Source organism: Bradyrhizobium sp. 138 (assembly GCF_023074075.1).
In the GTDB taxonomy this organism is placed as follows: domain Bacteria; phylum Pseudomonadota; class Alphaproteobacteria; order Rhizobiales; family Xanthobacteraceae; genus Bradyrhizobium.
In genome coordinates this window covers 1-56,450 of record NZ_JADPKT010000016.1, presented here as the reverse complement: position 1 = coordinate 56,450, position 56,450 = coordinate 1, and the positions used below count along the sequence as shown (strand labels likewise).

The following is a 56,450-nucleotide window of genomic DNA, read 5'->3' as shown; positions in this document are numbered from 1 at the left end:
GCGAATGGAAGGCGATCCTCATCCTAATCCTGCTGGTCCCGGTGCTGTGGTCGCCGCTGATCCTGTTTCGCTTCGTCCTGTACGAGCCGTTCAGCATCCCCTCCACTTCGATGGCACCGACGCTGATGGTCGGCGACTACGTCTTCGCCGCGAAATATGCCTACGGTTACGGCCGCTATTCCCTGCCTTTCGCGCCGTCCTGGATCTCGGGCCGCATCCTCGCTGCCGATCCGGAATACGGCGACATCGTCGTGTTCCGGACGGCGAAGGACAATTCGGTCGACTACCTCAAGCGCGTGGTCGGGCTGCCCGGCGACCGCCTCCAGATGCGGCAGGGTCGTCTCGTCCTCAACGACCGGCCGGTAACGCGGGTCGCACTTGAGCAAGGGCTCGCCGACAACGCCTGCGGTGTGGATGGCGGCGTCAAGGTCAAGCGCTGGCGCGAGACGCTGCCGAACGGGGCGTCCTATGTCACGAACGACTGCGACGACAATGGCTATCTCGACAATACCAGCGTCTTCACGGTGCCGCCCGGCCACTTCTTCGTGCTCGGCGACAACCGTGACAATTCCACCGACAGCCGCATGTCGACGTTCGGTTTCGTGCCGATGGACAATCTGGTCGGCAAGGTGACGCGGATCCTCTGGTCGCTCGACGAGGACGGCGAGCCGCGCGTGGAGCGGCTGGGGAAGGTGGAATGAGGAGACGTCATTCCAGGCTCGCGCTTCGCGCGCCCCGGAACGACGAGTGGAGCTAGAACGTCACGAACAAAAACCCCGGCATCGCTGCCGGGGTTTCGCATTTCTCGACTGTGCCTGAGAGGCTGGATCAGAAGTCCATGCCGCCCATGCCGCCACCCGGGGGCATCGCCGGACCGGCGCCACCCTTCTTGGGCAGCTCGGCGACCATGGCTTCCGTGGTGATCAGGAGCGCGGCCACCGAGGCTGCGTTCTGGATCGCGGTACGGACCACCTTGGTCGGGTCGATGATGCCCTTCTTGACGAGGTCGGCATATTCGCCGGTCTGGGAGTCGAAGCCGTAATTGTAGGCCTTGTTCTCCAGGATCTTGCCGACGATCACCGAGCCGTCTTCACCGGCGTTGATCGCGATCTGGCGAGCGGGAGCCGACAGCGCCTTGCGCACGATCTCGACGCCGGTCTTCTGGTCGTCGTTCTTGGTGCGCAGGCCCTTGAGCTGCTCGGAGGCACGGAGCAGGGCGACGCCGCCGCCCGGGACGATGCCTTCTTCCACAGCTGCGCGGGTCGCATGCATCGCGTCATCAACGCGATCCTTGCGCTCCTTCACCTCGACCTCGGTCGCGCCGCCGACGCGGATCACCGCGACGCCGCCCGCGAGCTTGGCAAGACGCTCCTGGAGCTTCTCACGGTCGTAGTCCGAGGTGGTCTCCTCGATCTGCGCCTTGATCTGGGCCACGCGCGCCTCGATGTCGGCCTTCTTGCCGGCGCCGTTGACGATCGTGGTGTTCTCCTTGTCGATCATCACCTTCTTGGCGCGACCGAGCATGTTGAGCGTCACGTTCTCGAGCTTGATGCCGAGATCTTCCGAGATCGCCTGGCCGCCGGTCAGGATCGCGATGTCCTGCAGCATGGCCTTGCGGCGATCGCCGAAGCCCGGAGCCTTGACGGCTGCGACCTTGAGGCCGCCGCGCAGACGGTTCACGACCAGGGTCGCGAGGGCTTCGCCTTCGACGTCCTCGGCGACGATGACCAGCGGCTTGCCGGTCTGCACCACGGCCTCGAGCAGCGGCAGCAGCTCGTTCAGCGAGGAGAGCTTCTTCTCGTTGATGAGGATGTAGGCGTCGTCCATCTCAACGCGCATCTTGTCGGCGTTGGTGACGAAGTAGGGCGAGATGTAGCCGCGGTCGAACTGCATGCCCTCGACGACGTCGAGCTCGGTCTCGAGCGACTTGGCTTCCTCGACGGTGATGACACCCTCGTTGCCGACCTTCTTCATGGCGTCGGACAGGAACTTGCCGATCTCCGCGTCGCCGTTGGCCGAGATGGTGCCGACCTGGGCGATCTCGTCGTTCGAGGTGACCTTCTTGGAGTTCTTCTGGAGGTCCGCAACCACGGCTTCGACCGCGAGGTCGATACCGCGCTTGAGGTCCATCGGGTTCATGCCGGCGGCGACCGACTTGGCGCCTTCCTTCACGATCGCTGCGGCGAGCACGGTGGCGGTGGTGGTGCCGTCGCCGGCCGCGTCAGCGGACTTGGAGGCGACTTCGCGCACCATCTGGGCGCCCATGTTCTCGAACTTGTCCTCGAGCTCGATCTCCTTGGCGACGGTGACGCCGTCCTTGGTGATGCGGGGAGCGCCGAACGACTTGTCGAGCACGACGTTGCGGCCCTTCGGACCGAGCGTGACCTTCACCGCGTTGGCGAGAATGTCGACGCCGCGCAGCATCTTGTCGCGCGCTTCAACCGAGAATTTGACTTCTTTGGCTGCCATCTGGAATTTTCCTTGAGATGTTTGACTGGAGGGAGAGAGGGGCTCTTAGGCCGCCTTCTTCTTGGAAGCGGGGACGTCGAGGACGCCCATGATGTCGCTTTCCTTCATGATCAGCAGATCGACGCCGTCGATCTTGACCTCGGTGCCGGACCACTTGCCGAACAGCACGCGGTCGCCGACCTTCAGGTCGATCGGGATCAGCTTGCCGGCTTCGTCGCGGCCACCGGGGCCGACGGCGACGACTTCGCCCTGGGAGGGCTTTTCCTTGGCAGTGTCGGGAATGATGATGCCGCCAGCGGTCTTCTCTTCTGCGTCGATGCGCTTGACCACGACGCGGTCGTGAAGCGGACGGAATTTCATGCAGTCCTCCTAAGCATTTGCTCGGGTTGAGTTTTTCAGATTGTTAGCAATCGATGCCCGTGAGTGCTAGCACGAGCGAGGCTGAAATAGGACAGGAATTTTGTGGGGGCAAGGGCTTCTAGCAGAAAAATCAGCACCCGGAAGCGTGGACTGCCAGAATCTCTTTTCCATCGTTAACCGTGGCTGAGCCCGTATTAGCACGGTGCCGCAGCTGCTGCTAACGCATTGAATTTCAACAGCTTGTTAAACTTTTGGGCTTGAGATGAATTGTCAGTTTGCGTCACATTTCTCTCATGTGAGCGCATCAGTACCGGGTGGCTCGTAAGGCGCACACCGACCAAGCCGCCCCTTGAATGCGCTCCTGCACAGGAGGTTGGCATGGGACTGCGGAATGGGGGCGTTTCTGAGGATTTCCGGAAACAGATGCTGGGTTACGGGCTGACGACGGCACAAATTCTCTACCGGATGCCGGATCATCCCTCGCTGCTACAGACCTACATCTGGCAGAACTACGACATGTTTCCGAAATTTCCGGCGCTGAAGGATTTCCTGGCGTTCTGGCAGGAGAAGCTCGACGGCCCCCTCCATTCGGTCACCGTGGCGCATTCCAAGCTGATCAAGCCGGCCGAGCTGCGCGCCGTCGATGGCGTGTTCCGGCTGCATTGAGGCGGAGATCAGTCTCGTGGTCTCGTAGGTGGGCAAAGCGAAGCGTGCCCACGCGTCTGTGGCCGATTTGAAAAGAGCGTGGGCACGGCGCGCAAAGAGCGCGCCTTTGCCCACCCTACGATATCTCCGTTGCTGATGCCCGTGAACGCCCGCGAGCCAATCACGCGCCGCTGATGCAATAGCGCCGCCACATCGCGCGATAGGCCTCGTCCACCGCTCGTCCGTACGCGACCGGGTTGCCGGCGGCCGCGGCCCCGATCTTGTCGGGTAATTCGCGGCGCAATTTGTCGAGCGCGTCAATCTGCGAGGCTCGGCTCGTTGCGATCTCGATATACCCCTCGTCGCTGTCCGTGACCCAGTCCGGCAGGCCAAGCGCGGTGAGGATGGAGCCGGCCGCACGGCTGGGCAGGCTGCTGCCAAGCTTCGCCACCACCGGCACGCCCATCTGCAAGGCTTCCCAGGTGCTGACGCCACCATTCTGCGGGAAGGGGTCGAGGCCAATATCGACGCGATTGAACGCTGCCAGATGCTCGCCGCGCAAGGTGGCTCCGAGCAGATCGACGCGTTCGGCCGGTACTCCGCAAGCCGCAAACCGCGCCAATAGATTGTCGCGGACCAGCTGGTCGTCCAGCGCAACATCCTTGATCAGCAGTCGCGAACCCGGCACGCGCTCGAGAATCCTGGACCAGACCTCCGCAGCCTCGTCCGAAATCTTGCTGATGCGGTTGAAGACACCGAATGTGACGAAGCCGTTCGAGATCGCCGGGGTCGGCGCCCGCTCAATCCCGGCCGGCAGGGGCGTCAGCGTCACGAAGCACGGCAGGTCGACAACGGTTTCCGCAAACAGATGCCGGACCGCGACAGGAATCGCGATGGGGTCCGAGAACAGATAGTCGATCGTTGGCAGTCCGGTGCCGGTGCCGTGGCCCCAGCCATGGACCTGGATCGGTGCCGGCTTGCGCGCAAACACGCTGAGACGGTTTCCTCTGGTATGGCCGGACAGATCGATCAGGATATCGACGCCATCGGCGCGAATCTCGGCGGCGAGACGCTCGTCGGTCCATTGCGAGGCATCGCGCCAGCGATCGGCAATCCCCTGGAATTCGCTGGTCGTCGTGTCCACTTTCGACGAACAGGAGTAGCACACGATCTCGAATTGCGCGGGGTCACGGTGTTGCAGGACCGGCTTGAAAATGAACGCGGCCGAATGCGCGTTGAAGTCCGACGAGACATAGCCAAGCACCAGGCGGCGATCCGGATTGCGGCTGTTGTCATGCGGTCCCGCCGCTTCCGCAGCGATCTTCGCGCCGACACGCTCCCACCACACCTGCCGCGCCTGCTGATGCTGCTCAACGCTGGCGTCCGCCATGAAATCGAGCGTGAAGATCTTGTTGGAGATCGCGCTTTGAAGGTCGGGCTGGATGTCGAGGGCTCTGTCGAAACTGGCGAGGGCTTCGTCGACCCGGCCAAGTCCGGCGAGACAAAGGCCCAGCACCAGGTGAGCTTGAATGGAATCGGGAGCGAGCGCGAGGGCCCGCTCGCAATCGTGCGATGCCTGGGCGATTTGCTGGATCTGGAGCAGGACACTGGCCCGCGCGAGCCAGCCGTTGGCGTCGTCGGGTGCCAGCGCGATGGCCCGATTGCCATCTGCCACGGCTTCGTCAAATCGCTGAAGTTCCCGCAATGCAACCGCGCGGTTCGACAGCGCCGCGGCGTAGTCAGGCTTGATCGATAGCGCGCGGCCAAGGCTTGCGAGCGCCCCGTCATAGTTGCGCAGCCGGCTGAGCGCCCAGCCCCGGCCATTGTGGGCTTCGGCAAGGTTTGCGTTGAGTGCGAGCGCCTTGTCGTAGCTGCGGAGCGCCTCCTCGTGATGGTCGAGGGCCACGCTCGCGTTACCGAGATTGGACAGAGTTACGGCGTGGTCGGGCCGCAAGGCGAGGGCCTTTCGATAGCTCGCGCGGGCCTCGCCGTGCCGCCGTAGTCCGTTGAGCGCGACGCCCAGGCTCATATGAGCATCGGCCGACCGCGGATCGAGGGCGACCGCCCGGCTCAGCAGAATTTCGGCTTGCTGATAGTTTTTGGCATCGGACTCCAGCACGCCGAGCATATGCAGCGCGATGAATTGGTTGGGTGCGAGCTGGAGAAGTTGGCGATAGGCGGCCTGGGCCTCGGGGAAAAGCCCCATCTTGTGCAACTGCAGTGCATGCCCGAGCAGCGGCAACACTTCGGCTTTTTGCCGTTTCTGAAGCCGGGCATTTTGAAATGCACGCTGACCTACGCTGTTGCCCATGAATCAATTCCCCCAGAATCTCACGGGCGACACTAATTCAGCGTAAGAACCAATACGAGACGACGGCCGCTCGCCACGACAGCCTGGGACAAGCTACGATTGGATCTTCGGCTGACCAGCCTTCAGCCCGCAATTGCTGCCTCGTCCAAGACTGGATAATCTGCCCCCGGGCCCTACGCGTCCGGCGGGCGCGGCTCAGATCAGGGAGGCGGACAATGGCCAAGCAAAAGGCATCAAGACCCGCAACGAAGACTGCGGTGAAGAAGCGCAGCGGAGCAAAGGCGGCGGCGCGATCGTCTGCGCGCAAAGCGGTGAAGCCGAAGGCACGCATTGTGGCGCCGAAAAAGCCCGCGCGCCCCAGGCAGCGCATCGCGATCAGCCATCACCGCGAGGAAGACTTCAAGGCCGACGGCCTGCGCGCCTACGCCAAATATCGCGACCTCGGCATTGCCGACGCGACCCATGGTCTCGCCCAAGCGCATGTGATCCGCCTGCAAGGCCTCTGCAATCCGGCCGAGGTCTCGAAGCTGCACTTCCACGACGTCGAATTCCAGATGGTTTACGTGCTCAAGGGTTGGGTGAAGACCTATATGGACGGTCAGGGCGAGACGCTGATGAAAGAAGGCAGCGCCTGGACCCAGCCGCCGAAGATCAAGCACATGATCCTGGACTATTCCGACGACGTCGAGCTCTTGGAGGTGATCCTGCCGGCGGAGTTCAAGACGGTGGAGTTGAAGGCGTAGGCGCTGTCAGGAAACCGCGCACACCTCTTTCCACTCGTCATTGCGAGCGTAGCGAAGCAATCCAGAAATGCATCTGCGGAAACGGTCTGGATTGCTTCGTCGCAAGGGCTCCTCGCAATGACGGGCGGAGACACCTACGTCAATACCCCCACCACCGCCCCCATCAAGCACGTCGTCAGCGTCCCCGACACGATCGACTTCAGTCCGAGCGCGTTGATCTCCTCGCGCCGCTCGGGCGCCATCACGCCCAGGCCGCCGATCATGATGCCGAGGCTGGCGAAATTGGCGAAGCCGCACATCGCATAGAGCATGATCAGGCGCGAGCGCGGATCGAGCGCGTCAGGCGGCAGCTTCGAGAAGTCGACATAGGCGATCAGCTCGTTGAGCACGGTCTTGGTGCCCATCAGGCTGCCGGCCGTCACCGCCTGATCCCACGGCAATCCCATCAGCCAGCAAACCGGCGCCATCACGAGGCCGAGCAGGCGCTGCAACGAGATCGCGGCGCCACCGATATGCGGCAACAGGCCGAGCATGGCGTTGACGAGATAGACCAGCGCCACCAGCACCAGCAGCATCGCGACGATGTTGATCAGCAGCTCAATCCCTGCGCTGGTGCCCTTCACGATCGCATCCATGGTACCGGAGACCTCCATCTCGGGGTTCTCCATCGCGCCGCCGGTGCGCTTGTCGGAGGTTTCAGGCACCATGATCAGGCTGACCAGGATCGCAGCCGGCGCGCCCAGCACCGAGGCGATGACGAAATGCGCGGCGGCATCCGGGATGAGAGGAGCAAGGAACGTCGCATAGAGCACCAGCACGGTGCCCGCGATGCCGGCCATGCCGCCGGTCATGACCAGGAACAGCTCGCTGCGGGTCATCTGCTTCAGATACGGCCGCACGAACAGCGGCGCTTCGACCATGCCGAGGAAAATGTTGGCGGCGGTCGATAGCCCCACCGCGCCGCCGACCCCTAACGTCCGCTCCAGCAGCCAGGCCATGCCGCGCACGATCGGCGGCAGCACGCGCCAATAGAACAGCAGCGTCGTCAGCACGCTCATGACCAGCACGATCGGCAGCGCCTGGAACGCCAGGATGAAATCGGCGCCCGGCATCTTCAGATCGAACGGCAGGGGGGCGCCGCCGACATAGCCGAACACGAAGGCGGAGCCGGCGCGCGAGGCCGCGGAGATCGCACCGACGGCGTCGTTGATGGCACCGAAGGCGCGCGCGACGATCGGCAGCTTCAGCAGCACGATGGCGGTGACAAAGGTGGCGAGGAGGCCGACCGCCGCCTGTCGCAGCGACACGGCGCGCCGGTTCTCTGCCAATGCGAAGGCGATCAACAGCAATGCGAAAATGCCGAGTGCCGATTGCAAGCGCAGCATGATGTCCCCAAACCCTCAATGATTATGGCCGCGGCTGCGCTGCAAAGGCAATGCCGGGACATGCGGAAGGTGTCCCACTGTTGACAAGCGGGTCCGCCTCAGCCACGCGGGGGGCCGTCGACATCAGGGGGCGAGCGGTCCGAGGGTGACCCAAAAGACGATCCAGGAGGCGATGCCAGAGCAGCCAATGTCCGGCCATCCCCCGGTCAGCGCCGGCGCGCTCCTCGCCCACCGCGCCTTCCTGTTCTTCCTGCTCTCGCGCAGCCTGTCGCGCTTTTCCAGCCAGATCGCGGCGGTCGCGATCGGCTGGCAGATCTACGATCTCACCGGCTCGGCCTTCGACCTTGGCATGGTCGGCCTCGTGCAGTTCCTGCCCACCGCGCTCCTGGTGTTCGTTGCCGGCCACGCCGCCGACCGTTTCGAGCGCAAGCGCGTGGTCCAGCTCTGTCAGCTCGTCGAAGCGGCAACCGCGCTCTATCTCGCGACCATCACCTATCTCGGCGCGGTCGGCGAGGTGCAGATCTTCATCGCGACCTTCGTGCTCGGCATCGCCGGTGCTTTCGAGAGCCCGACCACCGCGGCGCTGCTGCCGGCGATCGCGCCGCAGGGCTCGCTCCAGCGCGCCACCGCCGTCTCCAGCGGCGCGGCGCAGGTCGCGACCATCACCGGGCCGGCGCTCGGGGGCTTCGCCTATGCGATCGCCCCGCATCTTGCCTATGCCATGATGCTGCTGTTCTGGATTCTCGGGATGATCCTGACCGGCTTCATCCGGCCGCGCCCGCAGGCGATCGCAAAGGAGGGGGCCAGCTCGGACAACATCTTCGCCGGCGTCCGCTTCATCCGCAAAAATCCCGCCATCCTCGGCACCATCTCACTCGACCTGTTCGCGGTGCTGTTCGGCGGCGTCACCGCGCTGTTGCCGATCTATGCCCGCGACATCCTGCAGACCGGTCCGGTCGGGCTCGGGGTGCTGCGCGCGGCACCCGCAGTCGGCGCGCTGTTGATGACCATGGTGCTGGCGCGCCACGCCATCTCCAGGCATGTGGGCCTGCGCATGTTCCAGGCCGTGATCGTGTTCGGCCTCGCCACCATCGTGTTCGCGCTGTCGTCCTGGATGTGGCTGTCGGTGCTGTCGCTCGCCGTGCTCGGCGCGGCCGACACGATCAGCGTCGTGATCCGCTTCTCGCTGGTGCAGCTGTCAACGCCCGACGAGATGCGCGGCCGGGTCGGCGCGGTCAACTTCCTCTTCATCAACGCCTCGAACCAGCTCGGCCAGTTCGAGAGCGGAGTGGCCGCCGCGCTGCTCGGCGCCATGCCCGCTGCCGCACTCGGCGGCATTGCCACCGTCGCAGTGGCGCTCTTGTGGATGAAGCTGTTTCCGAGCCTGCGGAAGGTGGAGAGCCTGGAGTAGGGGAGGGTCTCGTGTCCCGGACAAGCCGCAACGCGTCAGCGTTGCGGCGCAGAGCCGGGACCCCAGACGGCTCAGGACGCGCGGGCCCCGGCTCAGCAGCGCGTCATTTCATGCCGCGCAGCGTCCGGGGCACGGTCGCAGACAGAGCATAGGGAAATCAATGAGATCCCTACTGTGCATGGGGTTGTTTTCGCAGTTTTTGAGTTCAGCCTCGCCCGACGAACGGCATCTTGGTGGCCATCACCGTCATGGTCAGCACGTTGGCATCGAGCGGCAGGCCGGCCATATAGGCAACGGCATCGCCGACAGCCTTGGCATCCATGCGCGGCTCGTGCTTCGTCGTGCCGTCGGGCTGGAGCACGCCGGGGCCGTTGACCATGCGGTCGGTCATCGGGGTCGCGGCATTGCCGATGTCGACCTGGCCGACCGCGATGTCGTACATGCGGCCGTCGAGATTGCTCGCCTTGGTCAGGCCGGTGATGGCGTGCTTGGTCGAGGTGTAGGCCGCCGAGAACGGCCGCGGCGCATGCGCCGAGATCGAGCCGTTGTTGATGATGCGGCCGCCGCGCGGGGTCTGGTCCTTCATGATACGGAAGGCGTGCTGGGTGCACAGGAACGGGCCGGTGAGGTTGGTGTTCACCACCGCCTGCCACTGCTCGAGGCTGAGGTCCTCGAAGTTCACGGCGGGCGCGCCCATGCCGGCATTGTTGAAGAGCACGTCGAGGCGGCCGTAGGTCGCCTTCACCTTGTCGAACAGCGCGGCGATCGAATCCGGCTTGGTCATGTCGGCGGTGACGCAGATGCTTTTTCCCGCCGGGCCGAGCTTTGCGGTCTCCTCCAGCATGTCGAGCCGGCGCCCGACCAGCACCACGGTGAAGCCGGTGTTCATCAATGCCAGCGACGCCGCGCGCCCGACGCCGGTGCCGGCGCCCGTCACCAGGGCGATCTTCTTTGCTTCACTCATCGTTTCCTGCCTTTTCTCTTGAGCTGTCAGGTTTTCGGTTCTTTTTCGTTCTTGTAGGGCGGGCGCGGAATGTTCTGATGCGCCGCCCGCAGCGCCGCCGACCAGCGCGAGCGCAGGTCGTGGAAATAGGGCTCGCCCGCCTCGATGCGGTGGTTGAGATCGGCCTCGCAGGCGTCCGCGCGTACCACCAGCACGTCGATCGGCAGGCCGACGCCGAGATTCGAACGCATGGTCGAGTCCATCGAGATCAGGCCGGTCTTCAGCGCCTCGTAGAGCTCGACGTCGTAATGCATGGCGCGGTCGAGCACCGGCTTGCCGTATTTGTGTTCGCCGATCTGCAGATAGGGCGTGTCGGTGGTGCACTCGATGAAATTGCCGGCGGTGTAGATCATGAACAGGCGCATCCGGGAGCCCTTGATCTGGCCGCCGAACAGGAACGAGACGTCGAAGGACACATCCTCGGATCGCAGCGCCGGCCCTTCGGTCGCGTGCACCGCCCGGATCGCCCGGCCGATGCGCTGGGCGGCCTGGAACATGGTCGGCGCGTTCATCAGCGTCTCGATCTCGCCCGTGTTGGGGTCCTCCAGGCCTTCGGTCAGCGTCGACAGCACCGACTGGCTGATGGCGAGGTTGCCCGCGCTGGCGATCGCCATGATGCGCTCGCCGGGCTTGGAGAAGATGTGAAGCTTGCGGAAGGTCGAGACATTGTCGAGACCGGCATTGGTGCGGGTATCGGCGATCATCACCAGACCGTCCCGAACCAGGATTCCGCAACAATAGGTCATTTCCAGTCCCCGAACGCGTTTGCGCGGAATTACTAGCCAATTTCAAGGGCCGCTCCAACCCCCGATTCCCGAGGGTGAGCCGTCATTCCAGAGCGCAACTGCCGGCCTCACTCGGCGGCGTCTAGGAGAAACGCCTCGTCGACCGGCACGCCGAGCGCTGTGACCAGACGATTGGTCTCCGCGGCCATGCCGACGATGGCGAGCAGCTCGCCATATTCCGCCTCGGTCATGCCCTTGGCCCGTGCGGCGGCGGTGTGCGAATGGATGCAGTAGCTGCAGCCATGCGCGATCGAAACCGCGACATAGAGCATCTCCTTGACCTTGGGATCGAGCGCGCCCGGAGCCATCACCTCCTTGATGCTCTCCCAGGTCCGCCGCAGCGTCTTCGGATCATGCGCCAGGGCGCGCCAGAAATTGTTGACGAAGTCCGATTTTCGGACTCGACGGATATCGTCGAATACGGCGCGCGCTTCTGCGGAAAGTTCATCGTCCGAAAGCAGTTTTACGGTCGCCATGTCGTACTTCGTGGGGGCAGGTCAGATCCCGCGAGTGTAGCACAGCCCCATGCGTCGGACGGCTGCGCCTAGCTCTGCCGCTGTGTCTGCGACTGCCACGGCCCGCCGCGGCCGGCCTGCTCGACCTTGACCGCGACCGTCAGCGTCTCCGTGCCGCCGCCATAGCGGGTGCCGCGCACCGGGGCTGCGCCAAGATAGTCGAGCCCGATCGCGACCCGGACATGGGCGTCGGTGGCGCAGATGCTGTTGGCGGGATCGAAGCCGATCCAGCCGAGATCGGGCACGTAGGCCTCTGCCCAGGCGTGCCCGGCGTCCTGATGCAGCATGCCATCGGAGCGCAGGAAATGGCCGGAGACGAAGCGCGCCGGCACGCCGCCGGCGCGAGCGCAGGCAATGAAGATGTGCGCGTAGTCCTGGCAGACCCCGCGCTTGAGCGTGAACGCCTCGGCCGCCGAGGTGCCGCTGTGAGTGGGGTCCTCGTCGAACGTCATGTGATCGGCAATCTGCGTCATCAGCGTATGCAGGAAGCCGAGGGTGTCGCTCTCGGCCTCGCTGCGCAACTGGCGCGCAACCGCCATCATCGCGGGATTGATGGAGGTGAGATCGGTTGAGCGCAGGAACATGCCGGCGGGAAAGCGCTCGTCGGTGCCGCGCAGCACGCCGCCGGTGTCGTGGGTCTCGATCAGGCCTTCGGCGGTGATCTGGATGTCGCCGACCGGTCCACAGGACAGCACATGGGTAACGTTGCCGAACGCATCTTCATGCGTGTCGAGCTTGGTGTCGGTGGAGACATCGATCTGCCATTCCGCCACATATTGCCCGTCATGGCTGCCGGGCGTCATGCGCAGGATCTGGATCACGCTCGTGGCCGGCGGCTCGTAGCGATAGGTCGTGGTGTGCAGGATTCGCAGGCGCATGGTGTTTTGATTCCGTCATTCCGGGGCGATGCGACAGCATCGAACTCCGGGGCGCAATTGCGCGCCTGAGAATCTCGAGGTTCCGGGTCTGGTCCTTCGGACCATCCCGGAACGACAGCATGGGTCAGATTAAATACTGCTTCGTGATGATTTCGCCCAGCCTGGAATTATCCGTGATGAATTCCTGAATGAATTCATGCACGCCATGCTGGAAAATGTCGTTCATGTTGCTGTGTTCCAGCCGGTTGCGGATGCCGCGGGCGTGGCGCTGGGCCGGGCCCTGGCGGCCATAGGCGACGCCGATCTGGTCGAGGTTGCGCACGAGATTGCCGTAGCAGCTCGCCAGCGAGCGCGGCAACGTGTCGTTGAGGATGAGCAGATCCGCGATCAGCCAGGGCTTCAGCGTCTCGCGATAGACCCAGTGATAGGCCGTCAGCGCCGACACCGAGCGCAGGATCGAGCTCCACTGATAGAAGTCGAGGGGGCCACCGACATGCTCCTCCTCGGGCAGCAGCACGTGATACTTCACGTCGAGAATGCGCGCGGTGTTGTCGGCGCGCTCGAGATGCACCCCCATCCGCGAGAACCAGTAGGCGTCGTTGCGCAGCATGGTCCGATAGGCCGAGCCGTCGAAGCGCAGCGAGGTCTCCTGCACGAAGCGCAGGAATTTGGCGAGATCCTCGCGCGTCGAGGCGCCCTTGCTCCAGACCGCCTGAAGCTCGATCCAGGCCGAGTTGATGGTGTCCCACATCTCGCTGGTCAGCGCGGTGCGCACCGAGCGCGAGTTCAGCCGCGCCGCCTCGATGCAGTTCCTGATCGAGGACGGGTTGTCCGCCGAGAACGAGAGATAGTCGACCACGTTGTGCTCGTTGGCTTCCTCATAGGTCTGATAGAAGCTGGCGGCGACGCCGGCGGTGAGCAGCGCCGAGTCCCATTCGTTGGTTTTGCCGATATAGGCGGCGGGAAGCGCGGTGACGCGCAAGGTCGCGTCGATGGTGCGCGCGAGATATTCGGCCCGTTCGACATAGCGGGCGAGCCAGTAGAGGTTTTCGGCGGTACGCGACAGCATCTGTCTACTCGTCCAGGATCCAGGTGTCTTTGGTGCCGCCGCCCTGGCTCGAATTCACCACCAGGGAGCCTTCCTTCAGTGCGACGCGCGTGAGCCCACCGGGCACGATGGTGGTGCTCTTGCTGCCGGTGAGCACGAAGGGCCGCAAATCGACATGGCGAGGCGCAAGGCCTGACGCCGTGCAGGTCGGGCAGGTCGAGAGCGCCAGCGTCGGCTGCGCGATGAAGCCTTCCGGCTCGCGCTTGAGCTTCTCGCGAAAGGCTTCGATCGTCGCTTTGGTCGCGGCAGGGCCGATCAGCATGCCGTAGCCGCCGGAGCCGTGAACCTCCTTGACGACGAGCTCGCTTAGATTGTCCAGCACGTAGGCGAGATCCTTCGGCTCGCGGCAGCGCCAAGTCGGCACGTTCTTCAGGATCGGCTCCTCGCCGAGATAGAATTTCACGATGTCAGGCATGTAGGAGTAGATCGCCTTGTCGTCGGCGATCCCGGTGCCGACGGCGTTGGCGAGCGTGATGTTGCCGGCCGCATAGGCCGACATCAGCCCGGGCACGCCGAGCACGGAATCGGGACGGAAGGTGAGGGGATCGAGGAAGTCGTCGTCGACGCGGCGATAGATCACGTCGACCCGCTTCACCCCTTCCGTCGTTCGCATGAACACTTCATTGTTCTTGACGATCAGATCGCGGCCCTCGACCAGCTCGATACCGAGCTTGTCGGCGAGGAAGGAGTGCTCGTAATAGGCCGAGTTGTAGACGCCGGGCGTGAGCAGGGCCACCGTCGGCTCGCCGGAGGCGCTTTGCGGCGCGACCGAGCGGAGCGCGGCGAGCAGCTCGTCCGGATAGCGCTCGACCGGCGCCACCCTGTGGCGGGCGAACAGATCGGGAAACAGCCGCATCATGATCTCGCGGTTTTCCAGCATGTAGGACACGCCGGACGGCGTCCGCGCATTGTCCTCCAGCACGATGAAGTCCTCGGCATCGGTCCGGACGATGTCGATGCCGGCGATGTGCACATAGACGTCGTGCGGCACCTGCTGGCCGTTCATCTCGGGACGAAACACCGGGTTCTGGAAGATCAGATCGTCGGGCACGATCTCGGCGCGCAGGATGTCACGGCCGTGATAGATGTCGCGCAGGAACATATTGAGCGCGCGCACGCGCTGCTTCAGGCCCTTCTCCAGGAGGGTCCATTCCTTGCCGGACATGATCCGCGGGATCACATCGAATGGGATCAGGCGTTCGGTGGATTCGGCCTCGCCATAGACGGCGAAGGTGATGCCGATGCGGCGGAACAGGAGCTCGGCCTCCTGGCGGCGATATTCGAGCGCCTCGGGAGGCGTCTCCTTGAGCCAGCGCGCCAGCTCCTGATAGGCGGGGCGAAGGTCCCCGCCGGGAATATTCATTTCATCAAACGCGACTGCCATAGATCCCGACTTGTCTCCGCAAGGCGTTGCGCCATTGGACAGGCCGCGAGGCCTTGGTGAAGACCGCAACGTCCTGTGGCCATGCGGCAAGAGTGCATGACTTTCATGTGGTAGCAAGGGCCGGGCCAGCGCGATAAGCATGGACCGGCAGCATTTGCCGGGAATAGCCGCGAACATGCCTGAAAAAATGGCTGAAGACTGCTTATTTCGACAGCAAAACCGCGTGACTTCAACGCGTTACCTCGGCAAAGTCGGCGCCACAGGTGAGGGACTTAAGTTATGAGCGAGATCGTCACGGCGGGCATTCTGGTCATTGGCGACGAAATCCTGTCCGGCCGGACCAAGGACAAGAACATCGGTTTCATCGCCGAATATTTGACCAATATCGGCATTGACCTGAAGGAAGTCAGGGTCGTCTCCGACGACGAGGCCGACATCATCGCGGCCCTGGATGCACTGCGGCATCGCTACACCTACGTCTTCACCACTGGCGGCATCGGCCCGACCCATGACGACATCACCGCCGACAGCGTCGCCAAGGCGTTCGGCGTCGGCATCGACCACCACCCCGAGGTCGTCGCCCGTTTCCGCGAGCGCTGGAGCGAACAAGACCTCAACGAGGCCCGCCTGCGCATGGCCCGCATCCCCGACGGAGCCGAGCTGATCCAGAGCGCGACCATCCTCGCCCCCGGCTTCAAGATCGGCAATGTCATCGTGATGGCCGGCGTGCCCTCGATCATGCAGGCGATGATGGATATCGTCTCGCCCAAGTTGAAGTCGGGCGTGCGTATGCTCTCCGAATCGGTCCGCGCCAATGCGCGGGAGGGCGACATCGGCAGCCCCTTGCGGGCGATCGCCGCTGCCCACCCCGACACCATCATCGGCAGCTATCCGTTCATGGATGAAGAGCAGAAGCCCAACACCAATCTGGTGGTGCGCTCGCGCGATGCGGACAAGCTCGCAGCCGCGATGTCGGCGGTGAAGGAAATGCTGGCGGGATTGAACATCACCCGTTAGCAGCAGGCGCTTGGGACGAATGGAGAAGACGATGGGTGAGACACCGGAACCGAGCGCACAGGAGCGGGCGGGCAGGGCCTTTCCGGTCTCCTGGGACCAATTCCACCGGGATTGCCGGGCGCTGAGCTGGCGGCTCAACGAGGTCGGCCCGTTCCACGCGGTGATCGCGATCACGCGCGGTGGCCTCGTGCCGGCGGCGATCGTGGCGCGCGAGCTCGGCGTGCGCGTGATCGATACCGTCTGCATCGCCAGCTACGACCACAACAAGCAGGGCGACCTCCAGGTTTTAAAGGGCATTTCCGAGGCGGCGATCAAGCTCGGCGGCGGCACCGGCAAGGGCCTCCTGATCGTCGACGACCTCGTCGACACCGGCAAGACCGGCAAGCTGGTGCGCGAGATGCTGCCCGATGCGCATTTCGCCACCGTCTACGCCAAGCCGATGGGCCGTCCGCTGGTCGACACCTTCATCACGGAAGTCTCGCAGGACACCTGGATTTTCTTCCCCTGGGACACCGCGCTGTCCTACCACCCGCCGCTGCGAGATGGCGCAGCGTGATCAACGGCGATGGCGCGTAGCGAATGGTGAGTAGCAGCCCCTCCAGTCGCAATTCGCCATTCGCTACTCGCCCTCTGCAAAACCGCGTCACGCCCACCGGCGACATCATCGCCACCCCGCACCGCGGCCTGTTCACCGGCAACCGTGGCATCATCCATGATCCCGCGACCAAGACGCTGCTGAAAAAGCGCTGGTCGTCGCCGGCCTGGCTCACCTGCACCTGCGAATTCCGCGGCCGCCGCCGCGAGGTCATGGCACAGCGGAGTTGGACCGAACTGTTTTTTCTGGACGAGGCCACCGCGCTCGCCGCCGGACACCGTCCCTGCTTCTATTGCCGCAAGGACCACGCCAATCGCTTCCGGGCCGCATGGGAGAAGGGCAATCGCCTGCACGGCGTCCGCATGCACGACATCGACACGGTGCTGCATCACGAGCGGCTCGATCACGGCAGGAAACGGCTGCACGCGCTGCTGGTGCCGCTCGACCAGCTCCCCGACGGTGCGATGGTTCAGCAGGGCGAGGAGAGTTTTCTGGTGACGCAGGGCAGGGTGCTGTTGTGGTCACCGGCAGGCTATGCCGCGGTCGAGCGTCAGCTTGGCGAGGTGGCGTTGCTGACGCCGCCCTCGACGCTGCGCAGTTTGAACGCTGGCTATACGCCGGTACTGCATCCGACGGCGCTACCCTAGCGCGGCGCTTGCCCCACCACTACCCAAGCTTCTCGCGCGCCAGCGCGGCGCCTGCGCCGAGCGCCATCAGCTTGGCTTCGGCGATCTCGCGCCGCATCGGCGCCATGCCGCAATTGGTGGTGGCGATGATGTTGCTCTTGGGCACGAATTTCGACACCACGTCGATCACCTGAACGACGTCCTCGGCAGTCTCCACCGTGTCGCTGGCAACATCAATGACGCCGGCCTGTACGATCTTGTTCTTCAAGAGCGCGAGCAGATCGAGCGGCACCTTCGAATTGCGGCATTCGATTGCGACCTGCTGGATCGGGCTCGCATCGATCGCCGGAAAGATCTGCTCATACTGCCGCCACTGGCTGCCCAGCGTCTCCTTCCAGTCGGTATTGGCCTTGATGCCGTAGCCGTAGCAGATGTGCACGGCGGTAGCGCAGGTGAGATCTTGCGCGGCGCGCTCCAGCGCCTTGATGCCCCAATCGTTGACCTCGTCCATGTAGACGTTGAAGGCGGGCTCGTCGAACTGCACGAGATCGACGCCGTCGGCCTGCAAGGCCTTGGCCTCCTCGTTGAGCAGCTCGGCGAAGGCAAACGCCATCTTGACGCGGTCGCCGTAGTAGCGATCGGCAATGGTGTCGATGATGGTCATCGGGCCGGGCAGCGTGAATTTCAGCTTCTTGTTGGTGTGCGTACGCGCCGCGCGCGCCTCGAACGCATGCACGCGCTCCCTCAGCCGGAGCGGCGCGACCACTTGCGGCACCATCGCCTTGTAGCGATCCTTGCGGATGCCCATCTCGACCTTGTGGGCGAAGTCGATGCCTTCGACCTTCTCCAGGAAGCCGTGGACGAAATGCTGGCGAGCCTGCTCGCCCTCGGTGACGATGTCGATGCCGGCGTCCTCCTGGATCTTCAGCCAGATCAGCGTTGCGTCGCGCTTGGCGCGGAGAAGCTCCTCGCCCTGCGACTTCCAGGGCGCCCAGAGCATGTTGGGCTCGGCGAGCCATTCCGGCTTCGGCAAGGAGCCGGCGATCGTGGTTGGAAACAGCATGGCGGCCCTCCCGGCAGGTTGTGTTGCGCCTCTTCCTGCCATGTCTTAACGTCGAGGTACAGAACAACAAAAGTCGGCCTGAAGCCCGCGACGCTTGATTGGGAAACGCCATGATCGAATTCTTCTTCGACTGCTCCAGCCCCTGGACCTATCTCGCCTTCCACAATATCCAGCCGCTCGCCAGGGAGTTGGGCGCGGAAATCGTCTGGCGGCCGATCCTGGTCGGCGGCATCTTCAACACGGTCAACCCGAGCGTCTACGCGCAGCGCGAGACGCCGGTGCCGCTGAAGGCACGCTACATGAAAAAGGACCTCGCGGATTGGGCGCGCTCGGCTGGATTGTCGATCAAGATGCCGCCGACGGTGTTTCCCGTGAACAGCGTGAAGGCGATGCGCGGCTGTATCTGGCTCGGGAAGGACATGGTGCCGTTCGCGACCGCCGTGTTCGAGACCTATTGGGGCGGTGACAGGGACATCTCGCAGGATGCGGTGCTTGCCGACATCTGCAAGCAGGTCGGCATCGACGCGCCAAAATTCTTCGCCGGCATCTCGGAGCAGGGCATCAAGGATCAGCTCAAGGCAAATACGGAAGAGGTGGTCGCGCGCGGCGGCTTCGGCTCGCCGACGATCTTCGTGGGCAAGACTGATATGTACTTTGGCAATGACCGTCTGCCGCTGATCCGCGAGGCGTTGCTGCGCAGCAAGGCGAGTGCAGCCTGATGGTGCGCGCCGTCGTCTGCCATACGCTTGGCGAGCCTGAGAGCCTGCGGCTGGAGGAGTTTCCGTCGCGCCCGTTGAAGCCGGGCGAGGTGCGCGTCGCGATCCGCGCCGCCGGACTCAACTTTCCTGATGTGCTGATGGCCGCCGGCGAATATCAGCTGAAGCCGGAGCTGCCGTTCACGCCCGGCATGGAAGCTGCTGGCGATGTCACCGAGGTCGGCGCGGAGGCAAGCGGCGTTGCCATCGGCGACAAGGTCATTGTCAAGATGCGCCATGGCGCCTTCGCTGACGAAGTGGTGGTAACGCCGGCCCAACTCACGCCGATGCCATCGACGTTCGACTATGCGGAGGCTGCGACCTATCTCGCCGGCCACGGCACAGCCTATCATGCGCTGATCGATCGCGGCCGGATTGCGCCCGGCGAGGTGCTGCTGGTGCATGGCGCCGGCGGCGGCGTTGGCCTTGCTGCCGTCGAGATCGGCAAGATGCTGGGTGCGATCGTGATCGCGACCGCCTCCAGCGACGAGAAGCTCGCGATTGCGAGGTCGCGCGGCGCCGATCATCTCGTTCGCTACGACCGCGAGCCGTTCCGCGATGCCGTCAAGCGCATCACCGATGGTCGCGGCGCCGACGTCGTGTTCGATCCCGTCGGCGGCCAGGTTTTCGAAGATTCATTGCGCTGCATTGCCTGGGGTGCGCGGCTTCTCGTGGTCGGATTCACCGGCGGCATCGGTTCGGCAAAGACCAATCTGCTGTTGATCAAGGGCGCCAGCGTGCTGGGCGTGCGTGCCGGCGAAGCCGTACGGAAGAATCCCGCGCTCGGCGAAGTGCGATTGAAAGCGCTCTTGCGGTGGGCGGAGGAAGGCAAGCTGTGCCCCAACGTCTCGCACCGCCTGCCGCTGGAAGATTATGCGAAGGCGATGCGGCTGTTGCTCGACCGCAAGGCGATCGGGCGCGTGGCGCTGGTAATGGAGTGACGGTGCCGATGAACCCGTAGGGCGGGTTAGCGAAGCGTAACCCGCCGTTTTGCCGCAAGAGAAGAGGCGGGTTACGCCTTCGGCTAACCCGCCCTACGAACCTACTTGTACTCCCGCTCCGTCCACCACGGGAAATAGTCCGGCATATCGCTGGACACCTTGTTCTTGAACTGCGCCGGACGCTTCTCCAGGAACGACACCACGCCTTCTTTCACATCCTCCGAGCGGCCGCGGGCGTAGATGCCGCGGCTGTCGACCTTGTGGGCCTCCATCGGATCGTCGGCGCCCATCATCCGCCACATCATCTGGCGGATCAACGCGACCGAGACCGGTGCGGTCTTCGCGGCAAATTCCTTGGCGAGCGCGCGGGCGGTTGGCAGCAGATCGTCAGGGGCTACGACCTTGCTGACGAGACGCCCGGCAAGCGCCTCCTGCGCCGGGAAGACGCGGCCCGAATAGCACCATTCCAGCGCCTGCGAGATGCCGACGATGCGCGGCAGGAACCAGCTCGACGCCGCCTCCGGCACGATGCCGCGCTGGGAGAACACGAAGCCGAACCGCGCCGCGTCCGACGCAATGCGGATGTCCATCGCGAGTTGCATGGTGACGCCGATGCCGACGGCAGGGCCGTTCACCGCGGCGATCACAGGCTTGAGGCATTTGAAGATGCGCAAGGTCACCTGGCCGCCGCCATCGCGCACCTGCGGATCACTGTAGTCGACCTTGCCGTCGGCGAAGCGCTTCACCGGCCCGCGCCGCGCATCGCGATCGAACGTGTCGGCACCGGAGGAGAGGTCGGCGCCTGCGCAAAAACCGCGGCCGGCGCCGGTGACGATGATGGCGCGGACATCGTCGTCCTTGTCGGCGGCGTCGAACGCGTCGATCAGCTCTGCCTGCATCTGCGCATTGAAGGCGTTGAGCTTGTCGGGCCGGTTCAGCGTGATGGTGAGGATCTGCTCGGCGACCTCGTATTTGATCGTCTCATACACCATGTGGTTTCCTTCCCTCGTATTCTTGAATCAATTCCGCCATTGCCGGGCTTGGCCCGGCAATGGATGTTCTTGAAGAGGATGGATGCGTAGGTCCAGCCCGCGCTTGTGCTGAGGCGCTACTTCGCCGGCGGTCTCGGCCAGGGCCGCTGCGGTCCGCGCAAACCCTCGAAAGCCTTGGCCATGCCGAGCACGCCGATGTCGTCGAACCGGCGGCCGACGATCTGCACACCGATGGGGAAGCCCTTGGCATCGAAGCCGCCATTGATCGAGACGGCCGGGTTCTCCGACATATTCCATGGCACGGTATAGGCGATGTGCTCGAACGGCTTCATGGGATCATTGGTCGGTGAGGCCCATTCCGCCGCATAGTTCACGTTCGGCGCGGTCGGCGAGATCACGTAGTCGAGCTCGCAGAACAGCTTTCCTGCCGCGGCGCGAATTGCCATGGTCTGGTTGAAGCCGCGGATGACATCGACACCCGACAGTTTAGCGCCGGACTCGCCCCACCCAAAGATATAGGGCAGCACCTTGGCCTGCTCTTCCGGCGTCAGCTTGGCCAGATCGTCCCACATCCGCGCGCGCCAGAAATTGTCGAGACCGTCGAGCATCTCGCGGGTGAGGATGCCGTCGACTTCGGTCACGACGCTGCCTGCGGACTCGAACGCTTTCGCGGCCTTCACCGCGACCTCGCGAACCGGCTTCTCCAGCGGAAGGCCGCAGCCGGGATCGAGCATCAATCCGATGCGCAGTTTTCGCGGGGATTTTTCCAAACCTTTCCAGTTGAGCGGCTCGGCGGGCAGGCTCATGCCGTCGCGGCGGTCGGGCTTGGCGATCGCGCTCATCATCAGCGCGCAATCGTCGACCGTGCGGGTCATGGGGCCGGCGACGCGGCCGACATAGGTGGGATCAATCGGCACGCGGCCAAAACTCGGCTTCAAGCCGACGAGGCCACACCAAGCGGCGGGCAGCCGCACCGAGCCGCCGATATCGGTGCCGAGATGCAAGGGACCGTAGCCGGCCGCCGCGGCCGCGCCGGCGCCCGCGCTGGAGCCGCCGGGATTCTTGGAGAGGTCCCACGGATTGCGCGCGAGCGCGTGGAAGCTGGAGAGCCCGGAGGACAGCATGCCGTAATCGGGCATCGTGGTTTTTGCAAAGATGATCGCGCCGGCCTCGCGCAGCCGCGCGGCGGGCGGGGCGTCCTTCTCGGCCGGCACCAGCTTGACGCTGGCCGCCCCGAGCGGCACCGGCACGCCCTTGGTTGCGATATTGTCCTTCACCGTCACAGGCACGCCGTCGAGCGCGCCGGACGGCTCGCCGCCGGTCCAGCGCGCGGTCGAGGCCTTCGCGGCCTCGCGCGCGCCGTCGGGATCGAATGCATAGAGCGCCCTCAGATGCGGCTCCCACGCAGCGACATGCGCGAGCAAATCCTCCAGCACCTCGCTCGGCGAGAATTGCTTGGCGCGATAGCCCGCGATCAGATCGACCGCGGACAGATCGTGCAGCGAGGTGACCGCCTCTTCGACGCTCTTTTTATGCATGGGCACCCACCGGCATGCGCGTCTCGATGATCCGGGCGAACATGCTGGCACCGATCGGTAGGATCTTGTCGTCGAGCACGAAGCCGGGATTGTGCACGGGCACCGAGCCGTCATGGCCGACCCAGAAATAGGCGCCGGGGATGGTCTGCAGCATGTCGGCGAAATCCTCGCTGCCCATCTTCGGCTGGGCGCGGGTGATCACGTTGGCGGGGTCGACGATGGTGCGCGCGACCTCCTCGACCACCTTGGACTGCTCGACCTGGTTGACCAGCACATCGAACGTATCGCGGATGTCGACGTCGATCACGCACTGATAGGCGCTGGCGATGCCGGCGCAGATGGTGCGGATGCGTTCGCTGATCAGAGTGCGGACTTCTTTCGAGAAGGTGCGGATGGTGCCGCACAGATGCGCGTCGCCGGGGATGACGTTGTAGGCGGAGCCCGCATGGATCTGCGTGATCGACACCACCGCAGCCTGCAGCGGCTCGACATTACGGCTGACGATGGTCTGGATCGCCTGCGCCAGCGTGGTCGCGATGATCACCGCGTCCTTGGAGCGTTCGGGCATCGCGCCATGCGCGCCATAGCCGGTGATGCGGAGGTCGAAGAAGTCGGCGCTGGCCATCGCCGGGCCCGGCAGGATCGCGATCTCGCCGTGGTTGAGATCGGGCGCGTTGTGCAGGCCGTAGAGCTCGTCGCAAGGGAACTTCTCGAACAGGCCGTCCTTGATCATCGCGCGGGCGCCGCCGAGGCCTTCCTCGGCCGGCTGGAAGATCAGATGCACGGTGCCGTCGAAATTTCGGGTCTCGGCGAGGTAGCGCGCGGTGCCGAGCAGCATGGTGGTGTGGCCGTCATGGCCGCAGCCGTGGAAGCGGCCTGGGATTTTCGAGCTCCATTTCAGATTGGTGTTCTCTTCCATCGGCAGCGCGTCCATGTCGGCGCGGAGGCCAATGCGCTTGTTGCTCGATCCCTTGCCCTTGATGACGCCGATCACGCCGGTGCCGCCGAGGCCGCGATGCACCTCGATGCCCCAGCTCTTCAGCTTGTCGGCGACGATGCCGGAGGTGCGCACTTCCTCGAAGCCGATCTCGGGATGGGCGTGGAGGTCGCGGCGGATGGCGGTGAGTTCGTCGGCGTAGCCGTCGATGCGATCGATCGTGGGCATGTGTCCTGTCCGGTTAGCGTGAGGGGGGATTGAAAACGGGACCGTTCGGCTTGATGCGGATGCCCGTGCGCAGGCGCGTCCAGGGTAGCGAAGCGGTGTCGGCCGGCATCGCGCCCGGCGCGGCGCAGATCAGAAGCTTTTCCGCGATCGGCTCGAAATCGGCGCGGAAGTGCACCGAGCTCTTGTTGACCAGGATCTTCTCTCGCGTCGGCTCGATGCCGACATAGCGGTACATCGCCTGATCGGCGAGCTGGGCCTTGTGCGAGGAGACGACGACACGGACGTCGCCGATGCGCAGGCAGGCGGAGGGACCCATCTCCATCTCGCGGCCGCCGTAGTAAGGGCCGGGCGCGACGAAGCGGCCGTCGGACAGCTTTTCGACCACGAACGTCTCGGTATAGGGCTCGTCGCCGGGAATGCCGGACTTGCCGCCGAGCGACAGCGTCACGGCCGCGCCGACGCCGGCCGCATGCGCGGCCTTGGCCGACACAGGATCGTAGATCGCGCCGGTCGCGGCGCTCGCTCTGTTGCGCACCAGCGCCCGCAGCATGCCCGTGGTGTCGGAATCGCCGCCAGCGCCGGGATTATCTTGCGTGTCGGCGATGATGATCGGCCTGCTCGCGCCTCTCGCCAGTTCCATGGCGTGGCGCACGCCGTCGTCGGGGGACCAGATCTTGCCGTCGAAATCATCCTCATGGCTTTCGATCAGCTTCACGATCGCATCGGCCGCGCGATCGGCGTCCTCTTGCGTCTTGCCATAGGCGAACACGCTCGGACCGCAGTCGCGGAAATCGGCAGCAGGGAAGCCCGGTGCGAAAGAGAGCATCGGAACCGCATCGCTCTCCAGTGCAGCGAGCTTCTCATAAATGCCTTTGGTCGGCTGGTCGTTGGTGCATTGCCAGCTGATCGGGATCAGGAACGGCAATTGCCGGAACGCTTTTGCAAAACGCTGCTTCGTCTTCAGCAACAGCGCAAGATGGCGCGCGGAGGCACGGCCGGTTTCAGCCATGTCGACATGGGGATAGGTGCGGTAGGCGATCAGCGCGTCGGCATGCGCGATCATCTCGGGCGTGACGTTGGCGTGAAGGTCGAGGCTGGTGACCAGCGGGACGTCCTTGCCGATGACGCGGCGCACGCGCGCCAGGATCTCGCCTTCGCCGTCATCGAGGTGCTCGGTCACCATGGCGCCGTGCAGGTCGAGATAGACCGCGTCGAGCGGGCCGGCGGCTGCGATGCCGTCGACCATCACCTTCACGATGCGCTCGAAGGCGTCGCTGGTGACGTGCGCCGACGGGCTCGCACCGCAGGCGATCGTCGGAAAGAGTTCCCAGCCATTGGCTTCAGCGCTGTCGACGAAGCCGGCGAGGCCGACATTGATGCGCCGCATCACCTTCAGCACGTCGACACCTACAGTCATCGCTGGCCAGCCGCCGCCATGCTGGAAATCGGCGAAAGTCGCTTTGGTGGGAGCGAAAGTATTGGTCTCGTGCAGGAAGCCGCCGACGGCGATACGTGTCATTCAATTCAGTCCCAAGCAAATGATGCGCGCGACGTTACCCGCCTTTGCGGCAAGAGCAAGCAAGGCAGGCAATCGCGCCGCGCATGGCCTCAAGCTGTTTTGGGAATACTTACCGCGATCGCCGTCATTGCGAGCCAACGGGTCCGCGCGAAGCGCGACCCGATGACAGGCTTCGCGAAGCAATCCTGAATCTCTCTGCGGAGACAGTCTGGATTGCTTCGCTGCGCTCGCAATGACAAGGGGAGGGACTACGCCGTCGCCCCCACGCCTTCCGCCACCGGCCGGAAGTTCGCAAAGTCCCAGTCGCGTCCCGGAGCCGCATCGAGCAGCGCCTTGGTGTAGGCCTCCTTCGGATGCGTCAAGACCTCGGCGGCAGGGCCCTGTTCGACGACGCGGCCGTGCTGCATCACCACGACCTCGTCGCAGATCTGCGCGGCGACGCGCAGGTCGTGGGTGATGAACAGGATCGCGATGCCGAGGCGCTGCTGGATCTCGTCGAGCAGTTCCAGCACCTGCGCCTGCACGGAGACGTCGAGCGCGGAGACTGCTTCGTCCGCGACCAGCACGTCGGGATCGAGCGCGAGTGCGCGGGCGATGGCGATGCGCTGACGCTGGCCGCCGGAGAACTGGTGCGGATAGCGCGACACCGCATCGACCGGCAGGCCGACGAGCTCGAGCAGCTCGCGCGCCCGCTTCATCGCGTCAGCGTGCGGGACGCCGTAATTGATCGGGCCTTCGGCGATGCTCTCGCCGACGGTGACGCGGGGGTTGAGCGAGCGGTAGGGATCCTGGAACACGATCTGGATCTTCTGCCGGTGCGGCTGCAGCAGGCGGCGCGAGATGTCGGCGATCTCGCGGCCGGCGAGGCGTACGCCGCCGGAGGTCGGATCGATCAGGCGCACGATGCAGCGCGCCACTGTCGACTTGCCCGAGCCGCTTTCGCCGACGATACCCAGCGTGCGGCCCTTGCGCAGCGTCAGAGTGACCTTGTCGGCAGCGACGACCTCGCGGCCTTTGCCGAAGAAGGCGCGCTCCTTGTAGACCTTGCTGAGCTCGTTGGCCTCCAGCACCACCGGCTCACGGCTCTCCTCGCGCGGCGGCCGCGGCACCAGGCTCGGCACCGACGCCAGCAAATTGCGGGTGTACTCCATGGTCGGATTACGCAGCACGGCGTCGAGCGGGCCGGTCTCGACCAGGCGGCCCTGCCGCATCACCGCGACGCGGTCGGCGATCTCGGCGACAACGCCCATGTCATGGGTGATGAACAGCACGGCCGTGCCGTGATCGCGCTGGAGCTCGCGGATCAGGCTCAGGATCTGCTTCTGCGTGGTGACATCGAGCGCGGTGGTGGGCTCGTCGGCGATCAGCAGCTTCGGCTCCAGCACCAGCGCCATCGCGATCATGATGCGCTGGCGCTGACCGCCGGAGAGCCGATGCGGATAGGAGGCGAAGATGCGTTCGACCTGGGGCAGGTGGACCTGCTCCATCATGTCGAGAATGCGCTTCTTCCGCGCTCTCGCATCGAGAGCGGTGTGGGCGCGCAGCACCTCGTCGATCTGGCGGCCAACCGGCACCACCGGATTCAGCGCCGTCATCGGCTCCTGGAAGATCATGGCCATCTGCGTCGCGCGCAGCTGGCGCAGGCGGCGGTCGGTCGCGGTGAGCAGCTCTTCACCGACCAGCTTGATGCTGCCGGCGGTGGGGACCAGCGTGCCCTTCGGCAAGAGGCCCATCGTGGTGAGCGAGGTCACCGACTTGCCCGAGCCGCTTTCGCCGACGAGACACAGCGTCTCGCGCTCACGGACCTGGATCGAGATGCCGTCGATGATCTTCGGCCCATTCGGCTTCTTGCCGACCGAGACGACGAGATTGTTGATATCGAGGACGGTATTGGTCATCGCTTTATCGATCATCACTTGCCTTCCCGCTGCTTCATGCGCGGATCGAGTGCGTCGCGGGCGGCATCGCCGATCAAATTGATGCTGAGGATGGCGATCGAGAGCAGCAGGCCCGGCCAGAAGATCAGCGACGGCTTGATCTGGAAGTACTGGCGGCCCTCGGCCATGATGTTGCCCCAGGTCGGCGTTTCCGGCGAGATGCCGGCGCCGAGGAAGGAGAGGATCGCCTCGGTGAGGATCGCGGAGGCGCAGACATAGGTGCCCTGGACGATGAGCGGCGCGATCGTGTTCGGCATCAGGTGCCGCCACATGATCTTCGGCAAGGACGAGCCGACCGAGATCGCCGCCTCGACGTAAGGCTCTTCGCGCGCCGACAGCACGACCGAGCGCACCAGGCGCGCCACGCGGGGAATCTCGGGGATGGTGATCGCGATCAGCACGGTCCAGAGGCTGGCACCGGACAGCGACACCACGGCGATCGCCAGCAGGATGCTCGGCATCGCCATCAAGCCGTCCATGACCCGCATCAGTACGGCATCGACCAGCTTGAAGAAGCCGGAGACGAGGCCGATCGCGAGCCCGATGACGATCGACAGGATCGCCGAGCCGATGCCGATCAGAAGCGAGATGCGGCCGCCATAGATGACACGCGATAGCAGATCGCGGCCATAGGCGTCGGTGCCAAGCAGGAACTGCCCCGACGACGGCTTCAGCCGTTGCGACGGCGCGAGCTGGATCGGGTCATGGGGCGCGATCAGCGGCGCCATGATCGAGATCAGCACGATCAGCGCGAGCAGGACCGTGGCCGTCGCGATGATCGGCGTCGAGGTCAGGAATCCGAAACGTGGCCGCAGCGGCGACGTGATCGGAATGGAGGACTGGGGAAGGGTATCGACCGACATGTTTGTCCTTGTCCTTGCCTCAGTACCGGATCCGGGGATCGAGCAGGGTGTAGGCGACGTCGATGAGAAGGTTGACGACGACGTAGATCAGCGACGTCAAGAGGATCATCGCCTGGATCACCGGATAGTCTCGCGCCAGCACCGCATCCACGGTGAGGCGGCCGATGCCGGGAATGTTGAACACGCTCTCGGTGACGACGACGCCCGAGATCAGGAGCGCAAATCCGGTGCCGATCACGGTGATCACCGGCACCGCAGCGTTGCGCAGCGCGTGCCGCATCATCACCGCGACCTCGTTGATGCCCTTGGCGCGCGCGGTGCGGACGTAATCCTCACCGAGCACGTCGAGCATCGCCGCGCGCGTCATGCGCGCGATCAGCGCGATGTAGATGAAGGAGAGGGCGCAGGTCGGCAGGATCACGCGTTCGAAGAACGGCCCGAAGCCGTTAAAGATGCTGCGGAAGCCCTGCACCGGAACCCAGCGCAGCTCGATCGCGAAGATCTGGATCAGGATGTAGCCGACCACGAACACCGGCACCGAGAAGCCGAGCACGGAGAGGCCCATCACGAAACGGTCGATCCAGGTTCCGTGCTTCCACGCCGCGATCACGCCCAAGGGAACAGCTATGATGACGGCGAGGAGAATGGTCGACAGCGCGATCGAGATCGACGGCTCGACGCGCTGGCCGATCATCTTCATGACAGGAAGATTGGAGATCAGCGACGTGCCGAGGTCGCCGTGTAGCAACTTGTTCACCCAGGTGATGAACTGCACGATCAGCGGCTCGTTGAGACCGAGCGAGGTGCGGATGCGCTCCAGCCGTTCGGGCGTCGCGTTATCGCCGGCGAGAATCGCGGCGGGGTCGCCAGGGGTGAGGCGAAGCAGGAGGAACACGAACAGCGCGACGACGCCCATCACGGGCACGGCGGCGAAGATTCGGCGAAGGAGATATCCGAGCAAGTGGGATTCCGTCAGATTAGAGTCAAATCGTGGCAGCGATCAGGGCTGTTCTGCCACCAGCCTAACATTTCAGCAATTCCCGTGCCATCGGGACCACAGATTTCGCAGTACAGGCAGGTCGTTTTGGGGTGGAGCGTTCTTGTCGTTACTCCAGCGTCGCCAGCAGCCCTGCCATCAGCCGGCCGCGCTCGACCAGACTTTCGATCTCGATATACTCCTCCAGCGTGTGACCGTTGCCGCCGCGCACGCCGAGGCCGTCGAGCGTCGGGATGCCCATCGCACCGGTGAAATTGCCGTCGGAGCCGCCGCCGGAGCTCGCATGCGGCAGCTCAGTGCCGAGTGATTTGGCGATGCCGCGCGCTTTTTCGTACAGCGCCATAGTGCCGGCATCCGGCTCCCACACCGGACGCGTCACGCCGCGCGTCACCTTGAAGGCGACATCGTTGGTCGTGCCGGACAGTGCCAGCATCCGCTCGACGCCGCGATCGAGATCGACCTGCCGCTTGGCCATGGAGAGCGCTTCGCCGGTGGCGGTGGTGGCAACGCAATTGACCCATTGCCCGCCATGCACGACGCCGACCGAGAAGGTGCAGTCCTCCGTCGTCATCGCGTCGATGGCGAGAATCTGCCGCGCCATCTCGCGGATCGCTGAGCGTCCGGCCGACAACGTCGCGCCGGCGTGGCTCGGCCGGCCCGTCGCCTCGAGATTGAATCGTGCGATGGCGTAACGTCCGGTGGTGACGCCGTTGTCGGCGCGGCCGGGCTCGGGCACCAGCACATATTTGTTGCGCGCGGCCTCCGCCTCGATGATGTCTCGCGTCGAAGGCGTGCCGACTTCCTCGTCAGGCGTGAACAGCACGGTAATCGGCAGCGGCGTGGTGAAGGACGCGCGCGCCAGCTGCCGGATCGCTTCCAGCGAGAGATAGTTGCCGCCCTTCATGTCGTAGATGCCGGGGCCGTAGCATTTGTTGCCCTCGCGCCGCCATTTCAGCTTCTCGATGGTGCCGACCGGGTGGACGGTATCCATGTGGCCGGCGATCAGGATGCCCGGCTCGCCCTGTTTTGGGTGCGGAAATCGCGCGCGGATCACGCCACCGAACCCCTGCCGGCCGGCGATGCGTTCGATCGTCGCACCCATGATCGCCATATCCCGCGCTGCGATATCGAGCATGCGGTTCACGGCACCAGCGTCCCAGGTCGGGCTTTCGCATTCGACCCAGCCGCGCAGACCCTGGAGCATCGCCTCGGAATCGAAAGGAAGATTGGCCGGATTCATCTCAATGTCTCTCAAGCTTCGAAAGATGGAACGCGCATTGCATCGTGCGGCAGGACGAGTGGAGAGTGTTGTAGAGCCAAACCGATCCTTGTGGAGCCCGTGCCCGCGCCGCCAGGGCTTGCAGCGAAACCGGATTGACGCGCTCGGCACTGTCTGCAAGTCTCGAAAGACAAAGGCATTGCATGAGGTTAGTTCGCCCAAGGAACGAGCCGCATGCTTAACCAATAACCTGCCTTTGAACAGTTTCACGTCAGGAGAAACTTTTTATGTTCCACTTCATGCGCCGGGGGCCTCGCGCGTTCGCCTCCAAACTCGCGCTGTCAGTCGTCGCGCTTTCGACGGCACTCGCAACGCCCGTGCTCGCAGCGGGCAAGACCATCACGGCGGTGATGCATTCGGATCTGCGCATCATCGATCCGATCTTCACCACGGCCTACATCACGCGCGACCATGGCTACATGGTCTACGACACGCTGGTGGCGACCGATTCGAGCTTCAAGATCCAGCCGCAGATGGCGGACTGGAAGATCTCCGACGACAAGCTCACTTACACCTTCACGCTGCGCGACGGCCTGAAGTGGCATGACGGCGCACCGGTGACGGCGGAAGACTGCGTCGCTTCGCTGAAGCGCTGGGCTGCGGTCGACGGCATGGGCCAGAAGCTCATGGACTTCACCGCGAGCATCGAGGCGACCGACGCCAAGACCATCACGCTGAAGCTGAAGGAGCCCTACGGCCTCGTGCTCGACTCCATTGGCAAGCCGTCCTCGCGCGTCGCCTTCATGATGCCGAAGCGTCTCGCCGAGACGCCGGCGGACAAGCAGATTCCGGAGCAGATCGGCTCAGGTCCTTTCAAGTTCGTGCAGTCGGAATTCCAGCCGGGCGTGAAGGCGGTCTACGTCAAGAACACCGATTACGTGCCGCGCAAGGAGCCTGCGAGCTGGACCTCGGGCGGCAAGGTGGTGAAGGTCGATCGCGTCGAGTGGCTCACCATGCCGGACTCGCAGACCGCGGTGAACGCGTTGCAGTCGGGCGACATCGACTTCATGGAGAATCTGCCGTTCGACATGCTGCCGGTGCTGGAAGCCAATAAGGAGCTCACGGTCGAGGTCCTCAACAAGTTCGGCTTTCAGACGCTCGGCCGGATGAACTTCCTTCATCCGCCGTTCGATAACGTGAAGGTGCGCCGCGCCGCCTTTCTGGCGATCAACCAGAAGGACGTGCTCGACGCGCTGGTCGGCAACGCGAAGTACCAGAAGATCTGCGGCGCCTTCTTCGTGTGCGACACGCCGCTCGCGACCGATGCGGGCTCCGAAACCCTGGTGAAGGGCAACGGCATGGCGGAAGCCAAGAAGGCTCTCGCCGAGTCCGGCTATGACGGCACGCCGATCGTGATCATGGCGCCTGGCGACGTTACGACGCTGAAGGCGCAGCCCATCGTTGCGGCTCAGCTGCTGCGGGAGGCCGGCTTCAAGGTCGACCTGCAGGCGACCGACTGGCAGACGGTGGTGAGTCGCCGCGCCAGCCAGAAGCCGCCGAAGGAAGGCGGCTGGAACATGTTCTTCACCAACTGGGTCGCGGCCGACGTGTCCAACCCGATCGCCAATCTCTCGATCGGCGGCCAGGGCAAGAAGGGCGGCTGGTTCGGTTGGGCGGAAAGCGCCAAGATCGAGCAGCTCAAGGACGCCTTCGTCCGTGCGTCCTCGACTGACGACCAGAAGAAGATCGCCGCGGACATCCAGAAGGAAGCCTATGAGCAGGTGATCTACATCCCGCTTGGGCAGTATCTCCTGCCAAGTGGCTGGCGCAAATCGCTGACCGGCGTGCTCGACGGCCCGGCGACGCCAGTGTTCTGGAGCATGGACAAGTCGGAGTAGGGAGGCTTCTCCGTCTGCGATTTGTTTCTGAATCGAAAGGCGCCGCTGACATCCGCGGCGCCTTTTTCTATCTTCTATGCGGTATCGAAGCGACAGTGAGGCTGACAGATCAGTAGTGGCTGTCGCGGACTTGCTCCAGGCCTTCGGTGACCAGCGGAGAGGCCGGATCGCGTGGAGGAGACGCCGGCACGTCGTCGTTGCGTTCTTCCTCAGGCCGCCGCTTGCGGCTTTCGTCTTCCATCTTGTGATGCTCCGATTTGTTGCAGGACAACATCGTTTGTCCGCAAACGTTCCCGCCGAGGTGCCGCGAGACGCCGGACCTGGTTCCGGGGCAACGTTTTCAACGTTTGATTGAAGAAGCTGGCCTGCCGTCGTAGTGTGCGAACGTTATTGCTTCGTTGTTTCATTCATTGGGAGGTTGCGATGAATTTGATTACGCGCGCCGGCGCCTGGTGCAACGGTGAAGTCGGATACATTGCGTGGGATGTCGACGAGAAGATCAAGGATTGCGTCGGTTTCATGGTGACGCGCGTGCACGAGACCGGCAAGGATGCCGGACAACGCCGCATCCTGCCGACCTGGATCGCCTTCACAGATCAGAACAATCCCAACTGGAACGAGCAGGACTCCTCGGTCTGGCCGATCCAGCGTTTCGAGTGGCGCGATCTGACGCTGCGCAAGTCGCGCGATACCACGGCCGTGCGGCCGATCGATTTCAGGGTTCACTATGAGGTCGTGCCGGTTGGATTGACGGCTGGTCCGGACCGCAAATTGGTCCCGCCATCCCCCACCGCGCCGGCCACCGACGCGAACGGGCTACCGAGCTATGAGGGCCCCCATCATCAACTCTACACGATCGGCGAACCGACCAGGACCAATTCGATCGACGTGACGCACACCTACGGTCAGGGGATCTCCGCGACCTTCACCAATGGAATCCTGTCGACACAGAATCTGGTGCGGCAACTGAGCTCCGTCGGCAAGGCGCCGTCGAAGAAGATCATGGCCGAGGCGACCTCGGAGAACGCGAAGACGCGCGTACAGGGGACGAAGAAGAAGGAAGATCATCTGCTCGCGGTGCTGAGACGGGAGATCGTCAATCCAAAATCGCAAATCCGTGCCTTTCTGACCGGCGACGTGTTCGCGTTCGTGACGAGGCTGCTGGACCGCGCCCGCAAGGAAGGCGGGGAGGTCTATCTCGCCCTCTACGAACTGTACGACAAGCCGCTGATCGACCTTCTGGTCGGCGGCGTGAAGAGCGGTCACGTCCACATCATTCTCACGACGGCCGGAAACGAGAACCCCAACCCCAAGGGCACCCCGAAGGAGAAGCGCAAGCCCGTCGTGTGGGATACCGGGAACGACGAGGCCAGGGCTCGGCTGCACGCGGCGGCGGGCAAGAAATACAAGGGGCGCGTCGTCGATCGCATGTTCAACTCGTCGGCGCGAATCGGCCACAACAAGTTCGCGATCTATGTGCATGGCGGCAAGCCGCTCGCGGTGATGACCGGCAGCACGAACTGGACGGAGACCGGGCTCTGCACCCAGTCCAACAACACCATCATCATCGAGGACGACGGCATCGCTGCCGACTATTTCGCCAACTGGACTCGCATGAACAACGAAAAGCTTGCGCCGCGCGAGCCGCTCAAGGTCAAGAAGGGAACCAAGACAATCGTTGGCGCCAAGCCCAACAGCAACAAGCAGAGCCCCAGTCTCAGGACGGAAAATCAGGCGGCCCCGAAGCGGCGACAGCTCGATGGTGGCGGTGTCGGCAAGGTCTGGTTCTCACCGAACACCAAGCAATCAACGGTGCCCAAGAATAGTCCCGTTCGGCCGATTGATCTGCAGGAGGTCTATCAGCGCATGGACGCCGCCAGAAAGGCGATCATGTTTCTGACGTTCCTGCCCAGCCGGGGTGGGATCAACAGCGTCGTCGGCGAGGCCGCGCAGCTCGCCGAGAAGGCGGGCGCGCTCGCCGACAAGGGACTATTCGTCATGGGCGCGATCAGCGATCCCTCCGCGATGCCGGGATATACGGCGCCGGTGAAGGACGCGCCCAAACCGAAGGGGATCAAGCTGCCGCCACCGGCGATCTGGTGGCCGAAAGGCGACCAGAGCCGGATCGCGATGATCCGCGCTTCCGCCGTCCGCATTCCCTTCGGCAATCTTCGCCCCGAGTTGCTCACGGCCGGCCACGCCATCATCCATGACAAGATCATCGTCATCGATCCCCTGGACGAAGAGCGCTGTACCGTGATCACAGGTAGCCACAATCTCGGCTACAAGGCGTCATACTGCAACGACGAGAATCTCCTGATCATCGAGCGCAACCGCGAGCTCGCGATCTCCTACGCCGTGCATGTCATCGATCTCTACGACCACTATGTGATGCGGGCGCGGCTTGAGGAGAAGATTCGCCGGGACATCATCGCCGGCAAGCTCACATCCTATGAGGAGGCGGCGGCGCAAGCCAAGCCGCGCGGCTTGTTGACGGTGGGATCGGATTGGCAGAACCGGCATTTTGAGGAACGGCCGGTATCGAGCCTCGACTACTTCCTCGATGGTGCAAGCGCGGCGGCGCCGGCGAGGAAAGCGACGGCGGCCTAGAGCATGATCCGGAAAAGTGTGTAGCGGTTTTCCGAGAAGATCATGCTCAAACAATAACCTAAGCGCTATGACGGTTCATCCTGACCTCATAGCGCTTTAGACGTCTCACGCGCCGGGGGGCGAGGCGGACATCAGCCGGCGCCAATTTCGGGCGAGGGAATCTTTTCCGCGGGGCCATAGGTCTTCGGCCCTGCGCAGATATCTCTCAGGCGCCCCGGTCTTGACCGGTGGCGCTGCGATGATGCGGCTTGAACAGCCGTCCCTTCTCCACCACCAGCACGATCGCGAGCGCAGCGAGCGTCGACAGGAAGAAGCCGACCGAGAATGGCAGCAGCGTGCCGTCGAAGCTCTGTCCGATCGCCATGCCGACCACGATTCCGATCAGTGTCGTGATCGACCCATAGAGCGAGGAGGCGGTGCCGGCGATGTGGCCCTGCGGCTCCATGGCGAGCGCGGTGAAGTTCGCGACCATCATGCCGAACGAGAACATCATCAAGGCGGAGAGCACCATGAACAAGGCAAGCGGCAGCACACCGAGGCTTTCCGTCAGCAGCATCACGGCGGCCACGATCGTGTAGAGCGCCAGCGCTCCGTGCGAGATCACGCGCATGCCGAGCCGCCCGACCAGCCTCGCATTGAGGAAACCGGCGATGGCCGTGCCGGCCGCAATCGCGGCGAACGCCAGCGGGAAGTAATGGCCGAGGTGATAGATGCCGGTGAAGACCTGCTGGGCGCAGAAGACATAGGCGAACAGCGCGCCGATGACGCTGCCGGCGGCCGTGGCATAGCCGATGGTCTGGCGATTGGTCACGGTCTGCCGGAACGCCGAGAGCACGTCGGCGGGCGCGAGCGACCGGCGCCCGGACGGAGGCAGGGTCTCAGGCAGCCGCAGCACGCACCATGCGAGCGCGAGCAGGCCGTACAGCATCAGCACGACGAAGATGCCGCGCCAAGCCGTCACCAGCAGCACCGCCTGTCCGAACGAGGGGGCGATCACGGGCACGGCGATGAACACCATCATGGCGAGCGACATCACGCTCGCCATGCGGCGGCCGACATAGCAGTCGCGCACGATCGAGGTCGCGATCACGCGCGTCGCCGAGGTGCCGAGCCCCTGCAGCGCGCGCGCCAGCAGCAGCGTCTCGAAGGAGGGCGCAGCCACCGCCAGCACGCTTGCCACCGCATAGACCGCCATGCCACCGAGCAGCACCGGCCGGCGGCCGAAGCGGTCCGACAGCGGGCCCATGACGAACTGGCCGGCGCCGAAGCCGATCAGGAAGGTCGACAACACCAACTGGAGGTGGTTGGCGACGGGAATCTTGAAGGCCGACCCGATATTGGGCAGCGCGGGCAGCATCATGTCCATCGCAAGCGGGTTCAGCGCCATGATGGACGCGATCACGATGACGAATTCTGGAAAACCCATGGGACGGTGTCCCGAGGACACCCAATCGTCGGCATTAATGTCGGACAAGAAGCTCACCTTTGAAATTCACCGGCTTTATCCATCGTCCATGCTGCGTCGCACAACCCATGTTTCGGGATGGCTGGCAGGCGGCGCAGGGGCGGACAAGAATTGGTGAGGAACCCGGCCCGCCGGGCGGCCTGAACGCAGCGCTTGCGATGGGCCGGAAACCGGTGATTCACCATTGCTGCCTAAAGGTGGGCGCCGGACGAGGCTGTGTTTCTGGGTCCTGCTGTCGGATTTCGTGCGGAGCCGAGATGGAGGGCGCGCAACCATGACTGACGTCGCCGCGTCCGCAGAAGCCGGACAACGAGGAACCCTTGCCACTGACGCGCGGGCGAGCAACTGGATGACCCGCTTCATCCTGGCCCTGGCGCTGCTTGTTGCCGCGCTTGTCGTGATCGATATGGGCATGGACGCGACGTTCGGCTGGGATGCTCGGGTGAATTGCGCAGCCGTCGATGCGCATAGCGCGGGGCTCGACCCCTATTTCGTCAAGAACCTGAAGGACACCAAGCTCTCCTATCCCTATCTTCCGGTGACCCTCGATGCCTTCCGGCCGGTCTGCGCCGGCGGCTTCCTCGTCGCGCATTACAAGCCGATCTATCTCGTTCTCGCGTTGGTCTGTGCGCTGCTGCTGCCCGGTCTCGGCAAGTCGCGGCCGGGCTTGAGGGATGTCGCGCTGCGGGGCCTGTTCGCGCTCGGTGGTTTCCTCGGCTTTGAATGGATCATCGCGACCGGAAATTTTGCGATCCTGAGTGGCCTGTTGACGGCCGCATCGTTGGCCTTGTTGCTGCGTCCTGCGCAGTCCGCGCCGGGGGGCGGTGGGAGTCTCGCACCGCAACTCGCCGGTGCGGCCCTGCTCGGCCTTGTCACCTCGTTCAAGCTGGTATTCTTCCCGGTCCTTGCCGCGCTCTATTTCCTGCCGCAGCCCAGAGGTCGCAAGCTTCTGCTGATCGCCGTCGCAGCCGGCATGTTCGTGCTGCCGATCCTGGCTTCGCTGGTGATCTATCCGGACCTGTTCAGAAGTTGGCTGAGCGCGATCTTCGGCCAGATCCCCGGACAGCATTCGCCGGGGAGCGAGGTCAATCCGTCGCTGCTCTTCCTCGCCCAGACGGTTGCGGACCGCATCGGGCTCGCCGGCAGCAAGCCGGTCGTTGCCGCGCTCTATGGTCTGATCGCGATCGCATTCGTGCTCGCGCCGCTCGCGATCTCGGTGCGGCGCATGGTCGGTGCAATGCGCCCGGCTCGCAAGGCTTCGCGTCTTCAGATGCTCGATGACTTTTTGGTCGACCATCCCGACGCCGCAATGCGCATCACCGTGCTCGCGATGTACGCGCTCTATCTCTGCGCGCCCAGACTGAAGGAGTACGCCTTCTTCGAGGTGGCGCTGTATGCTGCCGTTCTCGTCGTCGATCTGCCTGCTGCGCTGATGGCGGCCGTGCTGACGGTCGCGATCGCCATCCCGACCCTGGCGTCGGTCTCGGGCGTGCTCATGGACGGGTTCAGCCAGCTCGCGATCGCGCTGATCTGTTTCTGGCTCCTGCTGCCGCGTGGATCTTCAAGCGGCCCGGCACCTTGGCGCGGGGCCCGGCAGACCTGATCCTACCGGCGAGCGGCCTCTTGCCGGGTGTAGAGGCTGACATATGCGCCGGTATATTCCTCTTTCCAGCCTCTTTCGCTGACCAGGAAGTGCCGCAGCGGATCATGTGCTCTGACCCAGAGCACCGCGTCGATCTCATATTTGCCGATCACCTTGTCCCAACTGGCCTCGTCGATGTCCCACCGAACCAGCTTGAGATAGTCGCGCAGCAACTCGTCCGGGTAGGCGGTCGCCGCCCGGCCGTCGACGAAGACGGGCACTGATCCCTGCGTCCTGAAGATCAGGAGCCCGCCGATGTTCCAATGATTCAGCAGGTGCGCGTGCGAGCTGTGCGCCTTGAGATAGCGCGCATCCTGCTCCGAGAGCATGTCGGGCAATGCCAGAGCCGGTCTCACCTGCATGAACGCGAAGGGCAGTAACAGGATGCCGACGATTCCTGCCGCCAGCATCGCACGCCGGACCTCGAAGCTCGACAGGCGCTTCGGCAGCAGCCGGTCGATGTGAAGCGCCATCGGGACGCTCGAGAAAATGAAGAAGAACGCGGCGTATCTGAACTGATAGAGACCCAGGAACAGGAACAGCCACGCAAGCACGCGCGCCTCGAGCGGAACGCGCGTGGAGCTTCGGTATCGTAGCTCCAGTGCAACGAACGTCAGCGCATAGGCGATGCCTGGAAGGCTGCCCGGCAGCTCGATGTTGCGAAAATAGGACCGCCATTCGCCGATGTCGGCCTGGACGAAATGACCCAGCGTCGCCCTGACGCCGTCATAGACGTGCCATCCCAGCGGATTGACGAAGATCGCGATGAAGCACCCCACGCCCGCGAGGCAGTAATTCCGAAAGTTCGTCCAGTCTCGCCGCAGCAAAGCGAGGCCACAGAAGACGCCAAGGATCGGAAAGGCGAGCATGAAGCCGCCATGCAAATTGACCCAGACGATCATCATCGGGGGCAACAGGAACCATCCCCGCCGCCGCAGGCATTCTCCGTAGAAAACGACCGCGAACAGCATCGTCGCGATGTTCGGCGATGCCGCCAGATACATGTTGGGCGAGGCCTCGTAGCAGGGGTAGAGCAGGCACGCGGCGAAGACGGCGATGCAAACAGCCAGGGGCGATGCGCTGCTGCTCAGGCCGCAGAAGGCGAGATATCCTGCGATGACCGCGCCACACGCGACGACCATGAGGACGATCCCGGCAAAGCCGGCGTGCTGATAAAGCGCGCTGGCCATCACGTCCCAGAGCCAGGACAGATTGTACCATTGCTTGTCGCCGAGGGTGAATGCCCACGGATCCTGGAACGGGACTTCGCCGCGCTGCCTGATCAGGTCTCCGGCGGCGAGGTGCCAGCCGAGATCATAATGGCCGAGCAGAAGCGGTCCGTTGGAGAGGTAAAACACGCAGAGGAAGGCGATCAGGACGACGTAGACCTCGACCCCGTGCAGGTGACGTCCGGGCGCTGCCTGTGCTCCGCCGATCCCGGACCGGGACCAATTCTCGCGCGCGTCCATTGAGCTCTCACCATCGAAGCCAGCCGCTCCAGGCCCCGCATGTTCCCGGGTCTGCATCGACGGGGCAGACATCGGTCGATTTAGGGGAAGACGCTCTAAAGCGGCGTAAAGGCCGATTGCGCAGCGCGGGTTCCGCAAGCGGAAGGTCGTCTTGGTAAACGAACCGTTGCCTCGCGGCTGGCCAGATCGTCACGCCGGCCGGGTGCCGCGCACCGTCCAGCTATAGCCGTGGCGATGATGGATCTTCACATCTTCGAATCCGCCGGCTGGAAGCAACGCCTCGGCCTCTTCGCGCCTGTAGTACTTGGCGTAGGCGGGATTGAGCTGATCGTAGATGGTCAGACGCCGGACGCTGCGCGGAAACTTGGCCAGCACCGAACGCATGTAGGAGCGCATCGGGAGCGGCAATATCCGGCACAGCCCGATATAGGTCGTCAGCACCCATTCCAGAACGTAAGACAGCGCCACGAGCAGACGGTGCGGCAACAGGACCGTAAGCCTGCGCAGCGGAACCACGAGTGAAAGATAGGTCTCGTTGCCCTCATAGCCGTAGAGCCAGACAATGCATCGCCCGCCGGGACGCAATGCCTCGAACGCCGCGCGAACCACCGGGATCGGCGCCGGGATATGATGCAAGACGCCCATCGAAATCACATAGTCGAGCCCGAGGTCGGGCGGCAATTGGTCGCCGGGAATCTGTAGATAGTCGATCCGGTCCTTGCGCGCGGCCGTGTTGTCCTTCAGGACCTGCATGGCGGCCGATGGTTCGACCGCAACGACGCGACCGGCTCCGGCATCCAGCAGCATGTTGACGATGCGCCCCGAGCCGCTGCCGATCTCGGCGATCGTCTTGCCTTTGAGTTCTTCAATCGCAACGAGCGGACCAAGAAGGTCGGCGAGCAACTCGGCGGATCCATAATAGCCGGGATTGTCGCGGAACGCGCTCCATTGCTCCCCGAAATCTCTGATCGTGTCTTCCTTCAGGTCCCGCATGGCTGCGCTCCCGGCGTCGTCCGCTCAGCGCGGCGCGGGGCAGGCGAGCCCCAGCAACCAGATTCCGAGAGTCAGAATCGGCCACAACGCGAATGCGTTGTCGCTTCTGCGCTCGAGATGATCCTTCCAGAGCCGTCGGATCGCATCGGGCTTCAGGAACGGCGCGAACACGTCGGCTTCCTGCTTGAGCACGCGGTCGCAGATGGGCCGCAACCCGCTCCGCATCAGTTGCGCGATGGGTACGTTGAAGCCGCGCTTGCGTGACCAGGCCGCCTCGTGCGGCATGCCGAGGCGCTCGGCAAGCTTGCGCAGCACGTATTTCGGCGCCCCTTTCGGCCAGGGATTGAGCAGCGAGCTGTCGATGGTGCCTGCAAGGTCCATCACCCGTCGGTCCAGAATGGGAACGCGTACCTCCAGCGAATGCGCCATGCTCATCGCGTCGACCTTCGACAGGACGCTTTGCAGATGGAAACGCTGGTCGGCGATCAGGGCCCGGTCGAGCACGTTTGCGTGCGGCTCGGCGTAATATTCGGCGTATTCGGCGAACGGATCGGTCGAGACCAGACCGGTCATCTCGCCATCATAGATCTTCTCGGCCAGAAAGCGGGGAACGAGGCGTCGCCATTGCAGGTGAGGGCTGTTGCCGGCTTCACCCAACCCGAGCGCAAAGCGGGCGAGTTGGGCTGCCGCCGGAAGCCGCTTCTCGTTGCCGCGCACGGACGCATAGGCGATGCGGCCGGCGAGGCCAGCGACGGGGCGCGGAACGACGTGGCGCACGCGCTCCGCCATCATGGTCGCGGCGTAAGTTTCATATCCGCCGAAGAATTCGTCGCCGCCATCGCCGGACAAGACGACCGTGCAATGTTGCCGGACGGCGCCTGCCAAATGATAGAAGCCAAGCGCGCCGGTGTCGGCGCACTGTCCGTCGAAATGGTAGGCGACGGCGCGGAGCGCAGTCTCGGCTCCTTCGCCTGCTTCCCCGTCGATGACGTGAAGCGGCAGACCCGCGGTCGCGGCGATCTGGCGCGCAACCGCGGTTTCATCATGGCTCTTCTCGGTGAAGCCGGCCGTGAACAAGGGTGGCTTCAATCCGAGCCGGCCGAGCGTGAGGCTGATCAGCGAACTGTCGATGCCGCCGCTCTGCAGCACGGCGAGCGGCACGTCGCTCACCATCTGGCTTTTCACCACGGTCTCGATCGTCGATTGCAGCCGGACGACGGCTTCATCGAGATCGCTGATCTTAGGCGCGCGCACCGGCCGCCAGAAGCGTCGCTCGGTCCGCTCGCGATCGGTGAATCCGATCATCGTGCCGGGCGGGACCTGCTTGATGTTCTGGTACAGGCTCTGTTGCGTCCCCGCATGGCCTGCGGCGAGGTAGCTATGCAGCGATACGGGATCGATCCGCGCGGCGACGTCGCCGCTCGCCGTAACTCCCTTGATTTCGCTCGCGAACAGGACGCGGCTGCCGCTTTCGGAATAATAGAGCGGCTTGATCCCGATGCCGTCGCGCGCCAGGATCAGGCGGCCCTCCTTCCGATCCCACAGGCCGATCGCGTAAAAGCCTTCCAGGCGTTTGAACATCGCCTCGCCCCAGGCGAGGTAGGCGTAGGGGAGGATTTCGGTGTCGCAGGTGCTGCGAAACCGGACGCCGAACGATCGCTCGAGCTCGCTGCGCAATTCGCCGTCGTTGTAGATCTCGCCGTTGTAGGTGACGACGATGCGCTCCGACGCATCGAGCATCGGCTGGCGCCCGGCATCGGACAGATCGCGGATGGCGAGCCGGCGGTGGGCGAGGCCGACCGGCCCGTCCAGCCAGGTGCTCTCGCCGTCCGGCCCACGGTGAACCAGCGCTGCCGACATCGCCGCAACCGCGCGGCCGTCGGCGGGGCGGCCGTCACGATGAAAGATGCCCGCTATGCCGCACATCGCGTTCCCTTGCCGAGGGAGGTCATGTTCGCCGATTCATGATCTGCTTCAGCAGCACCGCGAGCAGTCCCATGGCGACGACGAGAATGCTGAGCAGGATCGCGCCGACGCCGAGGACGAAGGCGCTGACGAGCTGCAGGATGATCCCGCCGATCAGTGAGACCAGCGCGAGAACCATGCACATCATCGCCAGCAGCACGAAGATCTTCAGCGGGTTGTAGTAGGTGCAGGCTTCCAGCACGTATTGCAGCGTCCGGATGGAGTCGCGGAACAGATTCACTTTGGAGCGGCCGATCCGCTCCTTGTAGTCGATGTCGATGTAGTCGACGAACTTCGCGTTCATCATGTAAGCGAGCGTCAGCGACGTCGTGAAGCTGAAGAGGTCGCTGACATGCTCGAAATAGGAGATTGCGACCTGCCTGCCGAACACGCGCAGGCCGGAATTGATATCGGGGATATCGCGGTTGGCGGTGAATTCGACGATCGCCTTCAGGACGGCGCGCAGCGGCGACTTCAGCCGCGACTCGCGGTAGTTGGGGCCGGTCCTGGCACCGACGACCATGTCGAAACCCTGGTTGAAGCGAGCGACCAGCGCCGGAATCGCCTCCATCGGATAAGAACCATCGGCATCGCTGATCACGATCGTATCGTATGTCGCGGCGCGAATCCCGTCCTTCAGCGAGCGGCCATAGCCGATATTGTGGGGATGCCTGAGCACCTTCGCACCCGCCCGTTCGGCGAGCTCGCCGGTCCCGTCGACCGAGCCGTCGTCGACGATGACGATTTCATAGGGAGTGAGTTGCGCACCGTCGAGAGCCGCCTTGGCTCGTTCAATGGTTTCAACAATGCCGTTGCACTCGTTGAGTGCGGGAATGACGACTGAAATCATAAGCGACGTGCAATGCAGGTGACGGATTGCCCGAAGAAGCTTCGCGAGAGCGGATCGAGCGCCCGCGACAGCGGCACGGCATATTTGTCGAACAGGGCGATCTGCCCGTTGACGGCGGCGTCGTTCAGCGACTGGTGACGCTTCAGGCGATTGGCAAGCCAACCGAGCCCGCCGATCGGATTGAAGTAACTCAGCCGGACGAGTTCGACCGGTTGATCGGCGAGCAGGTCGGCGAGGCGCGCCGTGGTGTAGCGGCGGCAGTGCCCCGCCAGGCGATCGAGATCGTTATAGAGCAGCATCAGGGCCGGAACGCTGATCAGGAGGTGTCCTCCGGGCTTGAGCACCTGCACCAAATTGGCGATTGCGGTGGCGTCATCCTCGATGTGCTCGAGAACGTTGATGGTGAAAACCGCATCGACGCCGTCAGGAAATAGGGACCTCAACTGATCGCGGATTAGAATGTCGCAGACCGCGAACTTGCGGTCGGGCATCGCCATGGTGGCACGTTCGACGCTGTCGCGGTCGTGATCCACGCCGCAATAATCCCCGAGCTCTCCGAGTATTCTGCTGTAGAGCCCATGGCCAAACCCGACCTCGACGATGCTGCCCTTCAGGTATGGACGGAACTGGTCGACGACCCAGTTCATGTAATTCTGCGCGTCGGCGATCGCGCTCGAATACGTATCAGCCCCGACTTTCAGGCCTTCCGTGCTGGGCTGGGGAAAGGAGGTTTGAGCCATGGAGCCTGCGCCTTGTTCCGGCCCGGGTTAGCAGTGAGCGCCGCATTTCTCAAGGACATGTGAAGCACAATCGCCTTAAAGTTGACGGCTCTCGCTTTGGTCTTCGATTGCGCCAAATTCCATCTGGGCGCTGGTTCCTTTCGTGACTCAGCGTCGTGCCATTCAAGACGTCGAAACTGTCTGACAGGAACACGATGGACTCCAACGGAGCATTCGACTCCGCACAACTAGGCTATCGGATTGATCGCGCCGTTGCCGGACGCGCGTTCGATGATCGCTGGCTGAAGCTGGTGGCTTGACCAATGGCGGCGCGCCTCATGGCTGCGAGCCTGTTTTTCGGGGCGTCAAATCTGGTGGTGCGGGCAGCCGGGGTCGAACCGGCACAGCGCTTGCGCACCGAGGGATTTTAAGTCCCTTGCGTCTACCAATTCCGCCATGCCCGCTTGATCCAACGAGATCAAACACTTAAGTCCATCTCCGGCCGTCTGGAATTGGCGCTCTGCGGGCTCGGAGGGACGGTTCTTCCTTAAGCGAGCCGGGCGCACAAGGCAAAGCCTCAATCCGGACATCTGTTGTTGCTTTAGGCATTCTCAATCCACGGGGGCTATTCATCCGGCATGGCTGCTTCGTTTTCCTCTTCGCCGCGCGGCTTTGGCGCGCTCCTGGCGCTGCTTGCCGCCGGCGCCGCGCTGTCCGGCTGCGCCAGCATGAGCGAGACGGTCGCGCCGGCCTTTGCCGATCCCGCCAAGTACGAATTGTACGACTGCAAGCAGCTGGAGGGTGAGCGCAAGGCGCTCGCCAAGCGCACCGACGATTTGCGGGGGCTGATGGAGAAGGCCGAGACCGGGACGGGCGGCGCGGTGGTGTCCGAGCTCGCCTATCGCAACGACTATGTCGCGGTGCGCGGGCAGGCCCAATTGGCCGAGGACGCCTGGCGCCGCAACAAGTGCCGGGAGACGCCGCCTGAGCCGACGCCCCCTGCGGCACCGCCGGCGGCCGCCGCCAAACCCGCAGCGAAATCCGGGAAAGCGGCCCGCTGAGGCCGGCGTCGATCAGGGCCGCCAGCCATAAATCCAGTCCTGCCGCGCCAGCATGCGGTCCGGGCCGAGCGTGCGGATCGCAAGATCGCGTGCGGCGGCAAGCGGCCCGCCGAGATGATAGATGCGGCCCTGCTGCCGGGCGGTCCGCTGCACCCGCCGCACCCGCCCCTGGCGCGCACGGCCATATTGCTTCAGCGCCGCGCTGATGCCCGCGGTGCTCTCGGCGGCTTCAAGGCTCAAATGCCGGGCGAGCACCGCGGCATCCTCGATGGCCATGCCGGCGCCTTGGGCCGCAAAAGGCAGCATCGCGTGCACGGAATCGCCGAGCAGCGCCACCGGACCCTTGCTCCAGGGGCAGCCGTCGGGCACGCCGAACAGCGCCCATTTCCGCCAGCTGTCGACCGTGGCGAGCATCATGCGCGCCGACGGCGGCCAGCGTGGACCGGCGAAGGCGTCCATCACCTCGCGCGGGTCGCCGGGCGTGCTCCAACCCGGCCTGTTCCAGGTGCCCGGCAGCACCGCGACCACATTGATCTGGCGTCCGCCGGCGATCGGATAGGCGACGAGATGGGCGTTCGGCCCCATCCACAGCTGCACCCGGCGCGCGGTGTAGTCCTTCGGCAGTTGCGTGGCATCGAGCGTGCCGCGCCAGGCGATCAATCCGGAGAAGCGTGGCTGCACCTCGGGAAACAGATGCTGGCGCATCGTCGACCAGATGCCGTCGGCGCCGATCAGCGCGCTGGCGAGATCGCTGCGGCGGATCGTGCCGCTGCGATGGACGACGGTCAGTCCCTTGGCATGCGGCGCGACGTCTTCGAAGGTCGCGCCCAGTTTCAGGTCGATATCGGGATGATCGGCAACGGCGCCGGCCAGCGCCGATTGCAGGTCGGCGCGGTGCACCACCCAATAGGGCGCGCCGGCCCGCAGCGAAGCGGCTTCACCGAGCGGCATGCGCAGCAGCTCGCCGCCAGCCCGCGCGCTCATGATCGAGACCGCCTCCGGCGTCACGGCGCGCAGCTTGAGCCGCTCGGTGAGGCCAAGCTCGACCAGCACACGGCTGGCATTGGGGGAGAGCTGCAGGCCGGCGCCGACTTCCTCGAGCCGCTCGGCCTTTTCCAGCACGACGATGCGGAAGCCGCGCGCTGCGAGCGCAAGCGCGGCCGTCAGTCCACCGATGCCGGCACCGGCGATGACAATCGTTCGGGAGAGCGCCACCCCTGACCGATGGAAGCGGTCAGGCCACCTTGTCCTTCAGGACGCATTCCGGCGGGCGGGCTTCGCCCGGCTTCAGGTCTGCCGCGAAGCGGTACAGCGTCGAGCAATAGGGGCAGATGATCTCGTTGTCGTTGCCGAGGTCGAGGAAGACGTGCGGATGGTCGAACGGAGGGTTGGCGCCCACGCACATGAACTCTTGCGAGCCGATCTCGATGACGGGGACACCGGCATCGTTGTGGAAGTGCGGGACGACGTGGTCGGACATCTAACTCATCCTGGAGTGGCAATGGCGGCAGACACAATCATGAACTGACGCGGCATCTTTATGGCGCCGCGGACCATACTGGCGGGTGCAGGTGATTGCTAGTCCAGCGGAACCGAAAGCTCCGCAATTGCCCCATGCTCATTTGCTCATGCAAATTCGACACAATCTTGAGGCCTGAGAGAAGCCCTTCTTTCGTCGGGGACGTTGTGTCGCAATTTTGGCATACTATCTCTGTGGACGAGCGCAATTGCGACCAAAGACGACTCAATCGTCAACGATTTCAGGACCGTCCCGGGTTTTCCACATGAAGTGGCTGCGAATCAGCACAGCGTTGACCGGTATCGCGGCGTGCGGCTTCCTGCTCGCGCAGGTAGCACCACACGCCCGCGAGGCCGGCGCGATCCTCGCCGCCCAGGATGATCCGGCCGTACTCTCCGGGCTGAAGCTCGATGCGCTGCTGCGGCAGAACGAGCGCCTGGTTCAGGACAACATCGAGGCCGCGCTCGCCGCAGGCGATGCCGATCTCGCCGACAGTTTCGTCGCACTCGCGCGCGACCGCAACATCGCGTTGCCGGACGATCTCCTGAGCCGCGTGAACGATGCGGTCAAGGAACAGAACTCCACCTCGCATTTCGCAAAGCGCTTTGCCACCGGCCTCGTCACCGGCAATGCCGACGATGTCGCGAGCCTGTCCGGGACGGTGGCCGGGGATCTCTTCGTGATCGGCGACATCAGGGACGTGGTGCGCGAGGGCAAGCATCTCGCCATGGGCGAGGACACCGATCGCCTGGTGCTCGGCCTCGCCACCGCCGGCCTTGCGGTGACCGCGGCAACCTATGTCTCCGTCGGTGGCGCTGCGCCCGTGCGCGCCGGACTGACCCTGGTCAAGGACGCCCGCAAGGTGGGGCGGCTCAGCGAGGGCCTTGCGGCATGGGCCGGACGCTCCGCGCGCGAGGTGGTCGATACGCCGATGCTCCAGAACGCCGTGGCCAAGGGCTCCGTGTTCCGCCCGGGCGAGACCGTCAGCGCGATCAAGGCCGCGTTCCGCGCCGAGAAGGCCGGTGCGCTGGTCCGGTTCGGCAAGGACGTCACGCGCGTCGCCGAGAAGACCGGTACGCGCGGGGCGATGGATACGTTGCGCATCGCTGAAGGCCCGAAGGACGTCGCGCGCGCGGCGCGGCTTGCGGAAGCGCAAGGCGGCAAGATGCGCGCGATCATGAAGCTGCTCGGCCGCGGCGCGCTGCTGCTGATCGGCGGCGCGTTCGATCTGGCGCTCTGGCTGCTCAGTGCGGCGCTGACGCTGTTCGGTCTTCTCTCCTCGATCAAGGCCACCACGGAGCGCCTCACCCAGGCCTGGTGCGATCGCAGGCGGTCGCGTCGGCTCCGTCGGGCGCAGATCGCAGCCGAAGCCGCTCTGGCGAACGCCGCCGCCACGGCCTGAAGCGCGCGCTTCAGGTTATTGTTTGAGCATGATGTTGCCGAAAAACCGCTGCACAGTTTTGCGGATCGTGCTCTAACACCAACCATCCCCCTCAAGACCTCACGGAACTGATGATGCCGAGCTTTCACAACGGCGCCGTTGAAATTGCCTATCTCGATGAAGGGGAGGGCGATCCGATCATCCTGGTGCACGGCTTTGCCTCGAGCAAGAACGTGAACTGGGTCTATCCGACCTGGGTTTCGGAGCTGCGCAAGAACGGCCGCCGCGTGATCGCGCTCGACAATCGTGGCCACGGCGAAAGCGCGAAGCTTTACGAGCCGGCGCAATATTCGATACCGACCATGGCCGGCGACGTGCTCGCGCTGATGGATCACCTCGCCATCCCGCAGGCCGACATCATGGGCTATTCGATGGGCGGACGGATGGCGGCCTGGCTGTCCCTCAACGAGCCGCAGCGCCTGCGCTCGGCGATCCTCGGCGGCATCGGCATCGGCGGCTTGATCGAGGGCACCGGACCCGGCGAGAATGTCGCCAAGGCGCTGGAAGCGCCTTCGCTGGACGACGTCACCGATCCCGTCGGCCGCACGTTTCGCGCCTTTGCCGATCAGACCCGCTCCGACCGCCGCGCGCTCGCCGCCTGCCTGCGCGGCACGCGCGAGTTGATGACGAGGCAGCAAGCTGCACGCATCGAGGTGCCGGTGCTGATCGCGGTCGGCACCGCCGACGACGTCGCGGGATCCGCCAGCGCGCTCGGCGCTATCATCCCCGGCTCGGAAGTGCTCGACATTCCAAACCGTGATCACATGCGCGCGGTCGGCGACAAGGTGTACAAGACCGGCGTGCTGGATTTCCTCTCGCGCCGCGGCTGAGGCGATGTTGTCTGAGGCGATGAGGTTGTTGCCGAATTGGCCCGAATGTCACCCCATAAGCGCAAGGTTCGCACCTCAGCCCCCCCGGCAGCACGTCCTTGGCCAAGTCGGCCATGTCCATGGATGCTGCACTGTTCACGTCTTCGACGGTTATCGGACATCAGCTCGGGGCGGGCAGGAACGTCGGCAAAGGGCCCAGAAGCTGACCCTCCTCACAGTCAACTCGTGACGTTTCACCGCGCCCACCGCACGCCATTTTGAGATAGACTGAAGTACCTTCTGAGGACGGCCGAGCCGGGAGATGAGCCCATGGACGTCGCGGCCTGGCTGCGTGGTTTGGGGCTGGGACAGTACGAGCAGGCGTTCCGCGAGAACGACGTCGACGCCGGGGTCCTGACCGAGCTCACGGCCGAGGATTTAATCGGGCTCGGCGTCGCCTCGATCGGCCATCGCCGCAAGCTGCTCGCCGCCATTGCTGCCCTGCGTGCCGGTTCAATTTCGGCCACCACTCCTGCCACGTCCGCACCCGCCGCTATCTCCGAAAAGGCTTGGCTTGCACCCGAGGCTGAGCGCCGCCAGCTCACGGTGATGTTTGTCGACCTGGTCGACTCGACCGCCCTCGCGGCGCGCCTCGATCCGGAGGAAATGGCCGAAGTCCTGCGGATCTATCAGAGCGTAGTGACCGGCGCGATCGCGCGGTTCGAAGGGTACGTGGCAAAGTACATGGGGGATGGTGTGCTGGCCTATTTCGGTTATCCACGCGCCCATGAGGATGAGGCCGAACGCGCTGTACGGGCCGGCCTCGCTGCAGTCGCGGCGGTGCACAGCCTGGAATCGGCGCATGGCGAGACACTGGCGGCCCGGGTCGGTATCGCGACCGGCCCGGTGGTTGTCGGCGAATTGATCGGCGAAGGCGCGGCGCGGGAGGAGACGGTGGTCGGCGACACGCCGAACCTCGCGGCGCGGCTGCAAGCCTTGGCCGCCCCGGGCACGGTGGTGATCTCCGCTCGCACCCGGGAGCTCGTTGGCGGGCTGTTCGAACTCGCCGAGCTTGGCATGCAGATCTTGAAGGGATTTCCCGTACCGGTACGCCCGTGGCGGGTGGTCGGGGAGGGCGCCGCCGAGAGCCGGTTCGAGGCGTTGCACGGGGCAGGTCTGACGCCGCTTGTCGGCCGCGAAAATGAGATCGGCCTGCTGCTCAATCACTGGGAGCGAGCCAAGGAGAGTGAAGGCCAGGTGGTGCTGCTGGCGGGCGAACCCGGCATCGGCAAGTCGCGCCTCGTGCGGGCGCTGCGCGGGCGGCTTGAGAATGAGCCGCATACGCCCCTGAGCCACTACTGCTCACCGCACCATCAGACCAGCCCGCTTTATCCTGTGATCGGCCTGCTGGAGCGGGCGGCGGGCTTCACCGCGGACGATCCCGCCCCAACGAGGCTCGACAAGCTCGAGGCGCTGCTTGCGCTATCGACCGATGATGTCACCGAGGTGGCACCGCTGCTGGCGGCATTGCTGTCGCTCGAGACGGGTGCGCGCTACCCGCCGCTCGACATGAGCCCACATCGGCAGAAGGAGCGGACGCTTGAGGAACTTGTCAATCAAGTGCTGGGCCTCGCAAGGCGGCGGCCTGTCCTCGCCCTCTACGAGGACGTGCACTGGGCAGATCCGACCTTGCTCGAGCTGCTCGATCTCCTGGTCGACCGGGTGCAAGGCGCCTCCGTTCTCGTCCTCATCACCTTCCGGCCCGAGTTCGAGCCGCCCTGGATGCGCTATGCCCATGTCACCGCGCTGACCCTCAGCCGGTTGAGCCGCCGGCAGGGTGCCGCCATGGTCGCGCGGGTGAGCGGCGGCAAGGCGCTGCCTCCTGCGGTGCTCGACCAGATCGTCGCCAAGACGGATGGCGTGCCCCTGTTCGTCGAGGAGCTGACGCGAACCGTGCTGGAGACCAATCTGCTCCGTGATGAGGGCGACCACTATGCGCTCGCAGGACCGCTGCCGCCGATGGCGATCCCAACCACGCTCCAGGAGTCGCTGTTGGCCCGGCTCGACCGGCTTGCCCCGGCCCGTGAAGTGGCCCAGGTCGCGGCCGCGATTGGCCGGGAGTTCTCGCACGAGCTGCTCGCGATGACGGCGGCGCTACCGGAGGATGACCTTCAGCCGGCGTTGGACGACCTCGTCGACTCGGGCCTGGTGTTCCGGCGCGGGACGCCGCCTCAGGCGACCTACAGCTTCAAGCACGCACTTGTGCAGGACACCGCTTATGCGACCCTGGTGCGTCCGAAGCGGCAGCGCTTGCACGCCCGGATTGCCGCCGCGATCGAGCAGCATTTTCCGGAGACAGTGCAGGCACAACCGGAGCTTCTGGCCCATCATTTCACAGAGGCCGGGCTGGCCGAACCGGCGATCGATTATTGGCTGAGGGCGGGGCAAGCAGAGATCGCGCACTCGGCAACTGCAGAGGCAGTCACGCAACTAACCAAGGGGCTCGAGCTGATCCCTACTCTCCCCGACGACGCCGCGCGATGGCGTCGCGAACTCGAACTGCAGGTTGCCCTCGGTGTCGCCCTGATGGCTTCGAAGGGCTGGGCCGCGCCGGAGGTCGGGCGGGCCAACGCACGTGCCCGAAGCTTGTGCGAGCGCCTCGGCGACACGTCGCGGCTCTTCCCTGTGCTCTATGGGGAGTGGGTTTTTCATGTCGTGAGGGCGGAGCTCGAGGCCGGTCGAACGGCAGGCGAGGATTTACTCCATCGCGCGCAGGAACAGAACGATGCTGCCGCGGAAACCGTTGGTAACCGCATCGTCGGAACCGCTGAATTGCTTCGCGGCGACTTAGTGGCCGCGCGAACTCATCTGGAGCGGACGCTCGCTCTTTACGATCCGGCGACCCATCGGTCGCTTGCCTTCCTGTTCGCGCAGGATCCAAAGGTGGCAGGCCTATCCGTTCTATCCTGGGCACTGTTCGCCCTCGGCCATCCCGAGCAGGCCCGGGCGAGAAGCGAAGAGGCTTCGACAGATGCGAAGGAGTTGTCTCACCGCAACACCCTTGGCTATGCCCTGCTCTACGGCTGCATTCTGTCGCAGCTCCGCCAAGACCCACACGAGGCTGGAGATCGGGCGAATGCGCTGATCGCGCTTGCAGCAGAGCAGGACTCCCCGCACTTCCTCGGGGCCGGCGTAATCATTCGCGGTTGGACGCTGGGCGAAGCTGGCGATTATAGGGCTAGTATTGCGCAGATCCGAGACGGACTTGCGATGTGGCAGGCCACAGGGGCGGGCTTCCTGGTGCCCTATTTTCGAAGTCTGCTTAGTGAGGTCCACGGTCGGTCCGGCGCAGTGAACGAGGGCTTGGATCTTTTTGACGAAACGCTGAACCGGGTGGAGGCAACCGGCGAGCGATGGTTCGAGGCCGAACTCCATCGGGTGAGGGGCGAGCTGATGCTGCGGCTGCCGAAGGCCGACCCGGCCGCTGCGGAAGCACAGTTTCGGCAAGCGGCGTCAGTTGCGCGACAACAGAGCGCCAAGCTGTGGGAGTTGCGTGCAGCGACATGCCTTGCACGCTTGTGGAACGAACAAGGTCGGTACGACGAGGCTCACGACCTGCTCATCCCGCTCTACAGCCAATTCACTGAGGGTTTTGGGACGGCGGATCTTCAGGCTGCCAGAGCAACACTTCGCGAGATCACTGCCAGCTCCGAGCCGAAGACCCGAGATACCGCTATTTAATGAGGTGCACGAGCATGGCTGGCACTTAGCCCGTCGCTTGGACGGATCTGTCCGGTTTTCAGCAGCCGCCCACGTCTGAACGGCGGCTCAGGGTCAAAGGTCAATCAGCCTTCATGCGGCGTTCGGTCTCCCGGAGAATCCTTGGGGCAGTCCGATCGCGTACCGCCCGATTTTCATGTATATTACCTAGTTCTGTAGCAAGATGGTCAGGATAGCCGATCATGACTGACGATCAGGTCAATCTCGCCGTTCAGCACCTTTGCGAGCAATTGCACTTGGCGCTCCGATTGAAGGACAGCGAGGCACATCCACCGAACGCCAAGGAAATTGAATTTGATCCTGCCTCGGTAAGAACTGTATTGCTGACCGGGTTACGTTCCGCGGGTGTGACGATCCACCACGAGGGAACCGGGGCGAGCGAAGAATCGCCGTGGTCCTAAAACGCAAAACGGGACAGAAGCCCGGCGCCAATGTCTCAGTTGGGTCAAAGGCTGCCCCCGGCAGCTCGCATCACCGTGGTCGGCTCACCTACGGAAAGCAGACAACACTGCGCTCTGAGCTAAGGTCAGCCACGGGCCACATTCTGACATGTGCGTCGTTAGGCTGACGAAGGTTCTTCAACAATCTTCCAATACGAGTCCTTGCGGATCACCTCGCCCGCGCGAAAAGTGTAAAAGTCACATCCTCGGACCTCGATCTTTTTTCCTTCGCCTGTAGTGCCCGTTAGCGTCCATTTTGAAATGCCCGTGTTTGCCATGGTATCCACAAAATGCTCGGCGTCGCCGTAGTGAACATCCGGTAAGCCTTCAAAGCGCGTCGCGAGCCCATTTCGTACCTTGCGTTTGCCCTCGAAGCGAGAGCCCCAAGGCTTGCTTCCTCTCGGCATCTCCAAGACACAATCGTCGGCAAAGAACTCCATGATGGAATCCAAGTCGTGCGCGTTGAACGATTCACACAGCGCCGTCAATTTCGATCGAATGTCCATCCTTCCCTCCATCGAGTTCTCGAAAGGGATACAATAACACAAGGGCACACAGGTGAGTTGAAGGGCCGATTAAACGTCTGGTCGATGTCGCCTTCGGGTCAATCGCGTCGGGTTCGGCGCGGTAAAAGTGGCGTCCGATTTGCCTCTCACGACCGGCCTTTAGGCCCCGGGTGGCGCGCGTCTTAATGCGAGGAGACAGGGGCGCTCCAGCGTTCCACGGCCCGAGATTTCCGGGATCGGAGCAGGCGGGATTGCCCCGGACTCAGCTGCCTTATCCAAGCCCGATCACGTCCGCGGCTCTAACCCAGAAGGCGATTTCGCCGGAACATAAAACCAGTCGGAACGAACTTTCTGGAGACCTCAAGCGTTCGACTTTCGCAGCTTTCCAGCGCAATCTTCTGGGAGAGCATGACATCTCCGATTGGCAGCTCGCCCTGCGGCAGAAAACACAGCCCGATCGTCGGAGCTCCTCTTTCGTCGACCTCGCAGACGTTCGCCGCTGTGCCCGCGTAGATCCTGTACTGCTTGCCGGTGTCGCCGCCGATCACCTCGAAATAGCCTTTTGTCAAGAACTGCGCCGATTGCACCGGCGATAGCCACTCCCGCAAGAGCCGGAGCGAGCGGCCCTCCGGCGTTCTCTCGGCGCCGAGTCGGATGAAGATAGTCCGGATCGCTCTCTTGCGCGAGCGTTCACTCCGGCGAGATAGGCTGAAGCCCAACATGGCTCGGGCCGATCACCCGCCGACCAATCTTGGGAAGAAGACGGTTTCCTCAGCGGTCGGATCGAAAGACCGGATCTGTGAGACCTGACCCGGGCTCGTCCGGACTGCCGCCGTGAAACCGCCTTCGGTCAGCGCGGAGAACCGCCGCTCCGCTTTCGCTAACTCTCGTGCGTCGTCAGGATTGAAAGGGTGACGGCTATCGCCGGTACGGTCCATCACGATCTGGATTGCCATGATCTTCCTCCTAGGAATGCTGACGGCCAGGGACCTGACTAAGTATCCGACTGATGCCGTGGTGGTTCAAGAGAAGAAGTTGCCGTCGCGAACGACGCGGCAAACCGCACTCGACACGTCGAGTTTCCGCATTTGTCGGCCTGTCGCTGCTCAGCGACCCGCCTCTTGTCGCCAGATGCCGCGCCTGCTCGGAGCGACCAGGGCTGGGTTGTTACACTCGATGTCTGCGACGGTGATGATCGAGCTGCGGCATGTTCGCCAAAGGCAGGAACACGCTCGTAGCGGCCGAGTTAAGCCGACAAAGCTACCTGTGAAGGAGACAAAGTCATGGCCCGCGCAACAGCCCATCCAGATCATCACTGCATCTCAAGCGAGGACATCCAGGGAACCGAAGTTTATGGAGCAGACGGTACGAATATCGGCGAGATTGATCACCTCATCATCGACAAGGTGTCAGGCCGCGTGGCCTATGCCGTCATGAGCTTCGGTGGATTTGTTGGCTTGGGTCACAGCCACTACCCCATTCCCTGGGGCGCTCTGAAATATGATACATCGCTTGACGGTTTTCGAACCAACATCACTGAGCAACAGCTGAAAGACGCGCCTGAGTTCAGCGACGACTCTTGGCAAGATCGAGACTGGGAAACGCAGACTCACCGGTATTATGGGACGCCCACCTATTGGGAAGGGCGAGGTGGCCTATAACGCCGAGCGGCGCACTAAAAACCCTCCGTGATGAGTGCCTGCTGAACTGATCGGCTGGCCTCCACTGGATACTGTCGGATTTGATCCTGCCGACTGACGCTAGTAGTGCACCGAAAGGACGCCAGCCGCCATCGCAAGCACTTTGGTGGACAGCCGCCTTCGGGCGGCCTTTTTCTATTGGTATCCGCACAAACGACCTCGGTTTGGGGTCCGAGGTCGCCAACCTTGGGGAAGGTTTGCTCCGGACGGGGGGCTTTTGACTTGGGGACGGGTCGGGAGCTTGGATTCGACCCTGAATGGGGAAAGTCGTTCCGCTTGCCGACTAAAGAAAACGGTCCCGGCGTTTGTTCGCCGGGGCCGCTGCATTTTCGGATGCCAGGGAGGTTGCAGCTCCTCGGGTCACTCCGAGGGGCGCGCCGGCTCGCACTGGCGGCCCCGCTGTTATCCCTCGGAAGCGCTTGCGCAGGAACGTTTGGCCCGGCTCGGCGTCGAATGGCGACAAACCCGCGGTTCGCACATGGACAGAGCGGTTGCTTATGCGATTTCGACGATCATCGTCCTCTTCGGCGTCTGGATCATTGCTGCCGGCCTGTCGTCCAGCTCACCTGTCCTATGGATCGTCGTTGGGCTCGTCCCTATCGTCATCGGGCTTTTAAGCGCCTTAGGTCCCACGTGATGGGTTTGTCCCCCTTACTGAAGCGAACGGCACTAATGCCCGTCGAGTCGGAGAGGCAGCCGTGGACCTGACCGAAATCGAACGCGCGTATCTGCAGCAGTTAATTTCCGAACGTGGATCAGCATCCGGCTGTTCGATCACGAGCTCGTCGCACACCTGGTAGTCTGGCCGGGTTGAGGCAATCTCCCCAACGGCGCCGTTGAAATTGCCTATCTCGATGAAGGGGAGGGCGATCTGATCATCCTGGTGCACGGCTTTGCCGTCGGAGCAACTGATGGAACCGGAGTTCCAGCTCGCTTTTTTTCCGATCGGGGTCGTCGCAGCAACGTGGCTATAGAGACGGCTAATATACGTGAGTATAGTCGTCACAAGGCAAATTTAATCGATTATTGGCCGCTGCGAGGCCAGGTTAGACCCTTCCTGCATCGTTGGTGATCGCGGGCTTTATTGCCACACCGGGCGAGAGACAGGCCGTAATCTGGCAGAAGAATGCCTCGATTGGTCCATCGCGCGCGTGCAAGAGGTAATCATGCAACATCCGATTCAGGCGGCGTCGGTCGCGCTCGGTTTGAATGAGCGCAAGCGCCCCGAGGAGGCACTGCGCGAGAGCGAGGAGCGCTTTCGCACGCTGGTGCAATTCTCCTTTGATGTGTACTGGGAAACGGACGCGCAGCATCGCTTCATCCGCCAGGAGTTCGCTCAGACACTTCCCGAGCCGCCGG

At 63.9% G+C, this 56,450-nt stretch carries 50 protein-coding genes and 1 tRNA gene (1 of these 51 running past the window's edge); 19 read left to right on the top strand and 32 right to left on the bottom strand.

Translation table 11 applies throughout. The features are described 5' to 3' along the window. Window positions 1-701, top strand: partial view of a signal peptidase I gene (lepB, locus tag IVA79_RS09090; protein ID WP_247552044.1) — the 3' portion only. Its footprint begins 46 nt before the window's first position; only the last 701 of its 747 coding nucleotides appear in the window; its start codon lies beyond the left edge, outside the window; it ends in the stop codon at window positions 699-701. Window positions 702-828: 127 nt separating this feature from the next. Here the strand turns inward: lepB and groL are convergent, their stop codons facing one another. Both groL and IVA79_RS09080 read right to left on the bottom strand, forming a co-directional pair. Continuing rightward, the gene (gene groL / locus IVA79_RS09085) at window positions 829-2,469 is read right to left on the bottom strand and encodes a chaperonin GroEL (protein ID WP_200294094.1); all 1,641 of its coding nucleotides are present in this window, start codon (window positions 2,467-2,469) and stop codon (window positions 829-831) included. Between the two features lie 45 nt (window positions 2,470-2,514). Further along, window positions 2,515-2,829, bottom strand: a complete 315-nt coding sequence (locus tag IVA79_RS09080; protein ID WP_014494241.1) for a co-chaperone GroES — start codon at window positions 2,827-2,829, stop codon at window positions 2,515-2,517. 378 nt (window positions 2,830-3,207) lie between these two features. Here IVA79_RS09080 and IVA79_RS09075 point away from each other — a divergent pair, with 378 nt between their 5' ends. Next, on the top strand, window positions 3,208-3,495 hold the full coding sequence (locus tag IVA79_RS09075) for an usg protein (RefSeq protein WP_247552042.1): 288 nt from the start codon (window positions 3,208-3,210) through the stop codon (window positions 3,493-3,495). A 160-nt stretch (window positions 3,496-3,655) separates the two neighbouring features. Here the strand turns inward: IVA79_RS09075 and IVA79_RS09070 are convergent, their stop codons facing one another. Further along, window positions 3,656-5,785: a glycosyltransferase family 41 protein gene (locus IVA79_RS09070; protein WP_247552040.1), complete on the bottom strand. Its 2,130-nt coding sequence runs from the start codon at window positions 5,783-5,785 to the stop codon at window positions 3,656-3,658. A 215-nt stretch (window positions 5,786-6,000) separates the two neighbouring features. Between IVA79_RS09070 and IVA79_RS09065 the strand changes: the two genes are divergently transcribed. After that, window positions 6,001-6,528: a cupin domain-containing protein gene (locus IVA79_RS09065; protein WP_247552038.1), complete on the top strand. Its 528-nt coding sequence runs from the start codon at window positions 6,001-6,003 to the stop codon at window positions 6,526-6,528. Between the two features lie 134 nt (window positions 6,529-6,662). Here the strand turns inward: IVA79_RS09065 and IVA79_RS09060 are convergent, their stop codons facing one another. Continuing rightward, window positions 6,663-7,913, bottom strand: a complete 1,251-nt coding sequence (locus tag IVA79_RS09060; RefSeq protein ID WP_247552036.1) for a nucleoside transporter C-terminal domain-containing protein — start codon at window positions 7,911-7,913, stop codon at window positions 6,663-6,665. Window positions 7,914-8,100: 187 nt separating this feature from the next. Between IVA79_RS09060 and IVA79_RS09055 the strand changes: the two genes are divergently transcribed. Then, window positions 8,101-9,324: an MFS transporter gene (locus IVA79_RS09055; RefSeq protein WP_247552034.1), complete on the top strand. Its 1,224-nt coding sequence runs from the start codon at window positions 8,101-8,103 to the stop codon at window positions 9,322-9,324. 205 nt (window positions 9,325-9,529) lie between these two features. On the opposite strand, the gene IVA79_RS09050 is transcribed toward IVA79_RS09055, so the two are convergent. The 6 genes from IVA79_RS09050 to IVA79_RS09025 form a co-directional block, all read right to left on the bottom strand. After that, window positions 9,530-10,288: an SDR family oxidoreductase gene (locus IVA79_RS09050; protein WP_247552031.1), complete on the bottom strand. Its 759-nt coding sequence runs from the start codon at window positions 10,286-10,288 to the stop codon at window positions 9,530-9,532. Between the two features lie 26 nt (window positions 10,289-10,314). Beyond that, window positions 10,315-11,073 (bottom strand): proteasome-type protease, encoded by a 759-nt coding sequence (locus IVA79_RS09045; RefSeq protein ID WP_246928376.1) that lies wholly within the window; start codon window positions 11,071-11,073, stop codon window positions 10,315-10,317. Window positions 11,074-11,180: 107 nt separating this feature from the next. Further along, entirely contained in the window at window positions 11,181-11,588 is a 408-nt protein-coding gene (locus tag IVA79_RS09040; RefSeq protein WP_247552029.1) for a carboxymuconolactone decarboxylase family protein, read from the bottom strand. 68 nt (window positions 11,589-11,656) lie between these two features. Beyond that, the gene (locus tag IVA79_RS09035) at window positions 11,657-12,505 is read right to left on the bottom strand and encodes a transglutaminase family protein (protein ID WP_247552026.1); all 849 of its coding nucleotides are present in this window, start codon (window positions 12,503-12,505) and stop codon (window positions 11,657-11,659) included. A gap of 124 nt (window positions 12,506-12,629) precedes the next feature. Beyond that, a complete protein-coding gene (locus IVA79_RS09030; RefSeq protein ID WP_247552024.1) occupies window positions 12,630-13,574 on the bottom strand; it encodes an alpha-E domain-containing protein in 945 nt (314 codons plus the stop codon). Between the two features lie 4 nt (window positions 13,575-13,578). Beyond that, window positions 13,579-14,997: a circularly permuted type 2 ATP-grasp protein gene (locus tag IVA79_RS09025; RefSeq protein WP_247552021.1), complete on the bottom strand. Its 1,419-nt coding sequence runs from the start codon at window positions 14,995-14,997 to the stop codon at window positions 13,579-13,581. Window positions 14,998-15,276: 279 nt separating this feature from the next. On the opposite strand from IVA79_RS09025, the gene IVA79_RS09020 reads away from it, so the two are divergent. Genes IVA79_RS09020 through IVA79_RS09010 form a run of 3 tightly spaced genes read left to right on the top strand, consistent with a single transcriptional unit; the run spans window position 15,277 to window position 17,256 of the window. Continuing rightward, a complete protein-coding gene (locus IVA79_RS09020; RefSeq protein ID WP_247552019.1) occupies window positions 15,277-16,014 on the top strand; it encodes a molybdopterin-binding protein in 738 nt (245 codons plus the stop codon). A 31-nt stretch (window positions 16,015-16,045) separates the two neighbouring features. Next, window positions 16,046-16,570: a xanthine phosphoribosyltransferase gene (gene gpt, locus IVA79_RS09015; RefSeq protein ID WP_247552017.1), complete on the top strand. Its 525-nt coding sequence runs from the start codon at window positions 16,046-16,048 to the stop codon at window positions 16,568-16,570. A gap of 23 nt (window positions 16,571-16,593) precedes the next feature. Further along, window positions 16,594-17,256 carry a hypothetical protein gene (locus IVA79_RS09010; protein ID WP_247552015.1) on the top strand — a complete coding sequence of 221 codons (663 nt, stop codon included), beginning with the start codon at window positions 16,594-16,596 and terminating at the stop codon, window positions 17,254-17,256. 19 nt (window positions 17,257-17,275) lie between these two features. Here the strand turns inward: IVA79_RS09010 and IVA79_RS09005 are convergent, their stop codons facing one another. Beyond that, the gene (locus IVA79_RS09005) at window positions 17,276-18,298 is read right to left on the bottom strand and encodes a methionine synthase (RefSeq protein WP_247552013.1); all 1,023 of its coding nucleotides are present in this window, start codon (window positions 18,296-18,298) and stop codon (window positions 17,276-17,278) included. Window positions 18,299-18,408: 110 nt separating this feature from the next. On the opposite strand from IVA79_RS09005, the gene IVA79_RS09000 reads away from it, so the two are divergent. Both IVA79_RS09000 and IVA79_RS08995 read left to right on the top strand, forming a co-directional pair. Further along, window positions 18,409-19,017 carry a 2-hydroxychromene-2-carboxylate isomerase gene (locus IVA79_RS09000; protein WP_247552011.1) on the top strand — a complete coding sequence of 203 codons (609 nt, stop codon included), beginning with the start codon at window positions 18,409-18,411 and terminating at the stop codon, window positions 19,015-19,017. Further along, on the top strand, window positions 19,017-19,994 hold the full coding sequence (locus IVA79_RS08995; protein ID WP_247552008.1) for an NADPH:quinone oxidoreductase family protein: 978 nt from the start codon (window positions 19,017-19,019) through the stop codon (window positions 19,992-19,994). Before IVA79_RS09000 ends, IVA79_RS08995 begins: the two co-directional genes overlap by 1 nt. A 101-nt stretch (window positions 19,995-20,095) precedes the next feature. Here the strand turns inward: IVA79_RS08995 and IVA79_RS08990 are convergent, their stop codons facing one another. The 8 genes from IVA79_RS08990 to IVA79_RS08955 all read right to left on the bottom strand — a co-directional run bounded on the left by IVA79_RS08990 (window position 20,096) and on the right by IVA79_RS08955 (window position 30,245). Further along, a complete protein-coding gene (locus IVA79_RS08990) occupies window positions 20,096-20,986 on the bottom strand; it encodes a crotonase/enoyl-CoA hydratase family protein (RefSeq protein ID WP_247552006.1) in 891 nt (296 codons plus the stop codon). Between the two features lie 116 nt (window positions 20,987-21,102). Continuing rightward, window positions 21,103-22,524, bottom strand: a complete 1,422-nt coding sequence (locus IVA79_RS08985; RefSeq protein WP_247552003.1) for an amidase — start codon at window positions 22,522-22,524, stop codon at window positions 21,103-21,105. After that, complete coding sequence (locus IVA79_RS08980; RefSeq protein ID WP_247552001.1) at window positions 22,517-23,689, bottom strand: M20 aminoacylase family protein; 1,173 nt, start codon at window positions 23,687-23,689, stop codon at window positions 22,517-22,519. The genes IVA79_RS08985 and IVA79_RS08980 overlap by 8 nt, the downstream gene beginning before the upstream one ends. Window positions 23,690-23,702: 13 nt before the next feature. Beyond that, the gene (locus IVA79_RS08975) at window positions 23,703-25,208 is read right to left on the bottom strand and encodes a M81 family metallopeptidase (protein ID WP_247551999.1); all 1,506 of its coding nucleotides are present in this window, start codon (window positions 25,206-25,208) and stop codon (window positions 23,703-23,705) included. A 248-nt stretch (window positions 25,209-25,456) separates the two neighbouring features. Further along, window positions 25,457-27,106 (bottom strand): ABC transporter ATP-binding protein, encoded by a 1,650-nt coding sequence (locus IVA79_RS08970; RefSeq protein WP_247551996.1) that lies wholly within the window; start codon window positions 27,104-27,106, stop codon window positions 25,457-25,459. A 14-nt stretch (window positions 27,107-27,120) separates the two neighbouring features. Next, window positions 27,121-28,008 (bottom strand): ABC transporter permease, encoded by an 888-nt coding sequence (locus IVA79_RS08965; protein WP_247551993.1) that lies wholly within the window; start codon window positions 28,006-28,008, stop codon window positions 27,121-27,123. Window positions 28,009-28,027: 19 nt separating this feature from the next. After that, window positions 28,028-28,969, bottom strand: a complete 942-nt coding sequence (locus tag IVA79_RS08960) for an ABC transporter permease (RefSeq protein ID WP_247551991.1) — start codon at window positions 28,967-28,969, stop codon at window positions 28,028-28,030. A gap of 145 nt (window positions 28,970-29,114) precedes the next feature. Beyond that, entirely contained in the window at window positions 29,115-30,245 is a 1,131-nt protein-coding gene (locus IVA79_RS08955) for a M20/M25/M40 family metallo-hydrolase (protein ID WP_247551989.1), read from the bottom strand. 266 nt (window positions 30,246-30,511) lie between these two features. On the opposite strand from IVA79_RS08955, the gene IVA79_RS08950 reads away from it, so the two are divergent. Beyond that, the gene (locus tag IVA79_RS08950) at window positions 30,512-32,122 is read left to right on the top strand and encodes an ABC transporter substrate-binding protein (RefSeq protein ID WP_247551987.1); all 1,611 of its coding nucleotides are present in this window, start codon (window positions 30,512-30,514) and stop codon (window positions 32,120-32,122) included. Between the two features lie 109 nt (window positions 32,123-32,231). Here IVA79_RS08950 and IVA79_RS36775 read toward each other — a convergent pair whose 3' ends face one another. Then, on the bottom strand, window positions 32,232-32,363 hold the full coding sequence (locus IVA79_RS36775) for a hypothetical protein (RefSeq protein ID WP_256465561.1): 132 nt from the start codon (window positions 32,361-32,363) through the stop codon (window positions 32,232-32,234). Window positions 32,364-32,545: 182 nt separating this feature from the next. Between IVA79_RS36775 and IVA79_RS08945 the strand changes: the two genes are divergently transcribed. Further along, a complete protein-coding gene (locus IVA79_RS08945; RefSeq protein WP_247551985.1) occupies window positions 32,546-34,732 on the top strand; it encodes a phospholipase D-like domain-containing protein in 2,187 nt (728 codons plus the stop codon). 205 nt (window positions 34,733-34,937) lie between these two features. On the opposite strand, the gene IVA79_RS08940 is transcribed toward IVA79_RS08945, so the two are convergent. Further along, window positions 34,938-36,206, bottom strand: a complete 1,269-nt coding sequence (locus IVA79_RS08940) for a multidrug effflux MFS transporter (RefSeq protein ID WP_247551983.1) — start codon at window positions 36,204-36,206, stop codon at window positions 34,938-34,940. A gap of 265 nt (window positions 36,207-36,471) precedes the next feature. On the opposite strand from IVA79_RS08940, the gene IVA79_RS08935 reads away from it, so the two are divergent. Continuing rightward, a complete protein-coding gene (locus IVA79_RS08935; RefSeq protein ID WP_247551981.1) occupies window positions 36,472-37,800 on the top strand; it encodes a hypothetical protein in 1,329 nt (442 codons plus the stop codon). A gap of 2 nt (window positions 37,801-37,802) precedes the next feature. On the opposite strand, the gene IVA79_RS08930 is transcribed toward IVA79_RS08935, so the two are convergent. From IVA79_RS08930 to IVA79_RS08905, 6 genes are all read right to left on the bottom strand, one after another. Beyond that, window positions 37,803-39,308, bottom strand: a complete 1,506-nt coding sequence (locus tag IVA79_RS08930; RefSeq protein WP_247551979.1) for a hypothetical protein — start codon at window positions 39,306-39,308, stop codon at window positions 37,803-37,805. Between the two features lie 189 nt (window positions 39,309-39,497). Further along, window positions 39,498-40,301, bottom strand: coding sequence for a class I SAM-dependent methyltransferase (locus tag IVA79_RS08925; RefSeq protein ID WP_247551977.1), 804 nt, complete (start codon window positions 40,299-40,301; stop codon window positions 39,498-39,500). A gap of 24 nt (window positions 40,302-40,325) precedes the next feature. Next, the gene (asnB, locus tag IVA79_RS08920; protein ID WP_247551975.1) at window positions 40,326-42,227 is read right to left on the bottom strand and encodes an asparagine synthase (glutamine-hydrolyzing); all 1,902 of its coding nucleotides are present in this window, start codon (window positions 42,225-42,227) and stop codon (window positions 40,326-40,328) included. 22 nt (window positions 42,228-42,249) lie between these two features. Beyond that, on the bottom strand, window positions 42,250-43,116 hold the full coding sequence (locus tag IVA79_RS08915; protein WP_247551973.1) for a glycosyltransferase family 2 protein: 867 nt from the start codon (window positions 43,114-43,116) through the stop codon (window positions 42,250-42,252). Continuing rightward, window positions 43,113-43,856 (bottom strand): class I SAM-dependent methyltransferase, encoded by a 744-nt coding sequence (locus IVA79_RS08910; RefSeq protein ID WP_247551970.1) that lies wholly within the window; start codon window positions 43,854-43,856, stop codon window positions 43,113-43,115. Before IVA79_RS08910 ends, IVA79_RS08915 begins: the two co-directional genes overlap by 4 nt. 354 nt (window positions 43,857-44,210) lie before the next feature. Continuing rightward, window positions 44,211-44,299, bottom strand: a tRNA-Leu gene (locus tag IVA79_RS08905). Between the two features lie 174 nt (window positions 44,300-44,473). Here IVA79_RS08905 and IVA79_RS08900 point away from each other — a divergent pair. Beyond that, on the top strand, window positions 44,474-44,896 hold the full coding sequence (locus IVA79_RS08900) for a twin-arginine translocation pathway signal (RefSeq protein WP_247551968.1): 423 nt from the start codon (window positions 44,474-44,476) through the stop codon (window positions 44,894-44,896). A 12-nt stretch (window positions 44,897-44,908) separates the two neighbouring features. Here the strand turns inward: IVA79_RS08900 and IVA79_RS08895 are convergent, their stop codons facing one another. After that, a complete protein-coding gene (locus tag IVA79_RS08895) occupies window positions 44,909-46,111 on the bottom strand; it encodes an FAD-dependent monooxygenase (protein ID WP_247551966.1) in 1,203 nt (400 codons plus the stop codon). Window positions 46,112-46,130: 19 nt separating this feature from the next. Continuing rightward, window positions 46,131-46,376: a zinc-finger domain-containing protein gene (locus tag IVA79_RS08890; protein ID WP_008562814.1), complete on the bottom strand. Its 246-nt coding sequence runs from the start codon at window positions 46,374-46,376 to the stop codon at window positions 46,131-46,133. A 304-nt stretch (window positions 46,377-46,680) separates the two neighbouring features. Between IVA79_RS08890 and IVA79_RS08885 the strand changes: the two genes are divergently transcribed. From IVA79_RS08885 to IVA79_RS08870, 4 genes are all read left to right on the top strand, one after another. Next, on the top strand, window positions 46,681-47,817 hold the full coding sequence (locus IVA79_RS08885; protein WP_247551964.1) for a hypothetical protein: 1,137 nt from the start codon (window positions 46,681-46,683) through the stop codon (window positions 47,815-47,817). A gap of 113 nt (window positions 47,818-47,930) precedes the next feature. Further along, window positions 47,931-48,686 (top strand): alpha/beta hydrolase, encoded by a 756-nt coding sequence (locus IVA79_RS08880; RefSeq protein ID WP_247551962.1) that lies wholly within the window; start codon window positions 47,931-47,933, stop codon window positions 48,684-48,686. A 309-nt stretch (window positions 48,687-48,995) separates the two neighbouring features. Next, on the top strand, window positions 48,996-52,406 hold the full coding sequence (locus IVA79_RS08875) for an adenylate/guanylate cyclase domain-containing protein (RefSeq protein WP_247551960.1): 3,411 nt from the start codon (window positions 48,996-48,998) through the stop codon (window positions 52,404-52,406). Window positions 52,407-52,627: 221 nt separating this feature from the next. After that, window positions 52,628-52,846, top strand: coding sequence for a hypothetical protein (locus IVA79_RS08870; RefSeq protein ID WP_247551957.1), 219 nt, complete (start codon window positions 52,628-52,630; stop codon window positions 52,844-52,846). A gap of 158 nt (window positions 52,847-53,004) precedes the next feature. On the opposite strand, the gene IVA79_RS08865 is transcribed toward IVA79_RS08870, so the two are convergent. The 3 genes from IVA79_RS08865 to IVA79_RS08855 form a co-directional block, all read right to left on the bottom strand. Continuing rightward, window positions 53,005-53,391: a nuclear transport factor 2 family protein gene (locus IVA79_RS08865; protein ID WP_247551955.1), complete on the bottom strand. Its 387-nt coding sequence runs from the start codon at window positions 53,389-53,391 to the stop codon at window positions 53,005-53,007. 299 nt (window positions 53,392-53,690) lie between these two features. After that, the gene (locus IVA79_RS08860; RefSeq protein ID WP_247551953.1) at window positions 53,691-54,113 is read right to left on the bottom strand and encodes a hypothetical protein; all 423 of its coding nucleotides are present in this window, start codon (window positions 54,111-54,113) and stop codon (window positions 53,691-53,693) included. A 12-nt stretch (window positions 54,114-54,125) separates the two neighbouring features. Beyond that, on the bottom strand, window positions 54,126-54,347 hold the full coding sequence (locus tag IVA79_RS08855; RefSeq protein WP_247551951.1) for a hypothetical protein: 222 nt from the start codon (window positions 54,345-54,347) through the stop codon (window positions 54,126-54,128). A 327-nt stretch (window positions 54,348-54,674) separates the two neighbouring features. Between IVA79_RS08855 and IVA79_RS08850 the strand changes: the two genes are divergently transcribed. Both IVA79_RS08850 and IVA79_RS08845 read left to right on the top strand, forming a co-directional pair. Next, the gene (locus IVA79_RS08850) at window positions 54,675-55,052 is read left to right on the top strand and encodes a PRC-barrel domain-containing protein (protein WP_247551949.1); all 378 of its coding nucleotides are present in this window, start codon (window positions 54,675-54,677) and stop codon (window positions 55,050-55,052) included. Window positions 55,053-56,257: 1,205 nt separating this feature from the next. Beyond that, a partial coding sequence (locus IVA79_RS08845; protein ID WP_247551947.1) for a hypothetical protein occupies window positions 56,258-56,450 on the top strand: 193 nt, incomplete at its 3' end.

What these genes read in the sequence shown, in the direction of transcription:
- IVA79_RS08885 (WP_247551964.1), top strand. Translation starts at nt 46,681, where the DNA reads ATGAAGTGGCTGCGAATCAGCACAGCGTTGACCGGTATCGCGGCGTGC.
- IVA79_RS09060 (WP_247552036.1), bottom strand. Translation starts at nt 7,913, where the DNA reads ATGCTGCGCTTGCAATCGGCACTCGGCATTTTCGCATTGCTGTTGATC.
- IVA79_RS08990 (WP_247552006.1), bottom strand. Translation starts at nt 20,986, where the DNA reads ATGGTGTATGAGACGATCAAATACGAGGTCGCCGAGCAGATCCTCACC.
- IVA79_RS09075 (WP_247552042.1), top strand. Translation starts at nt 3,208, where the DNA reads ATGGGACTGCGGAATGGGGGCGTTTCTGAGGATTTCCGGAAACAGATG.
- groL (WP_200294094.1), bottom strand. Translation starts at nt 2,469, where the DNA reads ATGGCAGCCAAAGAAGTCAAATTCTCGGTTGAAGCGCGCGACAAGATG.
- IVA79_RS08860 (WP_247551953.1), bottom strand. Translation starts at nt 54,113, where the DNA reads ATGTTGGGCTTCAGCCTATCTCGCCGGAGTGAACGCTCGCGCAAGAGA.
- IVA79_RS36775 (WP_256465561.1), bottom strand. Translation starts at nt 32,363, where the DNA reads ATGGAAGACGAAAGCCGCAAGCGGCGGCCTGAGGAAGAACGCAACGAC.
- IVA79_RS09065 (WP_247552038.1), top strand. Translation starts at nt 6,001, where the DNA reads ATGGCCAAGCAAAAGGCATCAAGACCCGCAACGAAGACTGCGGTGAAG.
- IVA79_RS09005 (WP_247552013.1), bottom strand. Translation starts at nt 18,298, where the DNA reads ATGCTGTTTCCAACCACGATCGCCGGCTCCTTGCCGAAGCCGGAATGG.
- IVA79_RS08935 (WP_247551981.1), top strand. Translation starts at nt 36,472, where the DNA reads ATGACTGACGTCGCCGCGTCCGCAGAAGCCGGACAACGAGGAACCCTT.
- IVA79_RS09070 (WP_247552040.1), bottom strand. Translation starts at nt 5,785, where the DNA reads ATGGGCAACAGCGTAGGTCAGCGTGCATTTCAAAATGCCCGGCTTCAG.
- IVA79_RS08945 (WP_247551985.1), top strand. Translation starts at nt 32,546, where the DNA reads ATGAATTTGATTACGCGCGCCGGCGCCTGGTGCAACGGTGAAGTCGGA.
- IVA79_RS08965 (WP_247551993.1), bottom strand. Translation starts at nt 28,008, where the DNA reads ATGTCGGTCGATACCCTTCCCCAGTCCTCCATTCCGATCACGTCGCCG.
- IVA79_RS08880 (WP_247551962.1), top strand. Translation starts at nt 47,931, where the DNA reads ATGCCGAGCTTTCACAACGGCGCCGTTGAAATTGCCTATCTCGATGAA.
- IVA79_RS08890 (WP_008562814.1), bottom strand. Translation starts at nt 46,376, where the DNA reads ATGTCCGACCACGTCGTCCCGCACTTCCACAACGATGCCGGTGTCCCC.
- IVA79_RS08985 (WP_247552003.1), bottom strand. Translation starts at nt 22,524, where the DNA reads ATGCATAAAAAGAGCGTCGAAGAGGCGGTCACCTCGCTGCACGATCTG.
- IVA79_RS09050 (WP_247552031.1), bottom strand. Translation starts at nt 10,288, where the DNA reads ATGAGTGAAGCAAAGAAGATCGCCCTGGTGACGGGCGCCGGCACCGGC.
- IVA79_RS08950 (WP_247551987.1), top strand. Translation starts at nt 30,512, where the DNA reads ATGTTCCACTTCATGCGCCGGGGGCCTCGCGCGTTCGCCTCCAAACTC.
- IVA79_RS09030 (WP_247552024.1), bottom strand. Translation starts at nt 13,574, where the DNA reads ATGCTGTCGCGTACCGCCGAAAACCTCTACTGGCTCGCCCGCTATGTC.
- IVA79_RS08975 (WP_247551999.1), bottom strand. Translation starts at nt 25,208, where the DNA reads ATGACACGTATCGCCGTCGGCGGCTTCCTGCACGAGACCAATACTTTC.
- IVA79_RS08980 (WP_247552001.1), bottom strand. Translation starts at nt 23,689, where the DNA reads ATGCCCACGATCGATCGCATCGACGGCTACGCCGACGAACTCACCGCC.
- IVA79_RS09000 (WP_247552011.1), top strand. Translation starts at nt 18,409, where the DNA reads ATGATCGAATTCTTCTTCGACTGCTCCAGCCCCTGGACCTATCTCGCC.
- IVA79_RS09055 (WP_247552034.1), top strand. Translation starts at nt 8,101, where the DNA reads ATGTCCGGCCATCCCCCGGTCAGCGCCGGCGCGCTCCTCGCCCACCGC.
- IVA79_RS08875 (WP_247551960.1), top strand. Translation starts at nt 48,996, where the DNA reads ATGGACGTCGCGGCCTGGCTGCGTGGTTTGGGGCTGGGACAGTACGAG.
- IVA79_RS08910 (WP_247551970.1), bottom strand. Translation starts at nt 43,856, where the DNA reads ATGGCTCAAACCTCCTTTCCCCAGCCCAGCACGGAAGGCCTGAAAGTC.
- IVA79_RS09020 (WP_247552019.1), top strand. Translation starts at nt 15,277, where the DNA reads ATGAGCGAGATCGTCACGGCGGGCATTCTGGTCATTGGCGACGAAATC.
- gpt (WP_247552017.1), top strand. Translation starts at nt 16,046, where the DNA reads ATGGGTGAGACACCGGAACCGAGCGCACAGGAGCGGGCGGGCAGGGCC.
- IVA79_RS08915 (WP_247551973.1), bottom strand. Translation starts at nt 43,116, where the DNA reads ATGATTTCAGTCGTCATTCCCGCACTCAACGAGTGCAACGGCATTGTT.
- IVA79_RS08855 (WP_247551951.1), bottom strand. Translation starts at nt 54,347, where the DNA reads ATGGCAATCCAGATCGTGATGGACCGTACCGGCGATAGCCGTCACCCT.
- IVA79_RS08955 (WP_247551989.1), bottom strand. Translation starts at nt 30,245, where the DNA reads ATGAATCCGGCCAATCTTCCTTTCGATTCCGAGGCGATGCTCCAGGGT.
- IVA79_RS09010 (WP_247552015.1), top strand. Translation starts at nt 16,594, where the DNA reads ATGGTGAGTAGCAGCCCCTCCAGTCGCAATTCGCCATTCGCTACTCGC.
- IVA79_RS08925 (WP_247551977.1), bottom strand. Translation starts at nt 40,301, where the DNA reads ATGCGGGACCTGAAGGAAGACACGATCAGAGATTTCGGGGAGCAATGG.
- IVA79_RS08870 (WP_247551957.1), top strand. Translation starts at nt 52,628, where the DNA reads ATGACTGACGATCAGGTCAATCTCGCCGTTCAGCACCTTTGCGAGCAA.
- IVA79_RS08865 (WP_247551955.1), bottom strand. Translation starts at nt 53,391, where the DNA reads ATGGACATTCGATCGAAATTGACGGCGCTGTGTGAATCGTTCAACGCG.
- IVA79_RS08995 (WP_247552008.1), top strand. Translation starts at nt 19,017, where the DNA reads ATGGTGCGCGCCGTCGTCTGCCATACGCTTGGCGAGCCTGAGAGCCTG.
- IVA79_RS08850 (WP_247551949.1), top strand. Translation starts at nt 54,675, where the DNA reads ATGGCCCGCGCAACAGCCCATCCAGATCATCACTGCATCTCAAGCGAG.
- IVA79_RS08970 (WP_247551996.1), bottom strand. Translation starts at nt 27,106, where the DNA reads ATGACCAATACCGTCCTCGATATCAACAATCTCGTCGTCTCGGTCGGC.
- IVA79_RS09040 (WP_247552029.1), bottom strand. Translation starts at nt 11,588, where the DNA reads ATGGCGACCGTAAAACTGCTTTCGGACGATGAACTTTCCGCAGAAGCG.
- IVA79_RS09025 (WP_247552021.1), bottom strand. Translation starts at nt 14,997, where the DNA reads ATGGCAGTCGCGTTTGATGAAATGAATATTCCCGGCGGGGACCTTCGC.
- asnB (WP_247551975.1), bottom strand. Translation starts at nt 42,227, where the DNA reads ATGTGCGGCATAGCGGGCATCTTTCATCGTGACGGCCGCCCCGCCGAC.
- IVA79_RS08930 (WP_247551979.1), bottom strand. Translation starts at nt 39,308, where the DNA reads ATGGACGCGCGCGAGAATTGGTCCCGGTCCGGGATCGGCGGAGCACAG.
- IVA79_RS08900 (WP_247551968.1), top strand. Translation starts at nt 44,474, where the DNA reads ATGGCTGCTTCGTTTTCCTCTTCGCCGCGCGGCTTTGGCGCGCTCCTG.
- IVA79_RS09045 (WP_246928376.1), bottom strand. Translation starts at nt 11,073, where the DNA reads ATGACCTATTGTTGCGGAATCCTGGTTCGGGACGGTCTGGTGATGATC.
- IVA79_RS09035 (WP_247552026.1), bottom strand. Translation starts at nt 12,505, where the DNA reads ATGCGCCTGCGAATCCTGCACACCACGACCTATCGCTACGAGCCGCCG.
- IVA79_RS09080 (WP_014494241.1), bottom strand. Translation starts at nt 2,829, where the DNA reads ATGAAATTCCGTCCGCTTCACGACCGCGTCGTGGTCAAGCGCATCGAC.